The sequence below is a fragment of the Streptomyces sp. GQ60 genome, assembly GCF_059758875.1.
Map to the genome: position 1 here is coordinate 169,112 of NZ_JCAXEG010000008.1, position 54,863 is coordinate 223,974.

Annotated in this window: 52 protein-coding genes and 7 tRNA genes (2 of these 59 running past the window's edge); 25 read left to right on the plus strand and 34 right to left on the minus strand. The window is 72.9% G+C overall.

What is annotated here, in order from left to right:
• Positions 1-375, plus strand: the 3' portion of a protein-coding gene (locus AC6CKD_RS21555; RefSeq protein ID WP_498329075.1) for a potassium channel family protein. It extends 291 nt beyond the left edge of the window; 375 of the gene's 666 nt are visible here — the last part of the coding sequence; the start codon falls outside the window, past its left edge; it ends in the stop codon at positions 373-375.
• Between the two features lie 31 nt (positions 376-406).
• Here the strand turns inward: AC6CKD_RS21555 and thrS are convergent, their stop codons facing one another.
• Positions 407-2,383 carry a threonine--tRNA ligase gene (thrS, locus tag AC6CKD_RS21560; RefSeq protein WP_498329077.1) on the minus strand — a complete coding sequence of 659 codons (1,977 nt, stop codon included), beginning with the start codon at positions 2,381-2,383 and terminating at the stop codon, positions 407-409.
• A 170-nt stretch (positions 2,384-2,553) separates the two neighbouring features.
• On the opposite strand from thrS, the gene AC6CKD_RS21565 reads away from it, so the two are divergent.
• Positions 2,554-3,177 (plus strand): histidine phosphatase family protein, encoded by a 624-nt coding sequence (locus AC6CKD_RS21565; RefSeq protein WP_498329079.1) that lies wholly within the window; start codon positions 2,554-2,556, stop codon positions 3,175-3,177.
• A 15-nt stretch (positions 3,178-3,192) separates the two neighbouring features.
• Here the strand turns inward: AC6CKD_RS21565 and AC6CKD_RS21570 are convergent, their stop codons facing one another.
• Positions 3,193-4,413, minus strand: coding sequence for a hypothetical protein (locus AC6CKD_RS21570; RefSeq protein ID WP_498329080.1), 1,221 nt, complete (start codon positions 4,411-4,413; stop codon positions 3,193-3,195).
• Positions 4,413-4,991 (minus strand): DUF4365 domain-containing protein, encoded by a 579-nt coding sequence (locus tag AC6CKD_RS21575; RefSeq protein WP_498329082.1) that lies wholly within the window; start codon positions 4,989-4,991, stop codon positions 4,413-4,415. The genes AC6CKD_RS21570 and AC6CKD_RS21575 overlap by 1 nt, the downstream gene beginning before the upstream one ends.
• Before the next feature lie 255 nt (positions 4,992-5,246).
• On the opposite strand from AC6CKD_RS21575, the gene AC6CKD_RS21580 reads away from it, so the two are divergent.
• Positions 5,247-5,972, plus strand: coding sequence for a 3'-5' exonuclease (locus tag AC6CKD_RS21580; RefSeq protein WP_498329083.1), 726 nt, complete (start codon positions 5,247-5,249; stop codon positions 5,970-5,972).
• A gap of 95 nt (positions 5,973-6,067) precedes the next feature.
• Here the strand turns inward: AC6CKD_RS21580 and AC6CKD_RS21585 are convergent.
• Both AC6CKD_RS21585 and AC6CKD_RS21590 read right to left on the minus strand, forming a co-directional pair.
• Positions 6,068-6,139 (minus strand) — tRNA-Val (locus AC6CKD_RS21585).
• 38 nt (positions 6,140-6,177) lie between these two features.
• The gene (locus AC6CKD_RS21590; protein ID WP_498329085.1) at positions 6,178-6,702 is read right to left on the minus strand and encodes an SRPBCC family protein; all 525 of its coding nucleotides are present in this window, start codon (positions 6,700-6,702) and stop codon (positions 6,178-6,180) included.
• Between the two features lie 114 nt (positions 6,703-6,816).
• On the opposite strand from AC6CKD_RS21590, the gene AC6CKD_RS21595 reads away from it, so the two are divergent.
• Entirely contained in the window at positions 6,817-9,189 is a 2,373-nt protein-coding gene (locus AC6CKD_RS21595; protein WP_498329087.1) for an SCO7613 C-terminal domain-containing membrane protein, read from the plus strand.
• Positions 9,190-9,274: 85 nt separating this feature from the next.
• On the opposite strand, the gene AC6CKD_RS21600 is transcribed toward AC6CKD_RS21595, so the two are convergent.
• Both AC6CKD_RS21600 and AC6CKD_RS21605 read right to left on the minus strand, forming a co-directional pair.
• A tRNA-Val gene (locus tag AC6CKD_RS21600) sits at positions 9,275-9,346 on the minus strand.
• A gap of 69 nt (positions 9,347-9,415) precedes the next feature.
• Complete coding sequence (locus AC6CKD_RS21605) at positions 9,416-9,865, minus strand: TIGR02611 family protein (protein ID WP_498329088.1); 450 nt, start codon at positions 9,863-9,865, stop codon at positions 9,416-9,418.
• 177 nt (positions 9,866-10,042) lie between these two features.
• On the opposite strand from AC6CKD_RS21605, the gene AC6CKD_RS21610 reads away from it, so the two are divergent.
• Both AC6CKD_RS21610 and AC6CKD_RS21615 read left to right on the plus strand, forming a co-directional pair.
• Positions 10,043-10,456 (plus strand): SsgA family sporulation/cell division regulator, encoded by a 414-nt coding sequence (locus AC6CKD_RS21610; RefSeq protein ID WP_030011909.1) that lies wholly within the window; start codon positions 10,043-10,045, stop codon positions 10,454-10,456.
• Positions 10,457-10,685: 229 nt separating this feature from the next.
• Complete coding sequence (locus AC6CKD_RS21615) at positions 10,686-11,312, plus strand: CGNR zinc finger domain-containing protein (RefSeq protein WP_498329091.1); 627 nt, start codon at positions 10,686-10,688, stop codon at positions 11,310-11,312.
• Here AC6CKD_RS21615 and AC6CKD_RS21620 read toward each other — a convergent pair.
• The gene (locus AC6CKD_RS21620) at positions 11,253-11,438 is read right to left on the minus strand and encodes a hypothetical protein (RefSeq protein WP_498329093.1); all 186 of its coding nucleotides are present in this window, start codon (positions 11,436-11,438) and stop codon (positions 11,253-11,255) included. The two genes, AC6CKD_RS21615 and AC6CKD_RS21620, sit on opposite strands and share 60 nt — an antisense overlap.
• Positions 11,439-11,579: 141 nt before the next feature.
• Entirely contained in the window at positions 11,580-12,023 is a 444-nt protein-coding gene (locus tag AC6CKD_RS21625; RefSeq protein WP_498329095.1) for a hypothetical protein, read from the minus strand.
• 200 nt (positions 12,024-12,223) lie between these two features.
• Between AC6CKD_RS21625 and AC6CKD_RS21630 the strand changes: the two genes are divergently transcribed.
• The gene (locus tag AC6CKD_RS21630) at positions 12,224-12,724 is read left to right on the plus strand and encodes a DsbA family protein (protein WP_498329096.1); all 501 of its coding nucleotides are present in this window, start codon (positions 12,224-12,226) and stop codon (positions 12,722-12,724) included.
• Between the two features lie 15 nt (positions 12,725-12,739).
• Here the strand turns inward: AC6CKD_RS21630 and AC6CKD_RS21635 are convergent, their stop codons facing one another.
• Genes AC6CKD_RS21635 through AC6CKD_RS21645 form a run of 3 tightly spaced genes read right to left on the minus strand, consistent with a single transcriptional unit; the run spans position 12,740 to position 15,565 of the window.
• Complete coding sequence (locus tag AC6CKD_RS21635) at positions 12,740-13,564, minus strand: GNAT family N-acetyltransferase (RefSeq protein WP_498329097.1); 825 nt, start codon at positions 13,562-13,564, stop codon at positions 12,740-12,742.
• 55 nt (positions 13,565-13,619) lie between these two features.
• Complete coding sequence (locus AC6CKD_RS21640) at positions 13,620-14,447, minus strand: aminotransferase class IV (protein ID WP_498329099.1); 828 nt, start codon at positions 14,445-14,447, stop codon at positions 13,620-13,622.
• On the minus strand, positions 14,444-15,565 hold the full coding sequence (locus tag AC6CKD_RS21645; RefSeq protein ID WP_498329101.1) for a chorismate-binding protein: 1,122 nt from the start codon (positions 15,563-15,565) through the stop codon (positions 14,444-14,446). Before AC6CKD_RS21645 ends, AC6CKD_RS21640 begins: the two co-directional genes overlap by 4 nt.
• A gap of 180 nt (positions 15,566-15,745) precedes the next feature.
• On the opposite strand from AC6CKD_RS21645, the gene AC6CKD_RS21650 reads away from it, so the two are divergent.
• From AC6CKD_RS21650 to AC6CKD_RS21670, 5 genes are all read left to right on the plus strand, one after another.
• Positions 15,746-15,818, plus strand: a tRNA-Gly gene (locus tag AC6CKD_RS21650).
• Positions 15,819-15,863: 45 nt separating this feature from the next.
• A tRNA-Cys gene (locus tag AC6CKD_RS21655) sits at positions 15,864-15,937 on the plus strand.
• A gap of 1 nt (position 15,938) precedes the next feature.
• Positions 15,939-16,010, plus strand: a tRNA-Val gene (locus AC6CKD_RS21660).
• A gap of 19 nt (positions 16,011-16,029) precedes the next feature.
• Positions 16,030-16,101, plus strand: a tRNA-Val gene (locus AC6CKD_RS21665).
• A 54-nt stretch (positions 16,102-16,155) separates the two neighbouring features.
• A tRNA-Val gene (locus tag AC6CKD_RS21670) sits at positions 16,156-16,230 on the plus strand.
• 61 nt (positions 16,231-16,291) lie between these two features.
• On the opposite strand, the gene AC6CKD_RS21675 is transcribed toward AC6CKD_RS21670, so the two are convergent.
• The 3 genes from AC6CKD_RS21675 to AC6CKD_RS21685 all read right to left on the minus strand — a co-directional run bounded on the left by AC6CKD_RS21675 (position 16,292) and on the right by AC6CKD_RS21685 (position 18,448).
• A complete protein-coding gene (locus AC6CKD_RS21675; protein WP_498329103.1) occupies positions 16,292-16,594 on the minus strand; it encodes a TFIIB-type zinc ribbon-containing protein in 303 nt (100 codons plus the stop codon).
• 65 nt (positions 16,595-16,659) lie between these two features.
• The gene (locus AC6CKD_RS21680; RefSeq protein WP_498329104.1) at positions 16,660-17,790 is read right to left on the minus strand and encodes a phosphotransferase family protein; all 1,131 of its coding nucleotides are present in this window, start codon (positions 17,788-17,790) and stop codon (positions 16,660-16,662) included.
• Positions 17,791-18,262: 472 nt separating this feature from the next.
• On the minus strand, positions 18,263-18,448 hold the full coding sequence (locus tag AC6CKD_RS21685; protein ID WP_215034445.1) for a hypothetical protein: 186 nt from the start codon (positions 18,446-18,448) through the stop codon (positions 18,263-18,265).
• Positions 18,449-19,000: 552 nt separating this feature from the next.
• Here AC6CKD_RS21685 and AC6CKD_RS21690 point away from each other — a divergent pair.
• Positions 19,001-20,248 (plus strand): serine/threonine-protein kinase, encoded by a 1,248-nt coding sequence (locus AC6CKD_RS21690; RefSeq protein WP_498329106.1) that lies wholly within the window; start codon positions 19,001-19,003, stop codon positions 20,246-20,248.
• A gap of 90 nt (positions 20,249-20,338) precedes the next feature.
• Here AC6CKD_RS21690 and AC6CKD_RS21695 read toward each other — a convergent pair whose 3' ends face one another.
• From AC6CKD_RS21695 to AC6CKD_RS21735, 9 genes are all read right to left on the minus strand, one after another.
• The gene (locus AC6CKD_RS21695) at positions 20,339-21,151 is read right to left on the minus strand and encodes a TrmH family RNA methyltransferase (protein ID WP_266910292.1); all 813 of its coding nucleotides are present in this window, start codon (positions 21,149-21,151) and stop codon (positions 20,339-20,341) included.
• Between the two features lie 76 nt (positions 21,152-21,227).
• Positions 21,228-22,448, minus strand: a complete 1,221-nt coding sequence (gene cobA, locus AC6CKD_RS21700) for a uroporphyrinogen-III C-methyltransferase (protein WP_498329108.1) — start codon at positions 22,446-22,448, stop codon at positions 21,228-21,230.
• Between the two features lie 537 nt (positions 22,449-22,985).
• Positions 22,986-26,249 (minus strand): nicotinate-nucleotide--dimethylbenzimidazole phosphoribosyltransferase, encoded by a 3,264-nt coding sequence (cobT, locus tag AC6CKD_RS21705; RefSeq protein ID WP_498329110.1) that lies wholly within the window; start codon positions 26,247-26,249, stop codon positions 22,986-22,988.
• Between the two features lie 228 nt (positions 26,250-26,477).
• A complete protein-coding gene (gene cbiE, locus AC6CKD_RS21710) occupies positions 26,478-27,695 on the minus strand; it encodes a precorrin-6y C5,15-methyltransferase (decarboxylating) subunit CbiE (protein WP_498329112.1) in 1,218 nt (405 codons plus the stop codon).
• 105 nt (positions 27,696-27,800) lie between these two features.
• Positions 27,801-28,547, minus strand: coding sequence for a GNAT family N-acetyltransferase (locus AC6CKD_RS21715; protein WP_498329113.1), 747 nt, complete (start codon positions 28,545-28,547; stop codon positions 27,801-27,803).
• A 232-nt stretch (positions 28,548-28,779) separates the two neighbouring features.
• Positions 28,780-29,643: a MetQ/NlpA family ABC transporter substrate-binding protein gene (locus tag AC6CKD_RS21720; protein ID WP_498329115.1), complete on the minus strand. Its 864-nt coding sequence runs from the start codon at positions 29,641-29,643 to the stop codon at positions 28,780-28,782.
• 107 nt (positions 29,644-29,750) lie between these two features.
• A complete protein-coding gene (locus tag AC6CKD_RS21725; protein ID WP_498329117.1) occupies positions 29,751-30,419 on the minus strand; it encodes a methionine ABC transporter permease in 669 nt (222 codons plus the stop codon).
• Entirely contained in the window at positions 30,416-31,483 is a 1,068-nt protein-coding gene (locus AC6CKD_RS21730; RefSeq protein WP_498329118.1) for a methionine ABC transporter ATP-binding protein, read from the minus strand. Before AC6CKD_RS21730 ends, AC6CKD_RS21725 begins: the two co-directional genes overlap by 4 nt.
• A gap of 374 nt (positions 31,484-31,857) precedes the next feature.
• Positions 31,858-32,547 (minus strand): HAD-IA family hydrolase, encoded by a 690-nt coding sequence (locus AC6CKD_RS21735; protein ID WP_498329120.1) that lies wholly within the window; start codon positions 32,545-32,547, stop codon positions 31,858-31,860.
• Positions 32,548-32,615: 68 nt separating this feature from the next.
• Between AC6CKD_RS21735 and AC6CKD_RS21740 the strand changes: the two genes are divergently transcribed.
• Positions 32,616-32,984 carry a hypothetical protein gene (locus AC6CKD_RS21740; RefSeq protein WP_498329122.1) on the plus strand — a complete coding sequence of 123 codons (369 nt, stop codon included), beginning with the start codon at positions 32,616-32,618 and terminating at the stop codon, positions 32,982-32,984.
• Positions 32,977-33,411, plus strand: coding sequence for a hypothetical protein (locus AC6CKD_RS21745; RefSeq protein WP_498329123.1), 435 nt, complete (start codon positions 32,977-32,979; stop codon positions 33,409-33,411). Before AC6CKD_RS21740 ends, AC6CKD_RS21745 begins: the two co-directional genes overlap by 8 nt.
• Here AC6CKD_RS21745 and AC6CKD_RS21750 read toward each other — a convergent pair.
• From AC6CKD_RS21750 to AC6CKD_RS21760, 3 genes are all read right to left on the minus strand, one after another.
• Complete coding sequence (locus tag AC6CKD_RS21750; RefSeq protein ID WP_498329125.1) at positions 33,401-33,907, minus strand: GNAT family N-acetyltransferase; 507 nt, start codon at positions 33,905-33,907, stop codon at positions 33,401-33,403. The two genes, AC6CKD_RS21745 and AC6CKD_RS21750, sit on opposite strands and share 11 nt — an antisense overlap.
• A gap of 36 nt (positions 33,908-33,943) precedes the next feature.
• Complete coding sequence (locus AC6CKD_RS21755; protein ID WP_498329127.1) at positions 33,944-34,501, minus strand: sigma-70 family RNA polymerase sigma factor; 558 nt, start codon at positions 34,499-34,501, stop codon at positions 33,944-33,946.
• A 145-nt stretch (positions 34,502-34,646) separates the two neighbouring features.
• The gene (locus AC6CKD_RS21760) at positions 34,647-35,831 is read right to left on the minus strand and encodes a glycerophosphodiester phosphodiesterase (RefSeq protein ID WP_498329129.1); all 1,185 of its coding nucleotides are present in this window, start codon (positions 35,829-35,831) and stop codon (positions 34,647-34,649) included.
• A 308-nt stretch (positions 35,832-36,139) separates the two neighbouring features.
• On the opposite strand from AC6CKD_RS21760, the gene AC6CKD_RS21765 reads away from it, so the two are divergent.
• Positions 36,140-36,769 (plus strand): lysophospholipid acyltransferase family protein, encoded by a 630-nt coding sequence (locus tag AC6CKD_RS21765; protein ID WP_498329131.1) that lies wholly within the window; start codon positions 36,140-36,142, stop codon positions 36,767-36,769.
• Between the two features lie 6 nt (positions 36,770-36,775).
• Here the strand turns inward: AC6CKD_RS21765 and AC6CKD_RS21770 are convergent, their stop codons facing one another.
• The 3 genes from AC6CKD_RS21770 to AC6CKD_RS21780 form a co-directional block, all read right to left on the minus strand.
• Positions 36,776-38,254, minus strand: coding sequence for a membrane-associated oxidoreductase (locus tag AC6CKD_RS21770; RefSeq protein ID WP_498329133.1), 1,479 nt, complete (start codon positions 38,252-38,254; stop codon positions 36,776-36,778).
• A gap of 69 nt (positions 38,255-38,323) precedes the next feature.
• Positions 38,324-39,868, minus strand: coding sequence for an MFS transporter (locus AC6CKD_RS21775; RefSeq protein WP_498329134.1), 1,545 nt, complete (start codon positions 39,866-39,868; stop codon positions 38,324-38,326).
• Positions 39,865-40,416, minus strand: a complete 552-nt coding sequence (locus AC6CKD_RS21780) for a TetR/AcrR family transcriptional regulator (RefSeq protein WP_498329136.1) — start codon at positions 40,414-40,416, stop codon at positions 39,865-39,867. Before AC6CKD_RS21780 ends, AC6CKD_RS21775 begins: the two co-directional genes overlap by 4 nt.
• Positions 40,417-40,517: 101 nt before the next feature.
• Here AC6CKD_RS21780 and AC6CKD_RS21785 point away from each other — a divergent pair, with 101 nt between their 5' ends.
• The 6 genes from AC6CKD_RS21785 to AC6CKD_RS21810 all read left to right on the plus strand — a co-directional run bounded on the left by AC6CKD_RS21785 (position 40,518) and on the right by AC6CKD_RS21810 (position 47,365).
• Entirely contained in the window at positions 40,518-41,036 is a 519-nt protein-coding gene (locus AC6CKD_RS21785; RefSeq protein ID WP_498329137.1) for an HAD domain-containing protein, read from the plus strand.
• Between the two features lie 109 nt (positions 41,037-41,145).
• Complete coding sequence (locus AC6CKD_RS21790; protein WP_498329340.1) at positions 41,146-42,642, plus strand: ABC transporter substrate-binding protein; 1,497 nt, start codon at positions 41,146-41,148, stop codon at positions 42,640-42,642.
• Positions 42,639-44,369 (plus strand): ABC transporter permease subunit, encoded by a 1,731-nt coding sequence (locus AC6CKD_RS21795; RefSeq protein WP_498329139.1) that lies wholly within the window; start codon positions 42,639-42,641, stop codon positions 44,367-44,369. The genes AC6CKD_RS21790 and AC6CKD_RS21795 overlap by 4 nt, the downstream gene beginning before the upstream one ends.
• A gap of 58 nt (positions 44,370-44,427) precedes the next feature.
• Positions 44,428-45,378 (plus strand): ABC transporter ATP-binding protein, encoded by a 951-nt coding sequence (locus AC6CKD_RS21800; RefSeq protein ID WP_498329141.1) that lies wholly within the window; start codon positions 44,428-44,430, stop codon positions 45,376-45,378.
• Positions 45,375-46,049: an ATP-binding cassette domain-containing protein gene (locus tag AC6CKD_RS21805; RefSeq protein ID WP_498329143.1), complete on the plus strand. Its 675-nt coding sequence runs from the start codon at positions 45,375-45,377 to the stop codon at positions 46,047-46,049. Before AC6CKD_RS21800 ends, AC6CKD_RS21805 begins: the two co-directional genes overlap by 4 nt.
• A complete protein-coding gene (locus AC6CKD_RS21810) occupies positions 46,046-47,365 on the plus strand; it encodes an MFS transporter (protein WP_498329144.1) in 1,320 nt (439 codons plus the stop codon). The genes AC6CKD_RS21805 and AC6CKD_RS21810 overlap by 4 nt, the downstream gene beginning before the upstream one ends.
• Here the strand turns inward: AC6CKD_RS21810 and argH are convergent.
• Both argH and AC6CKD_RS21820 read right to left on the minus strand, forming a co-directional pair.
• The gene (gene argH / locus AC6CKD_RS21815) at positions 47,328-48,761 is read right to left on the minus strand and encodes an argininosuccinate lyase (RefSeq protein WP_498329146.1); all 1,434 of its coding nucleotides are present in this window, start codon (positions 48,759-48,761) and stop codon (positions 47,328-47,330) included. The genes AC6CKD_RS21810 and argH overlap by 38 nt on opposite strands.
• 95 nt (positions 48,762-48,856) lie before the next feature.
• Positions 48,857-50,050 (minus strand): argininosuccinate synthase, encoded by a 1,194-nt coding sequence (locus AC6CKD_RS21820; RefSeq protein ID WP_498329148.1) that lies wholly within the window; start codon positions 50,048-50,050, stop codon positions 48,857-48,859.
• Between the two features lie 173 nt (positions 50,051-50,223).
• Here AC6CKD_RS21820 and AC6CKD_RS21825 point away from each other — a divergent pair, with 173 nt between their 5' ends.
• From AC6CKD_RS21825 to AC6CKD_RS21835, 3 genes are read left to right on the plus strand one after another with little or no spacing between them, the layout of a single operon-like run.
• A complete protein-coding gene (locus tag AC6CKD_RS21825; RefSeq protein ID WP_498329149.1) occupies positions 50,224-51,846 on the plus strand; it encodes a hypothetical protein in 1,623 nt (540 codons plus the stop codon).
• A 42-nt stretch (positions 51,847-51,888) separates the two neighbouring features.
• Positions 51,889-52,470 (plus strand): pyridoxamine 5'-phosphate oxidase family protein, encoded by a 582-nt coding sequence (locus AC6CKD_RS21830; RefSeq protein WP_498329151.1) that lies wholly within the window; start codon positions 51,889-51,891, stop codon positions 52,468-52,470.
• A gap of 6 nt (positions 52,471-52,476) precedes the next feature.
• On the plus strand, positions 52,477-53,172 hold the full coding sequence (locus tag AC6CKD_RS21835; RefSeq protein WP_498329341.1) for a L,D-transpeptidase family protein: 696 nt from the start codon (positions 52,477-52,479) through the stop codon (positions 53,170-53,172).
• A gap of 23 nt (positions 53,173-53,195) precedes the next feature.
• Here the strand turns inward: AC6CKD_RS21835 and AC6CKD_RS21840 are convergent, their stop codons facing one another.
• Positions 53,196-53,732 carry an arginine repressor gene (locus tag AC6CKD_RS21840; protein WP_356880141.1) on the minus strand — a complete coding sequence of 179 codons (537 nt, stop codon included), beginning with the start codon at positions 53,730-53,732 and terminating at the stop codon, positions 53,196-53,198.
• A gap of 22 nt (positions 53,733-53,754) precedes the next feature.
• A protein-coding gene (locus AC6CKD_RS21845; RefSeq protein WP_498329153.1) for an acetylornithine transaminase crosses the window boundary here: on the minus strand, positions 53,755-54,863 show its 3' portion. 91 nt of this gene lie beyond the right edge of the window; the window shows 1,109 of its 1,200 coding nt (coding positions 92-1,200); the start codon falls outside the window, past its right edge — the gene reads right to left on this strand; its stop codon occupies positions 53,755-53,757.

The following is a 54,863-nucleotide window of genomic DNA, read 5'->3' on the forward strand; positions in this document are numbered from 1 at the left end:
ATGGTCAAGGTCCACGACGCGGTCCAGGCCCGGCGCCGCCGCCCGCGCCGGGGGCTGTACGCGCGGGTGATGTCGTACGCAGGCCTGTCGGCCGGGCTGCTCGGGTTCGCGGGCGCGCTCGGGGTCTACCACTTCGAGCGCCGGGCTCCCGGGGCCACGATCCACACCTTCGGCGACGCCGTCTGGTGGGTGTGCGAGACGCTGACCACGGTGGGCTACGGGGACATGGCCCCGGTCACCCCGGTGGGCCGGATCATCGCCGCGTTCTTGATGGCGGGCGGTCTGGCGCTGCTGGGCGCGGTGACGGGCTCGTTCTCCTCCTGGATGCTCCAGGTGTTCCGGCGCCAGGACGAGGAGGAGCCCCCGGGGACCTGAGGTCCCCGGGGGCTCCGGGCCGTCACGGCGGTCACACCTGGACGCGGCGCTCCACGACGTCGACGAGCTTGGCCAGCGCCTGGTCGCGCGGGACGCCGTTCTCCTGCGAACCATCGCGGTAGCGGAAGGAGACGGTGCCCGCGGCCATGTCCTCGTCACCGACGATGATCATGAAGGGGACCTTCAACTTCTGCTGGTTCCTGATCTTCTTCTGCATCCGGTCGGAGGAGGCGTCCACCTCGACGCGCAGGCCCTTCCTCTTCGCCTCGGCGGCGAACTCCTGCAGGTACTCGATGTGCGAGTCGCCGATCGGGATGCCGACCGCCTGGACCGGGGCGAGCCACGGCGGCATGACGCCCGCGTAGTGCTCCAGCAGTACGGCGAAGAACCGCTCGATGGAACCGAACAGCGCACGGTGGATCATGACCGGCCGCTGCTTGGTGCCGTCGGGGCCGGTGTACTCCAGGTTGAAGCGCTCCGGCAGGTTGAAGTCGAGCTGCACGGTCGACATCTGCCAGGTGCGGCCGATCGCGTCACGGCACTGGACCGAGATCTTCGGACCGTAGAACGCGGCGCCGCCCGGGTCCGGGACCAGGGGCAGGCCCTGCTTCTCGGCGACCTGCTGGAGGGTGGCGGTGGCCTCTTCCCAGATCTCGTCCGAGCCGACGAACTTCTCCGGGTCCTTGGTGGACAGCTCCAGGTAGAAGTCGGTCAGACCGTAGTCGCGGAGCAGGTTCAGCACGAAGGTCAGGGTGCGGTCGAGCTCCTCCGCCATCTGCTCCTTGGTGCAGTAGATGTGCGCGTCGTCCTGGGTGAAGCCGCGCGAGCGGGTCAGGCCGTGCACGACGCCGGACTTCTCGTACCGGTACACGGTGCCGAACTCGAAGAGGCGCAGGGGCAGTTCACGGTAGGAGCGGCCGCGCGCGTCGAAGATCAGGTTGTGCATCGGGCAGTTCATGGGCTTGAGGTAGTAGTCGGTACCACCGTCGAGCTGCATGGGGGGGTACATGCCCTCCGCGTACCAGTCCAGGTGGCCGCTCTTCTCGAAGAGGGTGCCCTTGGTGGCGTGCGGGGTGTAGACGAACTCGTAGCCCTCTTCCTCGTGCCGCTTGCGCGAGTAGTCCTCCATGGTGCGCCGGATGACGCCGCCGCGCGGGTGGAAGACGGCCAGGCCGGAGCCGATCTCGTCCTGTACGGAGAACAGGTCGAGCTCGGTGCCGAGCTTGCGGTGGTCGCGCTTCTCGGCCTCGACGAGGAAGTCGAGGTGGGCCTTCAGCTCCTCCTTCGACGGCCACGCGGTGCCGTAGATGCGCTGGAGCATCGGGTTCTTCTCGCTGCCGCGCCAGTAGGCGGCGGCGTTGCGCATCAGCTTGAACGCCGGGATGTTGCGGGTGGTGGGCAGGTGGGGGCCTCGGCAGAGGTCCTTCCAGCACAGGTCGCCGGTCTTGGCGTCGAAGTTGTCGTAGATGGTCAGCTCGCCGCCGCCCACCTCGACGTTCGCGCCGTCGTCGGTCGACGCCGAACCCTTGATGCCGATGAGCTCCAGCTTGTACGGCTCGTTCGCGAGTTCCTCGCGGGCCGCCTCGTCGGTGACGACGCGGCGGGCGAAGCGCTGGCCGCGCTTCTGGATCTCCTGCATCTTCTTCTCGATGGCCTTGAGGTCATCGGGGGTGAAGGGCTTCGCGACGTCGAAGTCGTAGTAGAAGCCGTCCCGGACCGGCGGGCCGATGCCCAGCTTGGCCTCGGGGAACAGTTCCTGCACGGCCTGGGCCATGACGTGCGCGGTGGAGTGGCGCAGGATGTCGAGGCCGTCCGGGGAGGAGATCTCCACGGGCTCGACGGTCTCGCCGTCCCGCACCTCGTACGCGAGGTCCTTCAGCTCGCCCGCGATGCGCGCGGCGACGATGGTGCGCTCGCCGGCGAAGAGCTCTGCCGCCGTAGTGCCCGTGGCCACCACGCGCTCGTCCCGCTCGGAATCGCGTTGGATGAACACACGGACGTCTGACACCGGTCTCTCCTGACTCAGGGGGTGCGCGAGCGAACACTGCGCGCCTGAATCGTACCGAGCGGATGGGCTGAGCCGCTAAACGGTTACCGCCCGGGCCTGTGGGAACCGCCGCCGGAGGCGGCGGCGTCCCCGGATGTACAAGATCGTTGATGGGCGCGGAGGAGTGTGTGATGACCGGCACGGCTACCCGATACCTCTATCTGGTGCGGCACGGCGAGGCGGCGTCGGACGAGAGCGGGCTGACGGAAGGCGGCCGCCGGCAGGCCGTGCTGCTCGGCCGGCGCCTGCGCGGCATCCCCCTCAACGCCGTTCACCACGGCCCGCTGCCCCGGGCCGAGCAGACCGCACGCCTGATCGGCGACCAGCTGGGCGACGTCCCCCTGCACGTCTCGGACGTCGCCGGCGACTACGTTCCTTACGCGCCGGCGCGCGAAGAGCTTCCGGCGGAGTCCGCGGACCTCTTCCTGCGCTTCCTCGCCGGGGCCGGCGAGGAGGAGCGGGAGCGGGGACCCGCGCTGGCCCGGCGGGCGCTGGACCTGTTCACCGGGCCGGTGGACGGCGCGGAGGACCGGCACGAGCTGGTCGTCACCCACAACTTCCTGGTCGCCTGGCTCGTCCGGGACGCCATGGACGCGCCGCGGTGGCGATGGCTCGGTCTCAGCCACGCCAACGCCGCTCTCACGGTCATCCGGTACCCGCCCGGCCGGCCGGCCTCCGTCCTCGTCTCCAACGACATGAGGCACCTGCCCGCCGAGCTGCGCTGGACCGGCTTTCCCCCCGAGGCACACGTCTAGGCCGCCGGGGCTTGCCTAGTCGTCCGACGGCAGCGCGTCCCCCGCGTCGAGGGACTCATCCAGCGACTTCATCAGCCGGTCCCGCTCGACCTCGTCCATCGGGACCGGCCTGACATCGGCGGCGTCCGTCAGGCGGCGGAATCCGCCCCGGCGCTGCAGGCGCCCGCTGACCCGGATCGGCAGTCCGACCAGGTGCGCGTGGCCGGCCACCCGGTACGACTCCTCGTCGAGCACCACCCGGACGTACGGGATCTCCGCCCCGGCGAGGATCCGCAGCCGGACCGTGCCCCCGCCGCCCGGGGCCGACCTCCGCATCCGGACCACCGCGCCCGCCACCCGGACCGGTACCGCCGGTTCGTCCCGCGTGTACCGGGCGGCCGCCTCCCGGAGCACCGGGAGGTCGCCGGGCGAGAACTCCACCGGCTCCGGCCGGGCCGCGCACCCCGCCGGGACCCCCGCCGCCGGAGCCCACGCGAGGGTCACCCGGGCCCCCTCCGAGCCGTGGACCAGCGAGATGAGCGCTTCCGCGAGCTCCCGGCTGACCCCGGCCTCGACCGCCGCGTCGAAGGCCTCCATGCCCCCGGTGGCCCGCTGGTAGTCCACGGCCTCGCGGGCGGCGTGCAGCGCGTGGTGCAGCCGGGTCACGGTGCCGCGGCCCCCGTCGACGGGGACGTACGCGGTCAGCCGCCGGCCGCCCGGAGCCGGCCCGACCAGGACCCCGTCCAGCGCACGCTCCGCCTGGCCCCGGTGCCGGGCCCCGTAGTACCCGGCCCGTGCCCGGTCGGCCAGCGCCCCGGCGAGGAGCAGCTGGCGCGCGGCCGAGCGGAGCTGCTCCTGGACGGTCCAGTCGGCCTCGCCCTGGAGCCCGTACGCGCCCCTCGGGATCTCCCGCTCCCAGCGGATCTCGTCGCTCGGCACGCTGAGCCCGTACAGCACCTCGCGCGCCGACGGCAGCGCGCTGCGCGAGAGCGCGGTGAGCGCCTCTTCGAGCAGGTCGGCGCAGTCGGGGAAGGCCCGGCTCTCCGGGACGAGGAGGCTGGTGCCGCCGCTGCCCGTGGCGTACGGGGCGGGCGGCGTCCAGCGCCCGTACCGTCCGGCGGCGCCGCCGCGGCGCAGCCAGCCGTGCCGGTGCAGCAGTGCGCCGAGCACGAGCGGATCGACCTGCGCGGGATCGGGGGCGCCCGCCGCGAACTCCGGTGGGGAGAGCGGCTCCAGGTGCGGTGACTGCCAGTTCATCAAGGTGTCCCTCCCGACCCGACCCGGGTCATGATCTCGCAGAGCGCCCGGTCGTCGAAGATCCGCGTGGTCGGGATCCGTACGGTGGTCCGGCGCCGGCCGGTCACGGGGTGTCCGGCGAGATTGGTCCAGTAGCAGCAGTGCCGCAGGTCGAGCCGGTCGTGTCCGGCGCTCAGCCATTGGTCGCGTTCCCGCGGGACGAGCATCACGACGAGGATCTTGTGCACGGCGACCGGCGTGCGGGCCAGCTTCACCAGGTGCTCGTTGTCGAGGGTGAAGCCGAAGGTGGGCCCGGCCGGTCTGGGCGGTATCTGGTAGGTCGCCTTGAGCTGGACCTTGATGGTGACCTCGTCGTCGACGACGTGCTCGGGAGCGCCGTGGCTGACGTGCCAGTCGATGCCGTTGTCGGGAAAGGGCTGGGACAGCGAGCAGCCGGCCGCGGCGACGACGGCGTGCAGGTATCCCACCTGGAGGGTCTCCATGCAGGCGGTGGTGGCGAGCGTGCCGCGCAGCGGGTCGGTCCGCGGATCGATCCGCCCAGCGAGCACCCCGCCCGGTTCGGGCTGCGCGAGCGCCATGGCCGGCTCCCCATGCCTTCCGGGCTGTCCCGTTTCAAGCAGCCGTGTCAGGCCGCGTCAGGTCCGTTTCAGGGTGTCGGGGTTGACGACCGGTCATGTGTGCGGCCCCCCAGTTGAGTTGTCTCCGCAGTCGGCGTCCCGCAAACGGCGTACGGGGCAAAGAGCCCGGGTATCACCGTTTCGGGCAAGGGTGGCGGGGCCTGGGGCGCGGTGCCCGGGTGGGGCCATCTGCCGACGGGTGACGAGGAGTTCGCCATGACACGCTGGTACGAGGGCCCGCTGGCCGCATTCGACACGGAGACGACCGGGGTGGACGTGGAGCGGGACCGGATCGTGTCCGCCGCGCTCATCGTGCAGGAGTGCGCGGGCGGCCGGATCCGCTCGACGCGCTGGCTGGTCAATCCCGGCATCCCGGTACCTCCGGGGGCCACGGAAGTGCACGGTCTGACCGATGACCACCTCCAGCGCAACGGCCGGTGGCCCGCGCCGGTGGTGGAGGAGATAGCCCGCGCGCTCGGGGAGCAGCAGGTGGCGGGCCGGCCGGTGGTGGTGATGAACGCGCCGTTCGATCTCACCCTGCTGGACCGGGAGTTGCGCAGGCACCGGGCGTCCTCGCTGGCCCGGTACCTGGACAACCGGCCGCTGACGGTGCTGGACCCGCGGGTGCTGGACAAGCATCTGGACCGCTACCGCAAGGGGCGCCGGACGCTGACGGATCTGTGCGCGCACTACGGGATAGACCTGGAGGGTGCCCATGACGCGGGCGCGGACGCGCTGGCTTCCCTGGAGCTGGTACGGGCCGTGGGGCGCCGGTTCGCCGGCCGGCTGGAGCGGCTGACGCCGGCGGAGCTGCACACGCTCCAGCAGGTGTGGCACGCGGCGCAGGCGCGGGGACTCCAGGCGTGGTTCGCGCGGCAGGGCACGCCGGAGCCGGTGGATCCGCACTGGCCGCTGCGGCCGGAGCTGCCCGCCGCGGCGTGACGGGGAGGGCGAGGAGCGCGGGTCCCGGCGGGCTCGCGCGCGGCCCCGTACATGCGGAAGGCCGGTCCGTCAGCAGACGGACCGGCCTGTCCCGGTGGGCGATACTGGGATCGAACCAGTGACCCCTTCGGTGTGAACGAAGTGCTCTCCCGCTGAGCTAATCGCCCGGGAACGGACTGAACAATACAGAAGGCTCGGGGCTGGTTCAAACCGCTTCCCACCGGGACGCCAGATGTGCGGCGAGCCCGCGCCGTCCGGCCCGCATCATCAGGGTGTGGTTGAGCCGGAACACCGGCCGCCCGGGGAACGCGAGCAGCCGCATGAGGGGACGGCGCACCTCGACCTCCTGCTCGTACAGGGCCCGCGTACCGCCGGACCGCGGACGCACGGTCCAGCGCGCCCAGCCCTCCAGGTCGCCGCGCAGGGCGACCTCCAGGATGCCGCGCCCGGGGTCCCGCAGGAGTTCGGCCGCGCTCACGCGCAGGGTGTACGGGAGGGCGGAGCGGATGAGGGCGGTGCCGCTGCTCCCGTCGCCGCCCGGAACGACGGCGCGTATCTGGGGCCACCACAGGGGGTAGGACTCGGGGCGCTCCAGCGCCGCGAAGACCCGGGCGGGCGCGGCGTCGAGGTCCCACACGCTGCGGAAGCGGTAACGGGTCCACCGGCCGCCGGTGTTGGCGGCGGCGGCACGGCTCCTGCAGGGCGTGCCGCTGCGGCTGCTTCGGTCCATGCCCCCAGTCTTGCGCGCGGCTGCGGCGCACGCCGGGTACTCAGCCGGAACTCACCCGGAGATGAGTACGCGCACCCATGTCCTGACGGGGTGACGGGCACCACACTCCGAACCATGGACAACCCCCTGCCGCCGGCCGAGGAGCTCGTGCTCATCGACCGCGAACTGATCCAACTCGACGCCCGGCGCCACTTCCTGCTGAGCCGGCGTGCCTGGCTGCTGGGTGCCCAGGCCCCCCTCGCGTGGGGCGCTCCGGCCCGGCCGGCCGTGCCCGCGCGGGGGAAGGAGGCCTCGGCTCCGGGTGCGCAGAACGTGCTGCTGGTCCTGGGCGCGGTCCTGCTGGCCGTCGCGGCGCTGGCGTTCACGCTGGTCAGCTGGGGCTCCCTGGGGATCGCCGGGCGCAGCGCGGTGCTCGCCGTGGTGACGGCGGCGGCGCTGGGCGCCCCGGTGGCGCTGCTGCGCCGGGGGCTGCGCTCGACCGCCGAGGCGGTGGCCGCCGTCGGCCTGCTGCTGACGGTGCTGGACGCGTACGCGCTGTACGCCGTCGGCATGCCGGGGGTGGACGGCACGGCGTACGCGGCCACCGCGGCCGCAGTGCTCGCGGCGGTGTGGGCGGCCTACGGCCGGCTGCCGGCCGCGCGGGCGCTGCGGGCCCCCGTGCCCGCGGCCCTGCTGACGGCGCAGCTCCCGTTGCCGCTGGCGGCGCTGGCGGGCGGCGCGACCGGGCCGGAGCTGGGCTGGGCGCTGCTGGCGACGGCGGGCCTGGACGCGGGGCTCGCGCTGCTCCGGCCGGGACGCTGGTCCTCCTGGGCGGCGGCGGCGGGCTCGGTCGTGGGCGGGGCGGCGCTGCTGACGGGTCTGGCGGAGTCGGTGACGGCGGAGTCGGCGGGCGCGGCGGTGGGCTCGTCGGCGCTGCTGGCGGCGTTCTCGGTCCTGGCGGTGGCGGTGGCGTGGCGCCCCTCCCGGATGTCGGCGGCGTTCGCCGCGGTCGGCGCCCTCGCGGCGGTGGCGGCGCTCGGCGGCCTGGCCGCGCCGGAGCTGCGCCCGCCCTGGGACGCGGTGGGGTACCTGGTGGTGGCCCTGCCCCTGCTGGGAGCGCTACGGGTCTCCGGGCTCCCGGAGCCGGTCCGGCGCGGCCTCGCCCTGGCCGGTGCCGGGGTGGCCGCCCTGGAGGCGGTGACCGCCGTGGCCTGGGTGGCCACGGTGCTGGCGGGCCGGCTGCGGGTGCTGGAGGAGGTGTGGTCGGCGACCACGCCCGCAGCGGCGCCCGCGAACGGTCCGGGGCTCGCTCCGCTGGTGGCGCTGCTGCTGACGGCCGGTGCCGCGTGGTGGCTGGCCCGGGTGCTCCCGGGGCGCCCCGAGTCGGGGGTGGCGGCGGTGGTGCTGGGCTGGGCGGCGCTGTTCACCGCTCCCGTGGTGCTCGACGCGGCCCCCGGCGCGGTCTTCGCGGCCCAGCTCGCGGTGACGCTGGCCGCGGGCGCGCTCGCGCTGCGGTCCGGGGCGGCGGCCGGCCTCGGCGTCGCCGTGAGCGCGGGGTTCGCGGCGGGCGCCTGCGCGCTGGCGGGGGCCGTGAGCGTGTCCGTGGCGGCCCTGGACGGCCGGCTGGCCACCTTCGGGGTGCTCGGCCTGCTGGGGGCCGCCTGCGCGGCGGGAGCGGCGTACCGGCCCGCTCCGGTGTGGGCCCGCGCGGGGGCGGCGGCCCTCGCCGTCGGGTACGCGGCGCTGCTCGCGGTGGCGCTGGGCGCGCTGCTGGAGCGGCCGGTGGCCTGGTGGGCGCCGCCGGTGCTGGCGGTTCCGGCGGCGGTGGCGGCGCTCGGGCCGCGGCTGGGCGCCGTACGGGTCCCGACGGAGGCCGCCGCGGCCGCCTCGGGCCTCCTCGCGGTGGCCCTGGCCGCCGGGGACGCTCCGGTGCTCGCGCTGGTCCTGGCCCTGGCCGGAGTGGTGTGCGCGGCGGCGGCGGTGCGGCCCGAGCGCCGGTCCGCGGCGGGCTGGCCGGCCGGGGCGCTGTTCCTCGCGGCGACCTGGGTGCGGCTCGCGGCTTCGGAGGTGACGGTGCCCGAGGCGTACACCCTGCCGGTGACGGCGGCGGCGCTGGCCGTGGGATTCCTGCGGCGGCGCCGTGATCCGCTGGCCGGGTCCTGGACGGCGTACGGGCCGGGTCTGGCGGCGACCCTGCTGCCGAGCACCCTCGCGGTGTGGGGCGACCCGCACTGGCTGCGGCCGCTGCTGCTGGGAACCGCCGCGCTCGCGGTGACCCTGGCCGGTGCCCGCGGCCGGCTCCGGGCGCCCCTGCTGCTGGGCGGGGCGACGCTGACGGCGGTGGCGCTGCACGAGCTGACCCCGTACGTGGTCCAGGTCGTGGACGCGCTGCCGCGCTGGCTGCCGCCGGCCCTGGCGGGGGTGCTGCTGCTGGTGGTGGGGGCCACCTACGAGAAGCGGCTGCGCGACGCCCGCCGACTGCGGGATGCCATCGGCCGGCTGCGGTAGGCCGGACGGGTCCGGGACCGGGGCCGGACGGGTGAAAACGCCAGAGGCCCGGAGACTGTGAAAGTCTCCGGGCCTCTGGTCCGGGTGGGCGATACTGGGTTCGAACCAGTGACCCCTTCGGTGTGAACGAAGTGCTCTCCCACTGAGCTAATCGCCCGGACGCACCGCAAACATTACCGCATGTCAGCGGCGCTCTCCGCCATGGCCGGACGAGGGCCGGACGGGCTCACCCCACCTCGCGCTTCCAGGGCAGCACGAGCCCGTACTTCCACAGGTAGAAGCCGATCAGGACGCCCGCGATCACGAGACCGGCGCTGGTCAGGATGATGTTGCGGCGGCGGACCTTCGGGTCCAGGGCCTTCTGGGCGGCCTCGGTGACCTTGCGCCTGGTCCAGCGCAGGACGAGGTGGGCCCAGGCGAATTCGGTGGCCCAGATCGCCAGGCCCGCGAAGATCGCCACCCAGCCCGGTCCGGGCAGGACCAGCATGGCGATGCCCGCGCCGATGACGGCGAGGCCGACGACGAAGACGCCGACCTGCCAGCTCAGGTGCAAGCCCCGGCGGGCCTTGATGAAGGCCGGCGCCTTGGAGACGTGCGGCGTCTTCTCGGCGGCCTCGGACCCCGCTGCGGATCCGTCTGCGGACTCATTGGTCTCGCGGTCACTCCCCGTGTTCATGGGGTCGAATCTACCCGAGGTCCCAGCACACGCGAATGTCGGTTTGGATCCGCCGTACGGGGGACCCAGAGGTCCGCAAAACGGTCAGAGGGGTTTACAACGGCACCGTAGGTGGCATGTCGATTTCGCCGACGTGCGAATCCCCGAGCGCACACTGAGCGAAAGGCCCTGGCGCTTATGAACACCACGGTCAGCTGCGAGCTGCACCTGCGCCTCGTTGTGTCGAGCGAGTCCTCACTGCCTGTTCCCGCGGGCCTGCGGTATGACACGGCCGATCCCTACGCCGTGCACGCCACCTTCCACACCGGCGCCGAGGAGACGGTCGAATGGGTATTCGCCCGCGACCTCCTCGCCGAGGGCCTTCACCGGCCCACCGGTACCGGCGACGTCCGTGTCTGGCCGTCCCGCAGTCACGGTCAGGGAGTCGTCTGCATCGCCCTGAGCTCACCGGAGGGAGAAGCGCTGCTCGAAGCACCCGCCCGAGCACTGGAGTCGTTCCTCAAGCGGACGGACGCCGCGGTTCCACCAGGAACCGAACACCGGCACTTCGACCTCGACAAGGAGCTCTCCCACATCCTGGCCGAATCCTGAGCCAGGCCTACAGAGGGAACCCTCCCCCGGCCGAGGCCGGGGGCCGTACGACACCGTCCGACTCGGGGCGACGGTGCACGGCGGACAACCACATACGGAAGTGCCGGCGCTGTTCACGCGGAAGCCACCCGCGTGGACGGCGCCGGTGCGCTTTGGGGTGACCCGCTAGAGTCGGCCACCAGCGGCGGCGCAGACCGTCACCGCAGGCCCGGCCCTTCAGGGAGACCCCGTGCAGATCCCCCACGACACCCGTCGCGCGCTCGACGTCGTCGTCGCGCTGGTGAACACCTCGGCCGAGACGGAGCAGCCCGACGGGCTGACGGACGTCGACGCCCTGCGCGGCTTCGTCCAGGACTACTCGATCAGCGACGTCGGCGAGCTGAGCGCCCGCGACCTCGCCGGCGTGCGGGCGGTGCGCGGAAAGTTCGCCCAGGTCTTCGCCGCGCCCAACGCGCGCGCGGCCTCCGTGCTGATCAACGAGCTGGTCGCGACGGCCGGCACCACCCCCCAGCTGACCAACCACGACGGCTACGACTGGCACGTGCACTACTTCGCCCCGGGCGCCTCGGTGGGCGACCACCTGGCGGCCGACGGCGGCATGGCGCTGGCCTTCATCGTGGTCTCGGGCGAGCAGGAGCGGCTGCGCCGGTGCGAGGCCCCGGACTGCCGGCGGGCCTTCGTCGACCTGTCCCGCAACCGCTCCCGGCGCTACTGCGACAGCCGCACCTGCGGGAACCGGCTGCACGTGGCGGCGTACCGGGCCCGGCGCAAATCGGAGCTGGGGACGGAGCCGGGTTCAGAGCAGGAAGAGATCGTGCAGGGCGGCGACCAGCAACAGCCCACCGATCACGCCTAGGAAGATCATCAGGGGCGGCTGCGAGAGCGCGAAGAGGCAGCCTTTCGGCTCCTCGGCGACGGGGACGGGAACGGGGGCGGTGGCCGGCGCGGGAACCGCCGGCTCACCCGATGATGTGTCGAGCATGTCGGGGCGATGATGGCCCAGCGGACCCGCGCGCGCCGCTCAACACGCCAGAGGGAACCCACGAGTTCACCGGATCCCGTCAGATCAGGTGGTTTCCGGGCGGGATCCCCGCGACGACCGGGCGCCGCACGGCGCCCGGGATCATATGCCGTGCTTCTTCAGGATCGCCTCGATGTCGGAGAAGTCCTCGGCGGGGGCGGCCGCCGGGGTCGGACGCGGGCGGGCACCGTCGCCCAGCGAAGGGACCGAGGCGGCCGGGGCGACCGCCTCCTGGGCCGGACGCCCCTTGGCGGCCTTCTGCCGCTTCCGCTTCCCCTCCCCCGTGCCCTGGCCGCGCCTCTCTATCGCGCGGGTGGTCATGAAGAGCAGCCAGGCCAGTCCCAGCACGGCGAACCCGGCCCAGACGGTCGGCTTGAAGACGATCCCGGTCAACCACTGCACGACGCCCGTCATCACCAGGCCCACGGGCACCAGCGCGTAGGCGGCGATCCGTGTGGCCGCGAGGAATCGCTTGCGGTAGGCGGTCAGCGCGGCGATGCCCAGGCCCGCCGCGGACACCGCGGAGCAGATGGTCTCGGCGAGCATGCGGGGCCTCCAGGGGCGGTTCGGTCGGTCGGACCCTGCCTGCGGGCCGGGCCTTCTGTCCCCATCCATCCTGCACCGGCGACCCTCACCCTGGCCACGGCCGGAGCCTCCCGCGGGCGGATCTCCGGGACATCTCCGGGTCCCGTCTCCTCCCGAGGTCCCGGTCCGTGCTCCTCCCCGCGGACTGGGAGACTGTGCGTATGACCGATTCCGTGATCCTCGACATCTGGTGCGAACTTCAGTGCCCGGACTGCCACAGCGCCCTGGACGACGTGCGCGCCCTGCGGGCCCGCTACGGCGACCGGCTGGACATCCGGCTGCGCCACTTCCCGCTGGAGAAGCACAAGCACGCCTTCGCCGCCGCGCAGGCCGCGGAGGAGGCCGCCGAGCAGGGGCAGGGCTGGCCCTACGTGGAGGCCGTCCTGGCCCGCACCGCGGAACTCGGCAAGGCCGGTGAGTCGGTGCTCGTCGAGGTGGCGCGTGAACTGGGAATGGACGCCGAGGAGTTCGACACCGCCCTCATCGACGGCCGGCACATCCTGATCGTGGACGCCGACCAGGCCGAGGGCAAGGCCATCGGCGTGACCGGCACGCCGACGTACGTGATCGACGGCGAGCGCCTCGACGGCGGCAAGAGCCAGGAGGGCCTGCGCGAGCGCATCGAGGGGATCGTCGACCGCCTGCTCGCCGCGGAGGCCTAGGGCGAAAGAGACGACCTAGATCAGGTCCTTGGCGTAGTTGACGTCGGTCGTCCGGTAGCCGAGGGACTCGTAGAGCCGCAGGGCCGGGACGTTGTCGCTGAAGACGTGCAGCGCGAGCACCCGGTGTCCGGCGGCGAGGGCGGTGCGTTCCGCGAGGAGCATCAGGTCCCGGCCGTGGCCGCGGCCGCGGTGCTCCTCGGCGACCGCGACGTCGAAGACGTACGCGTCCCCGCGGTTCGGCGCGACCCATACGGTGCCGACGGGGACGCCGGCCGCCTCCAGCACGGAGATGCTGACGCCCGGCGTGGCCAGGCCCAGGGGCAGCATGGACGCGTGGTCGTTCGCCGACTTCGTGTGCGCGGCGGCGGCGGACATGCCGCGGCTGATCCAGTTCTGCGCGTATTCCTCCCGTCCCGCCGCGAGCCAGGTCTCGAACTCGGCCTCCGTCATCGGGCGGCCCGCGACCCCCTCGGAGAGGCCGGGCGGCTCGGCCGGGAGTTCCTTGGCCATGTTGCGGCTGTACTCGGCGTACCCGAGGGCGGCGGCGAGGCGCAGTCCGCCCGCCGAGCCGGCCGGCACCGAGACGCGGACCCGCCGGCAGCCCCAGCCGCGCAGTACTTCCTCCGCGGCGAGCGCGGCGACCGTGGCGCGCCCGCGCCGGCGGTCGGGCTCGTCGACGGCGAGTTCGCGGATCTCGGCGACCGTCGGCCCGAAGGGGGTGTCGGCCGCGAGCAGCACGGCGCCGACGCGCCTGCTGTTGACGCGGATCTCGTACGGGCGCGAGCGCGCCCCCCCGGTGCTCTGCTGAAGCGGCCCGCTCGGCCGCAGGGTGGTGGTCATCAATCGAGTTCTACCCGCCCTGCGGCCCGATGGACAGCGGTTGTGCCCGTCCCGGTCAGGAGCGGGGGTCGGCGTCCTCGGCGGAGCGCTCGTCGAAGATCCGCACGGCCTCGGCGGTGACGGGCCCGGGGGCGGAGCCCAGCTCGCGCCCGTCGATCCGTACGACGGCCTGGACGTCGCGCAGGGAGGAGGTCAGGAAGACCTCTTCCGCCTGGTCCAGCGCTTCGAAGGGCAGGTCGGTCTCCTTGGCCCCGCACCAGTCGGCGACCAGGGCCCGGGTGATGCCGGCGAGGCAGCCCGACGACACGGGCGGGGTGTGCAGCTGCCCGTCGAGGACGACGAACACATTGGAGCCGGTGCCCTCGCAGAGCCGGCCGACGGTGTTGGCGAAGAGCGCCTCGGAGGCGCCGGCCCGGTGGGCGGCGGCGAGCGCGACGACGTTCTCGGCGTACGAGGTGGTCTTCAGGCCCGCCACGGCGGAGCGTTCGTTCCGCACCCAAGGAACCGTGACCACCGCGGTGGTGTCGGGGCGGCGGGTGGCCCCGGCGAGGGCGACGATCAGCGTCGGGCCGGCGTCGCCGCGGTCGGATCCGAGCGGGGAGACGCCTCCGGTGTAGGTGACCCGCAGCCGGCCGAGCGGCAGCGGGTTGGCCTCCAGTACGGCGGCGCAGGCACGGCGCACCTCGTCCAGGTCGGGGTCCGGCAGGCCGAGGCCGCGGGCCGAGCGGGTCAGCCGCTCCAGGTGCCGGGTGAGCGCGAAGGTCGTCCCGCGCTCCGCCTTGAGCGTCTCGAAGACCCCGTCGCCGACGGTGAGGCCGTGGTCGAACACGGACACCTTCGCTTCGTCGGCATCCCGCAGTGCTCCGTCGAGCCAGATCCTCACCGTACGGTCCTCCCGCATTCGTCCGTCTGTGCCCCGACCGCGCCGACCGCGCCGGATTCGCCGGTCGCGCCGATCACGTTCTCTTCGATCGCTCCCGACGCTACCCGCAGCAGCCGGGCGGCCTTCAGTTCGGTCTCCGCCCACTCGCGGTCGGGGTCGGATCCCCAGGTGATCCCGGCGCCGGTGCCGAAGAGCAGCCGGGGGCCGCCGGGGGCCGTCCGGTCGATCCAGAAGGTCCGGATGCCGACCGCGAGCTCGGCCGTGCCCCGGTCGGCGTCGACCCAGCCGACGCCTCCGCAGTAGGGGCCGCGCGGGGCGGTCTCCAGGGCCTCGATGATCCGCAGGGCCGAGGATTTGGGAGCTCCGGTGACGGAGCCGGGCGGGAAGGTGGCGGCGAACAGCTCGGGCCAGCCGGCGCCGTCGGCGAGTTCCCCGGCGACGGTGGAGACGAGGTGGACGAGGCCCGGGTGCTCTTCGAGCGCGCACAGTTCGGGGACGGTCACGGAGCCGGTGGCGCAGACCCGTCCGAGGTCGTTGCGTACGAGGTCCACGATCATCACGTTCTCGGCGTGGTCCTTGGGCAGCAGATCGGCGGCGGTGCGGCCGGTGCCCTTGATCGGACCGGACTCGACGCGGCGGCCGGTGCGGCGCAGGTAGAGCTCGGGGGACGCGGTGGCGATCTCGACGCCGTGGGCCGGCAGCCGAATCGTTCCTGCATACGGAGCCGGGTTGCCGCGCGCGAGCAGCGCCGTCAGTGCGTCCACGTCGGCGCCCGCCGGATCGGGGAGCGGCGCGGACATCACGCGGCAGAGATTGGCCTGGTAGACCTCCCCCGCCTCGATGTGCTCGCGGATGCGGCGTACGCCCGCGATGTACGCGGCGCGGCCGAGGGAGGAGCTCCACGCGTCGGCGTCGGGGCCGCGCCAGGCCCCGGGGACGGGGGCGGGCACCGGGTCGGGGCGTATGTCCCCGAAGCGCGCGCAGACGAGACGGCCTTCGAAATCGGCCGTCACCGCCCAGAAGCCGGTGGAGTCCAGGGCGGCGGGATCACTGGTGACATCTCGGAGATCGGTCGCGAGAAGGCCGCCGAAGCGGGCGAGGGGAGGCAGGTCGTGCACGGCTGCGAGTCTATGACCGGTGACGCCCGGGCGCCGGTGCGGCGTCCGCGGGGTGACCGGCGGTGATCGGGCGGCAGCACGCTGCGGAAACGCGTTTTTGAGCTGGCCCGGGAATCCGCTAGAGTTCAACACGTCGCCAGGGAGCGAAGGGGCAAAACCCCGGAGCGAACACGGTGACCTGCGGACGTAGCTCAGTTGGTAGAGCACCACCTTGCCAAGGTGGATGTCGCGAGTTCGAGTCTCGTCGTCCGCTCTAAGGTGGGGGATCATCTTCCCGAGGACCCCCTTCTTGCTCCATGGTGGAGTGGCCGAGAGGCGAGGCAACGGCCTGCAAAGCCGTCTACACGGGTTCAAATCCCGTCTCCACCTCCAAGGACGATTAGCTCAGCGGGAGAGCGCTTCCCTGACACGGAAGAGGTCACTGGTTCAATCCCAGTATCGTCCACTGGTCCGCAAGGATCCCCGCGCGATTAGCTCAGCGGGAGAGCGCTTCCCTGACACGGAAGAGGTCACTGGTTCAATCCCAGTATCGCGCACGCAGTATGCTTCGAATCTGCCACCTGCGGTGTTCGCACCGTGAACGTGGTCCCGCGCGATTAGCTCAGCGGGAGAGCGCTTCCCTGACACGGAAGAGGTCACTGGTTCAATCCCAGTATCGCGCACCAGCATCCGGAAGCCCCGGCCGTTCCCACGGCCGGGGCTTTCGCGTGTGCGGTGCACCGTGCCTCAGGAGGAGAAGAGCATCCGTCCGAGGCCGCCCTTGCGGTGGCCGTGGCCATGGCCGTGGCCGTAGCCGCCGTGCTGCGGGGCGCCCCAGGCGGGCGCGGGGGCGGCGTGCTGCTGCGGGTACGCGGCCGGTGCCGGCGGGGCGGCCGGGGGCGGGACCTGACCGTACTGGGACTCCAGGCGCGTCAGCGCCTCCAGCTCGCCGTAGTCGAGGAAGATGCCGCGGCAGCCGCTGCACTGCTCTATCTGGACACCGTTGCGGTTGTAGGTGTGCATCATCGCGTGACACTTCGGACACTGCATGACCGGATCAACTCCTCGCGGTTCGCGTCGACACCGGATGCGTACCCGGTGGCGTGAGGCTCACCCTACGACGGAGCGTTCGGCTCCAAGTCGGGCGGGAGGAAGGCAATTCGGGCACAGGCGTCCACCATCAGCCGCTCCACGTCGTCGAGTCGGCGCCGCTCGCGGGCGGCCTTGGCGAGGGCCAGCGCGGCCGTCTGCACGGTGAGCGCGCGGGCGGCCAGGTCGAGTTCCGGCCAGGGGTCACTGCCGGGTGCACCGGCCGCGGGGCCGCCGGCGGCGCGGTAGGCGTCGAGGAAGCGCAGCCATGTCCCGGTGTCCAGCAGCCCGGCGGCGTACCAGGCCGCGGGCCGGGCGAGGTCCCAGGCCGGCGCGCCGACTCCCAGGTCGTCGACGTCGATCAGCCGCCAGCCCCCGGCCGGGCTCCGCACCAACTGCCCGAGGTGCAGGTCGCCGTGGCAGAGCGCCCCGCCGGACGGCGGCGGCCCCTCCCCGCGGGCCCACCCGGGGAGCGTGGCGGCGGCGGCCCGTACGAGCCGCGCCATCCGTGCGGCGTCGGGATCGACGTCCCCGGCGGGGCACCCCGGGATCCTGATTCCGGCCGTCCGTCCCGGGATCCCGCCCTCCGCAGGCCGCTCCCCGGGCCTCGCCGCGGCGAGGAACTCCCCCGGCGCACCCGCCCCCGCGCCTTCCGCGAACGGCGGAGCAGACCGCGTCGGGCGGCCCTGCCCGACGGATGCGCGGGCGGATGCGCGGGCGGGCGCGGCGGCCTGCGGCGGGTGGGCCGCGTCGAGGCGGTGGAGGGCCCGGGCGAGCTTCGCCGGGCCGCGCATCGGGGGTACCGCGGACGGGAGGTGGTGGAGCGGGGTCCGGTGGAGGGCTGCCAGGAGTTCGGCGGCCGGCTCCCAGGGGGCCTCCTCGGGGCGGTCCGGAGCGACCGGAGCGCCGTAGGGCCACAGGGAGACGGGCCGGGATCCGACCCGGCCGAGCCCGGTGCGCAGCGGGGGCAGCAGCACCCCGGCCAGCGCCGGGTCCCCGGCCAGGCGGATCCGTACCGCCAGGGCGTCGGGATCGCTGTCGCCCGCGTGCGCCTTGGCCACGACGTCCCCGCAGCGGACCACGGTGCCGTCGTCGCGGTCCGCGAGGAGTACGTACTCCGCCGCGCCCGCGTACGCGGCGAGCGCGGCCGCGCTCACTCGCTCCAGCGGAACCACGCCTCGGCTCTCCCCGTGCCCCGCACCCCGGGCGGGTGCTCCTCGGGACGAGGGTACGCAGCACGGGGACGACTTGGGGCGCACCGCTCAGGTCGGGCCGGGCCCGCGCGCCCGCCTGCGACGGAAGGGTTTCCCCGCAGGCCGGACGGCAATGGCGCCGCCACCGCCCACACCACCGCCCGGCCACCGCCGGACGGAGTCCGGCGAGCGGCCCGAAGCCGGGAAGCGCGCCGGCGTCGAGCGGCGCGAAGGAGCGTTACGAAGGGTCCGCGTTACGAAGGGTCCGCGTTGCGACGAGGTCCGCGCGGGCATGAAAAAGGGTGCTGCGCGTCCGGCTCCCCAGCCGTACGCGCAGCACCCTTCACCTGCCGTCCGTCGACCGCTCCCCCGTCCCCACGGGGTTCGGCCGGTGACAGTCCCGGCCCAGGCCGCTCTCCTGGGCCCGGGGCGCCGCTCAGCGCCCCAGCATCACGCTTACGGACGACGCCTGTGCCGCCACCTGGTCGAAGCCTCCGAAGAGGAAGAGCAGGAGGGCGGCCAGGGGGAGCACCATGGCCGCGGCCACCAGTGGGTGGCGACGACCGGACTCATGGCTGTTGAACGCGAATGCCTTGCGTCCTTGCCGTGCGATGTCCGCCATGGTCCTCTCCCTGTCGTTTGGCAGCGGCGGGTTTGTGACCTCGGGGGACGAGTGCTCCACCCGCCGCTTGTCTTCAACACTAGGCGCGGGAAAGGCTCCTGGCCTCATGCCTTCGTACCCATTGCCTGGCCTCCAGGAGGATGAGGAGTCCACCTCCCGTGTACTCCCCTGGGTGGAGACCGACCCCCCGGTCTGAGGGTCTTCCCGGAGGGGATGACCGGAGCGTGGTGACTTCGCTCACTTCCGTCACTCACCGCACACACCTGCCCGCCGACCAGGCACTCCCAAGATCAACCGTCCGTGCCCGGCCGCACCGGTGGCCACCGCTCCCCCGCCACCCCGCCCGGGACCCCAATTCCCCTGCTCCCGGCCCGGCTTGACCGAACCACCCCGTCCCGCACATGCGTCCTACCGGTGGTCCGGTGATTCCCCAAGTGGACTGCCCCGCACTGACAATCGAATCCCCCGGCGAGGGCGCGGCCTCTGAGCGCGCATGCCGGATGGTCCGTAAGCTGTGCCACGTCAACAGGACGACCGGTCAGCGGGGTGGACATGGCGATGATGCGGCTCCGGCGCGAGGACCCGCGTGTCGTCGGCTCGTTCAGGCTGCACCGGCGCCTCGGCGCCGGCGGCATGGGCGTCGTCTACCTGGGCTCCGACCGGCGCGGACAGCGCGTCGCGCTCAAGGTGATCCGGCCGGACCTGGCCGAGGACCAGGAGTTCCGCTCGCGTTTCGCGCGCGAGGTCTCCGCCGCCCGGCGGATCCGCGGCGGTTGCACCGCGCGCCTGGTCGCCGCGGACCTGGAGGCGGAGCGCCCCTGGTTCGCCACCCAGTACGTGCCGGGCCCCTCCCTGCACGACAAGGTGGCCGAGGAAGGCCCCCTGACGGCCGCGGCGATCGCCGCCATCGGTGCCGCGCTCTCCGAGGGGCTGGTCGCCGTGCACGAGGCCGGCGTGGTCCACCGCGACCTCAAGCCCTCGAACATCCTGCTGTCGCCCAAGGGCCCCCGCATCATCGACTTCGGGATCGCCTGGGCCACCGGCGCCAGCACCCTCACCCACGTGGGAACGGCCGTCGGCTCCCCCGGCTTCCTGGCACCCGAGCAAGTGCGCGGAGCCGCCGTCACGCCCGCCACCGACGTCTTCTCGCTGGGCGCCACCCTCGCCTACGCGGCCACCGCCGACTCGCCCTTCGGGCACGGCAGTTCCGAGGTCATGCTGTACCGCGTGGTGCACGAGGAGCCGCACCTCCAAGGTGTTCCGGACGCGCTCGCGCCCCTCGTGCGGGCCTGCCTGGCGAAGGATCCCGACGAGCGGCCGAGCACGCTCCAGCTCTCGATGCGGCTCAAGGAGATCGCGGCCCGCGAGGCGCACGGGATGGGCGACAGCCGCCCGCCGGCGCAGCGGGCCCGGACCGAGCGGCCGACGGGGCGGCTGCCCGAGGGCTACGCCGAGGACGCAGCGGGGTACGCCGAGCAGCGCACGGAGCGCCGTACCGCCGGCACCCCCGTTCCCGGACGTCCGAGTACGGGAACCGGCGCGGGCCAGCGGAAGGCGCAGACCAGGGGTCAGGGGCCGCGCGGCGGGACGGACTCGCGGCCCTCCTCGGCCCGGGGCACCGGCTCGCGGGGTCCCGGCTCGACCGCCGGGCGTACGGGCGGCCGCCCGGCTCCCCGTACGACGGGCACGGGGCGGCGGCCGTCACGGCCGGACCCCAAGCTGATGCGCCAGCGCCTGATCGTCTTCGTCGTGGTGACGCTGCTCGTGGCGCTGGGCATCGCGCTGGCCCAGAAGCTCTAGCCCAGAAGCTCTGGCCCGGAAGGTCTGGCCCGGAAGGTCCAGCCCACGAGTCCCACTCGCCGCCCAGAGCCTCCCGGCCCGCCACAGGTCCTAAGGGCGGCCGCTGGCCACCGCGTAGAAGGCGACGGCCGCGGCCGCGCCCACGTTCAGCGAGTCCACCCCGTGCGCCATGGGGATCCGCACCCATTCATCGGCCGCGACCAGTGCCTGCGTCGACAGCCCGTCCCCCTCCGCGCCCAGCATGAGCGCGACCCGCTCCAGGTCCTGCGGAGCCGCCACGTCGATCGGCGAGGCCTTCTGGTGCGGGGTGAGGGCGAGCAGCTTGAAGCCCGCCTCGCGGACCGAGTCCAGGCCCTTGGGCCAGGCCTCCAGCCGGGCGTACGGGACGGAGAACACCGCGCCCATGGAGACCTTGACGGAGCGCCGGTACAGCGGGTCCGCGCAGTCGGGCGAGAGCAGTACCGCGTCCATGCCGAGGGCGGCCGCGCTGCGGAAGATGGCACCGATGTTGGTGTGGTCGTTCACCGCTTCCATGATGACCACGCGCCGTGTGGTGGCGAGCAGTTCCTCGGCCGTGGGCAGCGGCTTGCGCTGCATGGAGGCGAGGGCGCCGCGGTGCACGTGGTAGCCGGTGACGCGCTCGGCGAGCTCCGGGCTGACGGCGTAGACCGGCGCCGGGAGCTCGTCGATGACGTCGCGCATGACGTCGACCCACTTGGCGGAGAGCAGCATCGACCGCATCTCGTACCCGGCGTCCTTGGCACGTCTGATCACCTTCTCGCCCTCGGCGATGAAGAGACCTTCCGCGGGCTCGCGCCGGCGCCGGAGTTCTACGTCGGTCAGGCCCGTGTAGTCGCGCAGGCGCGGGTCGTCGGGGTCCTCGACGGTGATGAGATCAGCCACAGGGTGATACTGCCTTGTCCTGGGTGCGGTGCCAACGGCTCTGCCGGGTTGCGGGATTGCGGGCGTACGAGGGGTGTCACCCGGCCGCGGGCCGGTGGACCTTCACCACGTCGCCGATCACGATGACGGCGGGCGGCCGGACCTCCTGGGCCTTCACGGTCTCCCCGACCGTGGCCAAGGTGGCGTCCACCCGGCGCTGGGAGGCGGTGGTGCCCTCCTGGATGACGGCGACCGCGGTGTCGGCGGGACGGCCGTGGCGCACGAGCGCCTCGGCGATCAGGCCGATCTTGTCGACGCCCATGAGGATCACCAGGGTGCCGGTGAGCTTGGCGAGGGAGGCCCAGTCCACCAGGGAGCGCGGGTCGTCGGGGCCGACGTGGCCGCTGACCACGGTGAACTCGTGGGCCACGCCCCGGTGGGTGACCGGAATGCCGGCCGCGCCGGGCACGGAGATGGAGCTGGAGATCCCGGGCACGACCGTGCACGGGATGCCCGCCTCGGCGAGGGCCTGGAGCTCCTCCATGCCGCGGCCGAAGACGTACGGGTCCCCGCCCTTGAGCCGGACCACGGCCTTGCCGGCCTTGGCGTGCGTGATGAGGGCGTCGTTGATGGCCTCCTGGGCCATGAAACGGCCGTACGGGATCTTCGCGGCGTCGATGACCTCGACGTGCGGCGGGAGCTCGTCCAGGAGGTCGCGGGGGCCGAGCCGGTCGGCGATGACCACGTCGGCCTCGGCGAGGAGGCGGCGGCCGCGGACCGTGATCAGGTCCGGGTCGCCGGGCCCTCCGCCCACGAGGGACACGCCGGGGGTGTGCGGGCGGGCGGCCGTCAGGGAGCCGTCCCGCAGCCCCTCGACGACCGCGTCGCGGACGGCGGCGGAGCGGCGGGGGTCGTTGCCGCTCAGTACGGCGACGGTGACGCCCTCCACCCGGCCGGTGGCCGGGGTCCAGGCACTCGCGGCCTCGGCGTCGTCGGCGCGGACGCACCAGATCCGCTCGCGCTCGGCTTCGGCGGAGGCGGCGTCGTTGGCGGCCCGGTCCCGGGTGGCGACGAGGGCGTACCAGGCACCGGCCAGGTCGCCGTCCTCGTAGCGGCGGCGCTCCCAGCGGATCTCGCCGGTCTCCGCCATGGCGTCCACGGAGGGCGTCGCGGAGGGCGAGATCAGGACGATGTCGGCGCCGGCCGCGATGAGCGCGGGCAGGCGGCGCTGAGCGACCTGCCCACCGCCGATCACGATGACGCGGCGGCCCGTGAGACGGAGTCCGACGGGGTAGGCGGGGTGTGCCGGGTGTCCCATGGCGGTTGCGGCTCCTGATGCGGCGGTGACGGCGGGCCGCTGCGTCGCTGGAGCGGCTGATCGGACGGTGACGTGCGGTGGCCCGTCCGGGGTCCACGATACGACCCACCTGCGCGGTGGTCGCCCCGGGGGCCGTTGCCCTGGCCGGGCGGTGACCCGATCCCCCCTGGCTCCGCCCCAGGCCACGGGGCTTCCGCCCCATGATCCCCGGCGCGACGCGGGCTGCCGCCCCGGGAGGCTGCGGGGCCGACGCGGGCCCTGCGGGGCTCTCCCCACCCCGCCCCTTCCCGAAACCGGGGCTTCGCCCCGGACCCCTTCGGGGGCTCCGCCCCCGGACCCCCGCTCCTCAAACGCCGGAGGGGCTGGATTACCGGACGCGGCCGGGGACGGGGACGGGGTGGGGTGTCGTCCGGGACGTAAAACGTGATGTGTTGGCGCGAAACAAGGCCGTACGGGACGCAGCGCGCACAGGGCGCCATAAATCATGAGTCCCGGACGACACCCCACCCCGTCCCCGGCCCCGGCCCCGCAGCCCCCCTACTTCTCCGTGACACCCGCCGAGTCGAACGTAGCCACCTCGTGCATGGCCCGCGCAGCGCTCTGCACCAGCGGCAGCGCCAGCAGCGCACCCGTGCCCTCGCCGAGGCGGAGGTCCAGGTCGACCAGCGGGCGCAGGCCGAGCTTGTTCAGGGCGGCCACATGGCCCGGCTCCGCGCTGCGGTGTCCCGCGATGCAGGCGGACAGCGACTCCGGAGCGATGGCCCGGGCCACCAGCGCGGCCGCGCCGGCGCTGACGCCGTCCAGGATCACCGGGGTCCGCAGCGAGGCTCCACCGAGGAGGAGGCCCACGATCGCCGCGTGCTCCAGGCCGCCGATCGCCGCCAGGACCCCGATCGGATCCGCCGGGTCCGGCTGGTGGAGTTCCAGGGCGCGGCGTACGACCTCGACCTTGCGGGCGTGCGTCTCGTCGTTGATGCCCGTACCCCGGCCGGTGACCTCGCCCGGGTCCACGCCGGTGAAGACGGAGATCAGCGCCGCCGACACGGTGGTGTTGGCGATCCCCATCTCTCCCGTGAGGAGCGCCTTGTTCCCCGCCGCGACCAGGTCGCGGGCCGTCTCGATGCCCACCTCGATGGCCGCGACGGCCTCCTCGCGGGTCATCGCCGGCCCGACCGACAGGTCGGCCGTGCCCGGGCGGACCTTGCGCGGCAGCAGGCCCGGCGTGGCCGGGAGGTCGCCGGCGACACCCACGTCGATCACGCAGACCTCGGCGCCCACCTGGTTGGCGAACGCGTTGCACACCGCGCCGCCGCCCAGGAAGTTGGCCACCATCTGCATGGTGACCTCCTGGGGCCAGGGGGTGACGCCCTGGGCGTGCACGCCGTGGTCCCCCGCGAAGATCGCCACCGCGGCGGGCTCCGGGATCGGCGGCGGGCAGACCCGCGACAGGCCGGAGAGCTGGGCGGAGATGATTTCGAGCATGCCCAGGGCCCCGGCGGGCTTGGTCATGCGCTTCTGCCGCTCCCACGCCTCGCCGAGCGCCTTCGCGTCGAGCGGGCGGATGCTGGCGACCGTCTCGGAGAGCAGGTCGTGCGGCTCCTCGCCGGGCAGCGCGCGGCGCCCGTACGTCTCCTCGTGCACGACCCACGCCAGCGGCCGGCGCTGGGACCAGCCCGCCTGCGCGAGCTCGGGCTGGTCGGGGAACTCGTCCACGTACCCGACGCACAGGTACGCGACGACCTCCAGGTGCTCCGGGAGGCCGAGCGCGCGGACCATCTCGCGCTCGTCGAAGAAGCTGACCCAGCCGACCCCGAGGCCCTCGGCGCGCGCGGCGAGCCAGAGGTTCTCCACGGCGAGGGCCGAGGAGTAGGGGGCCATCTGCGGCTGGGTGTGCCGGCCCAGGGTGTGGCGGCCGCCGCGGGTCGGGTCGGCGGTGACCACGATGTTCACCGGGGTGTCGAGGATGGCCTCGATCTTGAGTTCCTTGAACTGCTTGGCGCGGCCCTTGGGCAGCGACTTCGCGTAGGCCTCGCGCTGGCGCTCGGCGAGCTCGTGCATGGTCCGGCGGGTCTCGGCGGACTTGATGACGACGAAGTCCCAGGGCTGGGAGTGGCCGACGCTGGGCGCGGTGTGGGCCGCTTCCAGGACGCGCAGCAGCACCTCGTGCGGGATGGGGTCCCGGCGGAAGCCCTTGCGGATGTCACGGCGCTCGCGCATGACGCGCAGGACGGCCTCGCGCTCGGCGTCGGCGTACCCGGGGGCCGCCTCGGTGACGGGGGCCTCGGGCTCGGCTTCCGGCTCGGGCAGCGGCTCGGTGCCGGCCTCGGGGGCCTGTCCGGCCTCCAGCGGCACCTCGGCCTGCGCGACGGCGACCGGCTCGGGCTCGGGGACGACCGCGGCGGCGGGCTCGGGCGGCGGCTGCGGCGCCTCGGCCTGCACCACCGTTTCGCCGGGCTGCGGCTCGGGCTGCTGCGCCGCGACCGGCTCGCGCTCCGGCTCGACGGCGGCCGCGGCCTCGACCGCTGCTTCGACGTCGGCTTCGGGAACCGCGACGGGCTCGGGTGCCGGTACGACGGCGGCCTGGGGCTCCGCGAAGACGACGGGCTCGGCGACGGGCTCCGGCGCGGGCTCCACGAGGACCGGCTCGGCCACGGCGACGGGCACCGGCTCCGCCACGGGCACGGACTCGGACTCGGGCTCCGGCACGAGGACCGGCTCGGGCTGGGCGAAGGCGACGGGCGGCGCGACGGGCGGCGCGACGGGCTCCGCGATCGGCTCGGCGGCGGGCTCCGCCGCGGTCTCCGCGACGGGTTCCGCCGGGGCTTCCGGAGCCGGCTCCACGGTCCACGGCGTCCCGGCCTGCACCGGGATCTCGACCGGCTGCTGCGCCGGGCCCGGCACGTGCTCGGCCTCGGCCTGCGTGAAGTCCAGGTACTCGGGCCCCGCGGTCGGCGGCCCGGACTGGCGCACCGGGACGGGCGTCGCCGGGGTGCTCAGATCCGGGGTGTTCGGGGCCGGGGCGACGGCCTCGGAGACGAAGGCGGCGGAGGGAACGGAGGCGACCGGGACGGGACCGGGCTCGGCCGGCGACGACGGGGCCGCTTCCTGAGCCGGGGCCTGCGCGGGAGCCGGCGTAGCGGCCGGGCCCCGGTCGGCGAGGGACCGTACGACTCCGCCGGTGGCCTCGGGCACGGGCGGGCCCATGTGCAGCGGCCGGCGCACCGGGGCCGCCGCGACGGGGGCCGCCGCCGACTGGGGCTGGGACATGGGCTGCGGGGCCACGAGGCCGCCGAGGTCCAGCGCACCGGAATCCCGGCCGCCGGCCTCGTGCACACCGGCGCCGTACGAGGCGTCGGCGAAGGAGGCGTCGGCGAAGGACGGCTGCCCGGCGAAGGACTGCCCGTCGAAGGGCTGCTGCGGGTACCCGGCGGGCTCGTAGCCGAGCGGTGCGCCGGGGACAGGGAGCTGGCCCGGGTGGGGCTGCTGGTACTCCGGGGTCGCCGCGAAATCGGCGTAGGGCGCGTCCGCGTACGGGGCGTCCGCGTAGGCGGAGGGCTCGGGGAAGTCGGGGAAGGCGGGCACCGGCGGGACGACCTGTGGGTCGCTCCACGCGCCCTGGCTGCTCGGCATCAGCAGCAGTTCCTCGTCCTCCGGCTCGGCCGGGTTGTCCACGAGGTCCTGGAAGGCGTAGTTCCCGGTCGCCGGGGAGGACAGGGGAACCGGGGCGGGGACGCCCTGCTGATCCACCATGCCCGTGCTGTCCGGGAGACCCTCGCCCGGAACCTGGCCGGTGTCAGTCATGCGTACCCCTCGCCCATCGGTGTTGCCTCTTCGACTGCCCGGTCGCCCACGAGGCCTCACGTCCGCCCGCACGACAACCAGTAAGTATTGTCCTGCCCGTTCGCCACCGTGTCGGCCATAACCGCCACGGTCCTCTGTGGACTGCGCCACGTCGCGCGTCCAGCCGGAGCCGCGTGCCCGCGTCGTCCGGGCGGTGCGACGATCGGCCAGCCTACCCCGGGCTCGCGGCTAGGGACGGTCCGGGCGGTTAACGGGGCGTTCGGCGGCCAGCAGGAACACCACGGAGCGCTGTTGTTCGGTCCAGGTACGGGTGTCCAGGCCGACGGACTGGAGCAGCGCGCACTCGACGGAGTACCCGCCCTCGGTCAGGACCCGGCCGATGGCCTCCGCCTCGTCGCGCGTGGAGGCGTGGCTGACGATCCGTTCGGGACGGCGGTCGGCCACCGCTGCGACGACCGCGGCTCCCCCGCCGCCGACGCGGACGACGTCGGGTTCGGGCAGGGACTCCAGTACGTGCGGGGCGCGGCCGTTGACGACCTGGAGCTGCACACCCCGGGCGCGGGCGGCGGCGGTTGTGCGTTCGCAAGCGTGCCGGTCGGCGTCGACGGCGATGACGGCGGCGCCGAGGGCGGCGGCGTCCGCGGCGAGGGCTCCGGAGCCGGAGCCGATGTCCCAGACGAGGTCCCCGGTGCGCGGGCCGAGCCGGGCGAGCTGGGCCGCGCGAAGCTGCGTGGACTCCCCTTCTCCCACGTCGATCTGCGGGCGGGCCCAGCCCCGTCCGGCGGCGGGGGTCGCGCTCCGCCCCAGCAGCCAGGGCTGTTCGGCGGCGACCGTGGCCGGACCCGTGCCGCCGATGACGATGACCACGTTGGGGTCGCGCCAGCTGTGGTCGGCGGCCTTGTCGGAGGTGAGGACCGTGACCTGTTCCTTGTCGGTGCCGAGTTCCTCGCAGATGACGAAGGTGCGGTGGACGCCTTCGAGCAGCAGGGCGAGTTCGGCGGGGCCGGCGCCGGGCGAGGTGATGACGGCGACCTTGGAGTGGGCGCGGCAGACGTTCACGGCACGGCGCAGGGTGCGGCTGTGGGCGACGACGACCTGGGCGTCGTCCCAGGGCATCCCGGCGCGGGCGAAGGCGGCGGCGACGGCGGAGACGGCCGGTACGACCTCTACCTCCAGGCCGTGTTCCGGGGCGCGCAGGGCGCGTACGACGCCGAAGAAGCCGGGGTCCCCGTCGGCGAGGACGACGGCGGTGCCGCGGTGGCCGGCGATCCGGCGGGCGGCGATGGACAGGCTGCCCAGGCGCACGCGTTCGGCGGTGGGCGGGACTTCGGGGAGGGCGAGGTGGTGTGCCGCGCCGGCCACCAGGGTGGCGGCGGAGAGCGCGGACCGGGCTGCCGCGGTCAGGGGGGAGCCGTCCCAGCCGATCACCGTGACCCGGTCGGCCATCGTCGTCAGTCTCCTGATGTGGGAGGGGGCCCTTCCCGGCGGTGGCCGGAGCAGGGCGAAGCTTCGTCGAGGGGGCGGGCTTGGTGAGACTACCCGGTCATCGGGTCAGTTCCGGTCCGAGAAGACGGCGTAGCCGTGCGCGTCGTTCGCGCGGGCGGGCTGGATCCGGTAGCCGTCGCGTGCGTCGGCGCGGGGCTCCGCGTAGCGCACGGAGTAGCCGTCCTCGTAGCCGTCCGAGTAGTCGGAGTATTCGGAGTATCCGTCGGCGTCCTCGTCGAGGTCCTCCGGGACCAGGCCCCAGACGATGAGGTCGCTGCGGGTGTCTGCCCAGGAGCCGTCGGGGTTCTGGGTGCGCACTATGCAGGCGTTGCGCAGGACGCCTTCACTGATGCAACCGGTCTTCTGAGCCACCTGCTGGGAGGCCGTGTTGTCGGCGGCGGTGCGCAGTTCGAGGCGTTCGAAGGCCTGGTCGGTGAAGAGCCAGCGGGCCACGGCGCGGACGGACTCGCTGGCGTAGCCCTCGCCCCGGGCCCAGGGGGCGGTGACGTAGCCGATCTCGGTGGTGCGGGCCCGCCAGTCGGTGTCCTGCAGGTGGACGACGCCGACCAGCCGCTGGGTGAGGAACTCGGTGACGGCGAAGACGATGCCGCGGCCCTCGGTGCGCTCGGTGTGGGCGGTCCTCGTGGCCCAGGTGACCGCGTCCGCGTAGGTGTAGGGGTGCGGGACGGAGGTCCAGGCGGTGACGTGTTCGTCGTTCATCATCTCGGCGAGCGCGGTGACGTCTTCTTCCTCGAAGGGGCGCAGCACCAGCCGGTCCGTGCTGATGGTGACGTCCGGGAAGGTGGTAGTCATGCGCAGCTCCAAGCCTGGGACCGTGGTGCGACCGTGGTGCGAGGCGACCGCGGCGCCGGTTCCGTGTCTGCGGACCGCGGCCGCGGGTCGTAGGCCACAGCATGCAGCATCGGCCTGGTGATGTGCAGGGCCGGGCTGCCCGGAAGCGGGCAGTGCCGGGCCCCGTACACCGGTGGGGCGTACGGGGCCGGTCGGGGCGGCCGGATCGGGCCGGCCCGTGTCACTGACCGGATCAGGCGACGGGCTTGCCGAAGGCCGGGATGACCGAGCCGTTGTACTTCTCGTCGATGAACTTCTTGACCTCGTCGGAGTTCAGCAGCTTCGCGAGCTTCTGGATCCGCGGGTCGTCCTGGTTGCCGTTCTTGACCGCCAGGATGTTGGCGTACGGGTTGCCCTCGGCCTTCTCCAGGACGAGCGCGTCCTTGGCCGGGACGAGGTCGGCCTCGATGGCGTAGTTGCCGTTGATGACGGCGGCGTCGACGTCGTTCAGGGCGCGCGGGACCGTGGCGGCCTCCAGCTCCTTGAACTCCAGGCCCTTCTTGTCGGTGATGTCGGACAGCTTGGCGCCGGTGCCGACACCCTCCTTGAGGGTGATGAGGTTGTTCGCGGCGAGGAGCTGGAGCGCGCGGCCCTCGTTGGTGGGGTCGTTGGGGACGGCGATGGTCTGGCCGGCCTTGATGTCCGTGAGGGCCTTGTTCTTCTTGGAGTACAGGCCCAGGGGCTCCAGGTGCACGTTCACGACGGGCACGATGTCGGTGCCGTTCTTCTTGTTGAAGTCGTCGAGGTACGGGACGTGCTGGAAGTAGTTGGCGTCGACACCGCCCTGCTGGGTGGCGGTGTTCGGCAGGACGTAGTCCGTGAACTCCGTGACCTTGAGGGTGAGGCCTTCCTTGGCCGCCAGGTTGTCCTGCACGAACTTCAGGATGTCCGCGTGCGGGCTCGGGGACGCCGCGATGTTGAGGGGCTTGCTCTCGTCGACCTTGCCGCCGTCCGCCTTGGTGGAGGACGGGTCCGAGGAGCTGCCGCAGGCGCTCAGGGAGAGGGTGAGCGCGGCGGCGGTGGCGGCGAGGGCGGTGAGCTTGATGTTCTTGCGCACGAAGAGTGCCTTTCTTGCGTCCTGCTGTATGGATGACGGCCCAAGCACGACAAGTGCGGGCTTTCGTGGGAAAAAGTTGGTGATGATACGGCTCGGGCCGGCCCGGTTCAGGCTGTCCGACCGCGCCGCGCGAGGAGGCGTACCACGCCGTCGCCGATGAGCTGGATCACCGTGACGAGCACGATCAGCACCACGACGGTCGCGAGCATGAAGCCGGTCTCGAAACGCTGGAAGCCGTACGTGACGGCCTTGGAGCCGAGGCCTTCGCCGCCGACCGCGCCGGCCATGGCGGAGTAGCCGATCAGGGTGATCACGGTGGTGGTGACGGCCGCGATCAGCGAGGGCAGGGCCTGCGGCAGGAGCACCTTGCCGACCAGGGTCGGGATGCCGCCGCCCATGGATTCGACGGCTTCGATCAGGCCGTGGTCCACCTCGCGCACGGCGGTCTCGACGAGCCGCGCGAAGAAGGGGATGGCGCCGATGGCGAGCGGAACGATCATGGCGGTGGGACCGATGAAGGTGCCGACGATCGCCGTGGTGACCGGGATCAGGAAGATCAACAAGATGATGAAGGGCAGCGAGCGGCCCATGTTCACCACCACACCGAGGATTTTGTTGACCGCCCGGTTCTGGAGCAGGCCGCCCTTGTCGGTGAGGACGAGGAGGATGCCGACGGGCAGTCCGCCGAGGACGGTCACCAGGGCGGACCACAACACCATGTAGAGGGTGTCGAAGGTGCCCTGCGTGAGCAGCGGCTGCATTTCGGACCAGGTCACTTCGCACCGTCCTTGACCAGCTCGGCCAGTTCGCCGTCGACGTCGGCCTCGACGTCCGTGTCCACTTCCACGACGTCCACCTGCAGGCCCTGCTCGCGCAGGAAGCCGACGGGGACGACGTTGTCCTCGTAGCGGCCGGGCAGCTCGATGCGCATGCGGCCGATCTGCCGGCCGGCGACGGTGTCCATCGCGGCGCCGAGGATCGATATGTCGATGTTGTAGGTGCGCGCCAGTTGGGAGATGACCGGCTGGGTCGCGGTCTCGCCGTGGAAGGTGACGTCGATGACCGTCTGCTCCGCGGTGGTCGCGGAGCCGGTCAGCGGGAACAGTTCGCGGGCGAGCTCGGAGCCGGGGGTGGCCAGCAGCTCGGTGACGGTGCCGGCCTCGACGATCCGGCCCTGCCGCATGAGGGCGGCCGAGTCGCAGACGGACTTGACCACGTCCATCTCGTGCGTGATGAGCAGGACGGTCAGGCCCAGTTGGCGGTTGAGGTCGCGCAGCAGCTGGAGGATCTGCCGGGTGGTCTCGGGGTCCAGGGCGCTGGTGGCCTCGTCGGAGAGCAGCACCTTGGGGTCGCCGGCCAGGGCGCGGGCGATGCCGACGCGCTGCTTCTGGCCGCCGGAGAGCTGACCGGGGTAGGCCGCGGCCTTGTCGGCGAGGCCGACGAGGTCGAGCAGTTCGGCGGACTTGCGGGAGCGCTCGCGTCCGGAGACCCCGAGGATCTCCAGGGGCAGCTCGATGTTGCCCTGCACGGTGCGCGAGGACAGCAGGTTGAAGTGCTGGAAGACCATGCCGATGCGGCTGCGGGCCTCGCGGAGCTCCTTGCCGGCGCGGCGGCCGCGGCCGGCGAGGGCGGTGAGGTCGACCCCGTCGACGGACACGGTGCCGGTGGTGGGACGCTCCAGCAGGTTCACGCAGCGGATCAGGGAGGACTTTCCGGCGCCGCTCTGGCCGATGACTCCGTAGACCTCGCCCTGGCGGACGTGCAGGTCGACGCCGTCCAGGGCGGTGACCTCGCGGCCACGGGACTGGTAGACCTTCGTGAGGCCCGATGTGGTGATCACAGGATTTCCGTCGCTGTCGAGTGCGCGGCGCAGCGGGTGCCGGGCACGGGGCAAACATCTGGGACGCGATACGGGTCGAACCATCGGAAATCGACGGCTTCGGCGCATGCGCGGGGCAGGAGCGGTCCGGGTTCACACGGGGGTGCCTGGAGCGGCTCGGCCGGTCTCGCTTCGGGGCGTGAGACCTGGGGCAGGGGCCCTCAGAAGGCGCGCATTCGACACATACAACGAGCACCGGGCGTCATCGTCGCCTCGGTCGCAAGGGTGCGGCTGCTCGTCGTGGTCATGGGTCACAGTAAACCAGACGTTCCCCGTGACCGATCAAAGATGTCCGAATAGCGGACGGATTTCGGCCGCATACCGGACAGCACCGGTCAGGTCCGATCGTCCGTCTCGATCGTCACCCCATCGGCTCCGACCAGCACGGACACGGCCGAGAGGTCTCGTACGACCACGTCCGCGTCGAGTTCGGCGGCCGGGTGCGTTGTGGTCAAGGCCACGGTGGTCATCCCGGCGGCGCGGCCCGCGGCCAGGCCGGCGGGGGCGTCCTCGAAGACCGCGCAGCGGGCCGGGTCCACGCCGAGCCGGGCGGCTGCGAGCAGGAAGGGCTCCGGGTCGGGCTTGCCGCGGGTGATGTCGTCGGCGGCCACCATCTCCGGGCCCCCCTCGTCCCAGGCGGCGATGCCGACCTCACGCAGCCGTGCCTCGGCCAGAGAGCGGGTCGCGGACGTGACCACGGCCCAGCGGCCGGCGGGGAGGGCCGAGAGCAGCTCCTTGGTGCCGGGGAGCAGGACCACGCCGCCCGCCACGTCCTCGGTCTCCAGCGCCTCGATCCGGGCGAGGGCGCCGGCCCGTACGGCCGCGGGCAGCAGGTCGGCGACGATCTCCGCGGCCGGGCGGCCGTGGAGTTCCACCGCGGCGAAGGCCTCCTCGGTGATCCCGTACTCCCGGGCCCAACTGGTCCAGCAGCGGTGCACCGACTCCATCGAGGAGATGAGCGTGCCGTCGTTGTCGAACAGCAGCGCGTCGAATTGCGGGCCGAGCTTCCCGTGCAGCAGCTTCATGCCTTCAAGGAAAGCTCCGGGGCAGGGGTGAGCGCATCGGGTCTTTCGGCCCGTAATACCCTCGCTGCATGCTCGACGCCCTGACGGTCGCCATCGGCGTGGCCGCACTCGCTCTCGCCGCCTGGTGCGGTTTCGCCGCCTGGCGGGACCAGCCGACCAAGGACTGGCACTTCATCGGCATGGCCGTGGTGACCGTTCTGGTCCTGGCGCAGCTGGTGGTCGGCCTGGTCCAGCTCGCCCGGGGCGAGGAGCCCGGGCAGGGCACGGTGCTCTTCCTCGCCTATCTGGTGGGCGCCTTCGCGACCATCCCGGCCGCGGGGCTGCTTTCGCTGAGCGAGCGGACCAAATGGGGTTCGGTGACCGTGGCCGCGGGAGCGGTCGTCCTCGCCGTGCTCGAAGTACGGCTCTACGACATCTGGGGAAACAGCGGTGCCTGATACCGAAACGGACGCCACGGCCACCGCCACCCCGCCCGGCGGGCGCAGGCGCCTGGTCACCGGGCCGGGGGTGCTGCTGGTCTGGTTCTACGGGGTGATCACCGTCGGCGCGGTCTCGCGCTCGATCTACCAGATCTCCACCGAGTTCGACCGGGCCCCGCTCGCGTACTCGCTGTCGGCCGCGGCCGCGCTGGTCTACGCCTTCATCACGTACTCGCTGGTGCGCGGCGGGGAAACGGCCCGCAAGGCGGCGCGGATCTGCTGCGCCGCCGAGCTGACCGGCGTACTCGTCGTGGGCACCTGGACCCTGGCGCGGCCCGACGCCTTCCCCGACGCGACCGTGTGGTCGGACTTCGGGATGGGCTACCTGTTCATCCCGGTGATCCTGCCGATCACCGGGATGCTCTGGCTCCGCGCTAAGCGCTGACCGCGAAGTCGGTGGCCTCCTTGGCCTCTTTCTCCAGGATCACCAGGCGGACGCCGTCGGACGCGGTGCGTCCGCCGACCTGGGTGTAGCCGGCCTTGCGGTAGAGGCGCAGGTTCGACTCGCTCTTGTGGCCGGTGAACAGCCGGAATCGGGTGGTCCCGTCGTGGCCGGACAGGGCCGCCTCGACCGCGCCCAGCAGCCGGGCGCCGAGGCCGTGGCCCTGGAGCCGGGGGTGCACGCAGAGCTTGGCGATCTTGCCGGTGCCCTCTTCGTCGACGGTGCCGCGCACGGCTCCGACGATCTCCTCGCCGAGCCGGGCCACCAGCACGGTGTCCGACGCCAGCTCGGCCTTGAGGGAGTCCAGGGACTGGGTGAGCGGCTGGATGCGGTAGTTGCCGTACAGCTCGGCCTCGCTCTGGAACGCCAGATACTGCAGCTTGATGATCTGCTCGGCATCCTCGGCGGTTGCCGCCGAAATCGTCACGCTCATGCCCATGTGCGCATGCCTCCCGCTCACCTGGTGGCCTTTGGTCTACCGCTCCATTCCCCGCAGGACGGGAGCCGCAACCTCTACGGCCAGCATTCTGCGCAGACATCCCAGGCAACGGGAACGGACGGGCCCCAAACTTCCTTGTGAGATACCCAACTCTCCTGCGATTTCACGGTAGGTGAGGTCCCTGGGCGAAAGAAGTGCCTTCATGAGCTCCGGACACCTTCCGGGCAATCGGGCGACCGCCGATCGGAGGGCGCGGTTCTCCTCCCCGTGCAGGAGGGCGTCTTCCGGTTCCACGCCCGTACTGGTACGGGTCCCCGCGCCCGACGCGCCCTCCGCCGAGTGCTGGCGGTGGCCGTACGGGACTTCGTGCCGGGCCCGGCGGCGCGCCCGGCGGGCCTCCCCGCGCACCGCCCGGCGCAGCCAGTCGGCGGGTTCGGCGGGGATGCGGCGGTGCTCCAGCAGCCTGACCCAGACGGCTTGTTCCAGGTCGGCGGCGTCCACCCCGGTGCCCGCGGTCTCGGCGGCCGCTTCGGCCGAGAGCAGCGGGCGGAGCGTTTCGAACAGGTCGGGGAGATCAGCCTTCAGCAGGTCCATGCCGGGCGGGACGCCAAGGCCGTGCCGGGCGGTTTCCCCGCCGGGCACGGCCCACTCGTACGAGAAGCTCCGGCCGGGCGTTGACGGTCCGCCGGTGACGGTCCGCCGGTGACGCCCGGCCCTTGGCGGCCGGCGCCTTTGACGCCTAGCCCTCGGCTCCGCGGCCCGGGCGGAAGGCCTCCGCCGCGAGCAGCCCGGTGTCGGGGTGGTCGGTGAAGATGCCGTCGATGCCCTGTGCGAAGTAGGTCTGGAAGGCGCCGAAGGCATCGCCGTAGGCCGTCGGGTCGGTTCCCTTGCGGTAGTCGGCCGGCAGGAAGTTGTTCTCGTTCCGCGCGGTATAGGGGTGCAGGATCAGCCCCCGCGCGTGGGCGTCCGCGACCAGGGTGGTCGGGGCGCCGAGCTTGCCGGCGGCATCGCGCGGCAGGATCAGGTCCATGGTCGGCCCGATGCCCTGGGCGAAGCCCGCGATCCACCGCAGCCCCTCGGGCTTGACCAGATCGGCGACCGTGCGGGGATCCTTGGCCAGCTCGAAGTCCCACGGGCGGGTGCTCGCCGCCGAAAGGAGCACCACGCGCGGGGCCGAGACCAGCCGGGAGAGCCGCTGGATGCTGGAGGGCTCGAAGGACTGCAGGAAGAGCGGGGCGTCCCGGCCGTCGCGCCCGTGGCGGCGAAGCAGCTTGGCGAGGGGCTCTTCGAGACCGAGGCCCAGGCCGCGGAAGTAGCTGGGGTGCTTGGTCTCCACGTGCAGCCACACGCGCTTCCCGCGCCGGCGGCCCTCGCGGTCGGCCCAGCGGAGCACCTCTTCGAAGGTGGGGACGTCCCAGCGGCCGTCGTAGAGCGTGTTGCGCTGCCGGAGGGCGGGGATGCGTTCCTTCGCGCGCAGGGTCTTCAGCTCGGCGAGGGTGAAGTCCTCGGTGAACCAGCCCGTGACCGCGACCCCGTCGATCGTCTTGGTCGTCTTCCGGGACGCGAACCCGGGGTGGTCGGCGACGTCGGTCGTGCCGCCGATCTCGTTCTCGTGGCGGCACACCAGGTGGCCGTCCTTGGTGGGCACGAGGTCCTGTTCGACGACGTCGGCGCCGAGGTCGAGCGCGAGCTGGTAGGCCCCGAGCGTGTGCTCGGGCCGGTAGCCGCTGGCTCCACGGTGCCCGATGACCGTCGGCACCGGCAGGTCCCGGTAGCCGCCGCGGCCGCCTCCCGCGCCTCCCCCGTGGCCGCTCTCCGCCGCCGCGGCCGGGCCGCCGCCCGCCACGAGTCCGCCGAAGGCTCCGCCCGCCGCGACGACGGCCGCGCCCAGTACCGCGCGCCGCGCTGCCCCACCCTGTGTCATGAATGCCACTCCCCATTGGACAAGGGCCGGGCGTCCCGGGATCTCCGGGGCCCGCGGCCCGAATCCGCGTGCCGATGGTAGGCAAGCCTCCATGGCGGGCGGGGGTGCGCGGGCGGAACATGGCGGAAACGTGCGTCAACACTGCGTATCCACCTCGTGAACCCGATGTGCGATCAGAGCGGACCCGCGAGTATCGTCCTCACCTGCACTACCGCCGCGTGCGGTGGGTGCGAGAACCTTGCTTTTCGATGCCGGAGGGCCCCACGTTGTTCCGTACGCGCCTGATCAAAGCCACTGTCGGACCCGTCATGCGCCTGATGTTCCGCACCCGCGTCGAGGGCCTCGAGAACATTCCGGGCACCGGGCCGGTGATCCTCGCGGGCAACCACCTCACCTTCATCGACTCGATGATCCTTCCGCTGGTGTGCGACCGTACGGTCCACTTCATCGGCAAGGACGAGTACGTGACCGGCAAGGGCCTCAAGGGCCGGGCCATGGCCTGGTTCTTCACCGGCGGCGGCATGATCCCCGTCGACCGCGACGGGGCCAACGGGGGCGTCGCCGCCCTGATGACCGGCCGCCGGATCCTCGAAGAGGGCAAGATCTTCGGCATCTACCCCGAGGGCACCCGCTCCCCCGACGGCCGCCTCTACCGCGGCCGCACCGGCATCGCCCGCCTGACCCTGATGACCGGCGCGCCCGTCGTCCCCTTCGCGATGATCGGCACCGACAAGATCCAGCCCGGCGGCGCGGGCATGCCGCGCCCCGGCCGGGTCACCGTCCGGTTCGGCGAGGCGATGGAGTTCTCCCGGTACGAGGGCATGGACCGCGACCGCTACGTGCTGCGCGCCGTCACCGACTCGGTGATGGCCGAGGTCATGCGGCTCTCCGGCCAGGAGTACGTGGACATGTACGCGACCAAGGCGAAGGCCGCGTAGCCCTCCTCACTGCCGTTGCAGTGACCGGCTGACGCCCGCCGCGGTCGTCGTGGCGAGGACCCAGCCGGTCACGATCAGCAGGTACGACAGCCACTGGTACCAGCCGTCCGGTGCGTAGGCCGCCTCCTGGCCGAAGCTGATGATCGGCACCATCAGGTCGAGCGTGTAGAAGACCGGGTTGAATTCCGGCGCCTCCCCCGCCTTCAGCTCCCGGGGCGGGTGGAGGACGTACGCGACGGTTCCCGTGATCAGCAGCGCCAGCAGCCAGCCCGCGGCGCGCAGCGGCCGGAATCCGTAGCCCACGGTGGCGTCCTGGAGCAGCCCCCAGAACCTGGCGACCCGGGGCAGGGTGCGGCGGTGGCGGCGCAGCTTGGCGAGCAGGACGGTCCGCGCCGCCGCCTCGTCGCCCGCCGTCCGGTAGGACGTGGCGAGCTGCTCGTAGGCGTGCGGGAGGTAGCCCGACTCCTCGCGCTCCAGGACGGGCAGTCTCTGCTCGGCGGGAACGTGCGGGCTGAGGGCGCGGTAGGTGAGTCCGGCGACGCGGACCTGCGGCGGCCAGGTCTCGGGCGTGATGTGGAGCAGGTCGAACTGGGAGCGGCGCAGGTTCACGCCGCCCTGGACGGTCGGGCAGTTGCGCAGCCACACCTCGCCGGCGACGCAGCTGGAGGCGCGCAGCGCGACACCGCCGGGGTTGATGAGGCGGGCGTAGGCGAGGTTGAGCTGGCCCGGTATCCGGGAGCCGGTGAGGTTGACCCGGCCGCGGGCCTCCAGCCGCATGGCGCGCAGGTCCGTTCCGACGTTGAGGATCTCGGCGTGCAGGGCGGTCCCACCGGGGGCGAGGAGCCGGGCGTCGTCGAAGTTGATCTGGCCGCCGACGGTGGCGCCGTTGATGCGGGTCTGGCCGTGGACGGTGAGCTCCATGGCGATGACGTCGGTTCCGATGTCGGCGTGGTTGAACTGGAGCGCCGCCTCCTGGCCCTCCTCGGCCGGGCCGGCCGTGCCGATGACCGCCTTCCGCAGGAAGAGCCCGCCTGCTATCCGGGCGCCGGCGAGGCGTACGGGCCCGGTGATGCGGCAGCAGGACAGCTTGAGCGCGATGTCGACGCTGACGGTGGAGGCGGTCAGGCCGGGCAGGGCCGAGTCGCTCAGCGACACGATTCGCAACCGGGCCCCGTACAGGAGGGGTTTGCGTTCGAACCAGCAGGCCCGCAGCCGGATCGCGTGCTCGATGTCCGCGTACTTGAGGTTGAGCTTGCCGGTGATCCGGGCGCCCCGGACGTTCAGCCCGGGCACCTGCCCGTCGAGCGGGGCCGCGCCGCGCAGCAGCAGGAACGCGAGGAACTCGGCGCGTACGGTCCGCTCCGGTCCCCACGAGGCGCCGTCAGTGGCCTCCTCGCCCCGGTCCTCCCGGAAATCGACGCCTTCCCCACCGGGGAAGGCGTCCCATACGCGGCGCTCCGCCGGGGTCAGGTCGTTGATCTCCATCGCCGGGATGGTGTCCCGCGGGTCGACGGACTGTCAACTCCGCACGGAGCACCACCCTCTGGCGCGGCGTCAGTGCTCGATGCCGTCCTGGAGCTCCTGGCCCCGGAGCAGGAACCAGGCGGCCACCGCCGTGGCGAGCAGGACGGCAGCGCCCACGCCCGAGGCCAGCCGCAACCCGTCCACGAACGCCTCCTGGGCGGCGCCGACCATCTGCTGGGCGGTCTGCGGGTCCAGCGACCTGGCCGCTTCGACGGCGCCGCCGAGCGATTCGTGGGCGGCGTCGGCGACGGGGCCGGTGACGGAGGCCGGGGCGGTGAAGTCCTGGTAGACGCCGGTGACGACCGAGCCGAGCAGGGCGATGCCGAGGGCGGCACCCAGTTCGTAGGCGGTCTCGGAGACGGCCGAGGCGGAACCGGCCTGTTCCTTGGGGACGCTGGAGAGGATCACGTCGGCGGTGACGGTGAAGGAGAATCCTGCGCCGAGGCCGACGACGAGCAGGGCCGCGCCGAGCAGCGGGTAGCCGGTCTCCTTGTGGATCACGGTCAGTGCGGCCAGCGCGATGCCGATGGCGGCGAGGCCTCCCGTCACGATGACCCGTACCCCGTACTTGCGGGCGTACGTGCCGGCGACCAGGCCGGTGACCACCGCGCCGATGGCGGCGGGCAGTTCGGCGAGGCCCGCTTCGAGCGGCTCGCGGCCCTGGACGAGCTGGAGGAACTGGGAGAGGAAGAAGACCAGTCCGGACAGGCCGAAGACGGTGAGCAGGTCGGCGAGGACCGCGCCGGAGAACCCGCGGTGCTTGAAGAGCCGCATGTCGAGGAGCGGGGCCGGCAGCGTGAACTGGCGGCGTACGAAGGTGTAGAGCGCGCCCGCTCCGATGCCGGCGGCCGCCCACACCTCCCAGCTCGTGCCGTGGGTGGCGACCTGCTTGACGGCGTAGACCACGCCGATGATGCCGACGAGGGAGAGGCCGACGCTGAACAGGTCCCAGGGGCCGGCGACCGGGTTCTTGGACTCGGGCAGCAGCTTGATGCCGACGACGACCAGGACGATCATCACGGGGACGTTGATGAGGAAGACCGAGCCCCACCAGAAGTGCTGGAGCAGGGCCCCGCCGACCACCGGGCCGACGGCCGCGCCGGCCGAGGCGGTGGCGCCCCAGATGCCGATGGCGAGGCTGCGCTCCTTGGGGTCGTGGAAGATGTTGCGGATCAGGGCGAGGGTGGAGGGCATCAGGGTCGCGCCGGCCACGCCGAGCAGGGCCCGGGAGATGATCATCATCTCGGGGCTGGTGGCGTAGGCGTTGAGGACCGAGACGGCTCCGAAGGCGGTCGCGCCGACGAGGAGGAGCTTCTTGCGGCCGATCCGGTCGCCGAGGGAGCCCATGGAGACGAGCAGGCCGGCGATGACGAAGGAGTAGATGTCGCCGATCCACAGGAGCTGGGTGCCCGAGGGCTTCAGGTCCTCGCTGAGGGCGGGCGTGGCGAGACCGAGCACGGTGGCGTCGACGGCGACCAGCAGGACGGCCAGGACGAGCACGGAGAGCGCGAGCCAGCGCCCGGGGCTCCGGCCCTGGGCCCCCTTGGTCCGGGTCAGCTGTTCGGTACCGCTCATTTCTCCACGCTCCGTCGTGCGCCACCGAGCAGCAGCTCGATGATCATGTACTGAAAGTCCTTGGCCGCGACCCGGCCGTCCATGACGGCCCAGGCGCAGGTGCCGATGAGCCCGTAGAGGGCCTCGGTGAGCCAGGCGGGGCTCAGGTCGATCCGGATGTCGCCCTCGTGCTGGCCGCGCCGGAAGAGTTCGCCGACGCGCGCGTCGAGGCGGGCCCATCCCTCGTTGACCTGGTCTCCCTCGAAGAGCTGGTTCTCGGTGACGAGGAAGGCCAGCAGCTCGGCGTTGGGCTCCGCCTCGGCAACGAGCCTGCGGAGCGCGTCGATCGCCGTGCCCTCGCCGAGGCGGGCGTTGTCGAAGGCCACCTCGAACTCCCGGATCCCGAGCTCTTCGAGCGCCCGTACGAGGGCGTCGCGCCCGGCGAAGTGCCGGTGGAGGGTCGCACGGCCGATGCCGGCGGCCCTCGCGACCTCGTCCATCGTGGCGGTCGATTTGCGGGAGAGCAGAGCGGCGGCGGCGCGGAGCACCTGATCACGATCCATGGCCATGAGACAAGCATAACCCGAATGAGACGTTGACGTCTCATTCTTCGTCTCATTCGACGATAAATGCGCTGCCGCATGGGCGGCCCGAAGGGGATCCTGCCGAAATGAAGCCTACGAAGCCCCTGCTCCTGATCGATGTCGACGGTCCGCTGAACCCGTACGCGGCCAAGCCGCAGAGGCGCCCACCGGGGTACGCCACCCACCGGATGCGCCCGACGGGCTGGACGGCGGCGGAGAGCTCGAAGCCCCTGCGGGTCTGGCTGAATCCGGACCACGGGACCGAGCTGCTCGCGCTCACCGACTCCTACGAACCCGTCTGGGCCACGACGTGGAAGGACGAGGCCAACGACTGGATAGGCCCCCAACTGGGCCTGCCGCGACTCCCGTTCATCGACTGGCCCGCAATGCACGGCCGGGCGCCGCTCGGCACCTTCTGGAAGACGCAGTACGTCCTGGAGTACGCGGGAAGCAGGCCCTTCGCGTGGATCGACGACGACATCACGGCCATGGACCACGCGTACGTCGACCAGCGACACCCGGCACGGGCGCTCCTGATGCGGATCGACGAGCACACCGGCCTCCTCCCCGCGGACTTCGAGGCGCTGGCCCGGTGGGCCGCGTAGGGCGGACCCGCATTTTTGAACATGATTGTCATTATGTTAGCGTCCGGGTCACCACCGCACCTCATCTCCCGCTTGGGGACCCCCGTTGCACCTGCCCGAAAGTTCCCTCATATTCCGCCGCGGAGCCCTGTCCGCGATCGCCTTCGGCACCTCCTCCCTCGTGCTCACCGGCTGCTTCGTGGACGGCGGCTCGAGCGCCGGCGGCTCCGACGGCTCCGGTGACGGCCGGATCCGCGTCGCGATGATGACGCCGCCGCGCTCCGGGCTGTCGCCCCTCTCGGACGACGCCTTCAAGCTGTCGCGCTGGTCCACCGCCGAAACGCTGGTCAAGCTCGATGCGGACGGCAATGCCCGGCCCGCGCTCGCCACCGCGTGGAAGCAGGCCGGGACGACGTGGACCTTCACGGTCCGCGAGGGCGTGACCTTCCACGACGGGACCGGCCTCACCGCCGAGTCGGTCGTGAAGTCGCTGAGCGCCGCCGCGAGCGCCAAGCCGAAGCCCCGCATCCTCGACGGCGTGGACCTCTCCGTGGAGGCCGTCGACGCGCACACCGTCGCCGTCACCACCGCCGCCGAGGACCCCTTGGTCCCGCAGCGCCTCAGCTCGCCGCAGCTGTCGATCCTGGCCGCCAAGGCGTACCAGGGCAAGACGGTGAACCCGGTCGGCACCGGCACCGGTCCGTTCGAGCTCGTCAAGGCGGGCGGCACCGCCACCGCCACGCTCAACCGCTACGACGGCCACTGGGGCGGCAAGGCCAAGGCCGCCGGCATCGACGTGAAGTACGTGCCCGACGGGACCGCCCGGGCGGCCGCGCTGCGCAGCGGCGAGGCCGACATCGTCGAGGCGGTACCCGTCTCGCAGGCCAAGCTGCTCGACCAGAAGCTGATCACGCAGGTGCCGATGCCGCGTACGAACACCCTGTACCTCAACACCGCGAGCGGCCCCTTCAAGGACGCGGGACTTCGCGCGGCGGCCCGCGGGGCCGTCGACGCCGGTCAGATCGTGGGGAGCGTCTACGAGGGACGGGCCGACGTCGCCCAGGGCCTCCTCGGGCCGGCCCTGCCGTGGGCGTCGAAGCTGCGCCGGCCCGTTCAGCGCGTACCGGCCGGCGACCCGGGCGGTACCGAGATCACGATCGGCACGTTCACCGACCGGGCCGAACTGCCCGAGGTCGCCCAGATCCTCCAGCAGCAGCTCCAGGCCGTCGGGTTCAAGGTCAAGCTCGACGTGCGCGAGTACGCCAACATCGAAGCGGACGCCCTGGCCGGGAAGTTCGACGCGTTCGTCCTGTCCCGGGCGACGGTCCTCGATTCCGGTGACGCTGCGGCCTACCTCTACAGCGACTTCGCGAGCGAGGGCTCCTTCAACATCGCCCAGCTCGCCGATCCCGCCGTCGACGCGAAACTGACCGCCGCCTCGCTGGGCGCGGTGGGCGACGCGCGACGCGCGGCGATCATCGCCGCCGAGGCTGCCGTACTGGCCGCGGACGCGGCCGTGCCGATGCTGCACGAGCGGGTCATCCAGGGGGATGCCGCGAACATCAGCGGCGCCGCGCACGACCCGCGCGAGCGCGAACTCGTCACGATCGATACGTACGTCAAGTGAGAGCGGGACTCGCGAGGGCGGCCGCACTGGCCGCCGTGCTGAGCGCCGTCGGGCTGCTGCCCTGGCTGTCCGGCACGGACCCCGCGCTCAGCCTGCTCCGCGCGAGGTCCGCCGAGCAGGAGCCGACGGGGGAGGCGCTCGACGCCATCCGCGCGGACCTCGGGCTCGACGCGGGACCGCTCGGCCTGCTCGGCCGGTGGGCGGCCGGGCTGGTACAGGGGGATCTGGGGACGTCCTGGGTGTCCGGCACGGACGTCCTGCCTTCGGTGACGGCCGGACTGTGGGTGTCGCTGGGGCTGATGGCCACCGCTCTGCTGATCGCGCTGCTGGTGGGGGCGGCGCTGGCCGCTCCCACCCTGATCCGCAAGCGGGGCACTTCGGGGGCGGCGGCCGCGATCGTCGCCGCCCTCCCCGAATTCCTGCTCTCCACGCTCCTGTTGATCGTGGTCGGCGTGTGGCTGGCCTGGCTGCCCACCTCGGGCTGGACCGGTCCCGCGCATCTCGTGCTCCCCGCGCTCGCCCTCGGCATACCGGCGGGCGGCCTCCTCGGCCGGCTCGTCGCCGACGCGCTGCCCGCCGTCATGGAGGAGCGCTGGGTGGAGCTCTGGCGCGGCGCGGGGATCGGACGGGGGCGGATCGCGGCCGCCGCGCTGAGGCGCGTCCTGCCGCCACTGGTCCCGCAGTTCGGGATCGTCGCGGTCGGCCTGACCGGGGGCGCGGTCGCCGTCGAGACGATCTTCGCGATCCCCGGACTCGGGCGGACCGCGCTCGGCGCGGCCAAGGCCCAGGACCTGCCGCTGCTCCAGGGCTCGGTGCTGGCTCTGCTCGCGCTGGGGCTCCTGATGGGGACCCTGTCGTCCGTGCTACGGCGACGCCTGCTCGGTCCCGCCCTGCGCGACGCGGCTCTCACGCTGCCCGCCGCCCATCCCGTGCGCGTCCCCACGGCCGTGCCGGTCGCCCTGGCCGCGATCCTCGTCGCGGTCATCGGCTGGGGCCTGCTGCGGGACCCGTACGCCATCGATACCGCCGCCCGGCTCGCCTCGCCGTCTCCGGGGCACCCGCTCGGCACCGACGCGCTGGGCCGCGACGTGCTGGGCCGACTGGGTCACGGTGCCGCCTCCACGGTCGGCACGGCCGCCGCCGTCTGCCTGCTCAGCTACCTGGTCGGCCTCGCCCTGGGGTTCCTGCCGAACCTCGCCGCCGGGCTGTCCGACATCGCCAATGCCCTGCCCCCGGTGATCGCCGGCATTCTGGTGGCCGCCGCGACCGGGCCGGGCACCGGTGGCGCGGCACTCGCCGTGGCGCTGATCTTCTGGCCTCCACTGGCCGCCCACGCTGCCGCGCTCGCCCAGGAGGTACGGGCCTCCGGCTTCCTGCCGGCGCAGCGCGCGATCGGCGCCGGCCCGGTCTGGATCCTGACCCGGCACGTACTGCCTTCCGTGGCGGGGCCGGTGGCCCGCCACGCGGTCCTGCGCCTGCCCGCCATCGCACTCGCCCTGGCCTCGCTCGGCTTCCTCGGGCTCGGCGCTCAGCCCCCGTCTCCCGAATGGGGCCTGCTGCTCGACGAGTCCGCCGACTACGTCGAGAGGGCACCGGTCGCAGCGCTGGCCCCCGCTGTCGCCCTCGGCCTGCTCGCCGCCCTCGCCGTGTCCCTGTCGGCGCGCGGGGACGGCCGCGCCGCCGGCCCCGTACAGAAGCGAAAGAAGGTTTCCCCCGTTGGGATCTGACCTGTTGGGATCTGAGCCGCTGGGACCCGAACCGCTGGGATCTGAGCCGCTTCTCTCCGTGCGCGGTCTGCGCATCGGCTTCGGCGGGGTCGAAGCGGTCCGCGGCCTCTCCTTCGACGTACGGCCCGGCGAGGTACTGGCCCTGGTCGGCGAGTCCGGGGCGGGGAAGTCACTGACCGCCCGGGCCCTGCTCGGCATGGCCCCGCGCGGCGGGGCCGTGTCCGGCGACGTGCTGCTCCACGGGGAGCCGGTGACCCCGGCGCACTGGGGCCGGCACATCGCGTACGTCCCCCAGGACGCCCTGTCCGCCCTCTCCCCCGTCCACCCGGTCGGCGACCAGATCGCCCTGGCCGTACGTTCCGTACGGGGCCTGTCGAGGCGCGAGGCGCGCGGCCGGGCCAAGGCGGCCCTGGAACAGGTGGGCGTGCCGGCCGCCAGGTCCACCGCCCATCCGCACGAGCTCTCCGGCGGCATGCGCCAGCGCGCCGTGATCGCCATGGCCACGGTCAACGCACCGGATCTCGTCGTCGCCGACGAGCCGACCACCGCCCTCGACCCCGAGACCCAGGACCAGGTCCTGGGCGTCCTCGCGGAGCGGTGCGCGGCGACCGGCGCGGCCCTGGTCCTCGTCACCCACGACATCGGCGTGGTGCGGGCGCACGCCGACCGGATGGCCGTCATGTACGCGGGACTGCTGGCCGAGCAAGGGCCGGTGGAGCAGGTACTGGAGCGCCCCCTGGCCCCGTACACCGCGGCCCTGCTCGCCTGTCTGCCCTCGGGTGAGCAGCGGCGCAAGACCCGGTTGCCCGTCATCCCCGGCCGGCCTCCCGCACCCGGCTCCCTGCCGGCGGGCTGTGCCTTCGCGCCGCGCTGCGCGCACGCGGTCGACCGCTGCCATGGCGAACGGCCCGAGCCGCGGAGGCCGGACGGATCACACGGCTCGCCGGAGCCGCACCGCCCGGACGGGCGCGAGGTCGCCTGTCATCTCGACCTGCTGGAGACCGTATGAGCCCGCTGCTCGATGTCCGCGACCTGGTCGTGCGGTACGGATCGGCCACCGCCGTCGACGGGGTGTCCTTCGACGTGCGCGCCGGCGAGACGGTGGGCCTGACCGGCCCTTCGGGATGCGGCAAATCGTCGACCGCGACCGCCGTCCTGCAGCTGCGCCGCCCGCACGGCGGTCACGTCTGGTTCGGGGGGCGCGACTTGACGGCGCTGAGCGAAAGGGAGCTGCGCCCCGTCCGGCCCCGGCTGCAGCCCGTGTTCCAGGACCCGTACGGCTCTCTCAGTCCGCGTCGGCGCATCCGCGATCAGATCGCCGAGCCGCTGCGCGTCCAGGGCGGCTGGTCCGCCTCCACCGGTCCGGACCGGGTCGCCGAACTCCTCGACCTGGTCGGCCTCGACGCCTCCCACGGCGCGCGGCGTCCCCACGAGCTCTCGGGCGGCCAGTGCCAGCGCGCCGGAATCGCCCGAGCCCTGGCGAGCACCCCCGAACTCCTCGTCCTCGACGAGCCCGTGTCCGCCCTCGACCCTTCCCTGCGCGCCGGAATCCTGAACCTTCTCCTCGACCTCCAGGAACGGCTCGGCCTCGGCTACCTCTTCATCTGCCATGACACGGCCGTGGTGCGGCACTTCTGCGACCGCGTCCTGTCCATGCGTCAGGGAAAGCTCATCACGTGAGCGCGACCAGTCCGCTCGCCCGGCTCCTGATCGTCAGCCAGTTCGCCTTCAACGTCGGCTTCTTCGCCGTACTCCCCTACCTCGCGGAGCACTTGAGCGGCGCACTCGGCCTCGGAGGGGCTCTCGTCGGCCTGATCCTGGGACTGCGCACCTTCAGCCAGCAGGGACTGTTCGTGATCGGCGGTGCGCTGACCGATCGGTACGGGCCGCGCCGCGTCGTCCTGGCCGGATGCGCACTGCGCGCGGCGGGCTTCGCCTGGCTCGGTTTCGCCGGGTCCACGGAGACGGTGATCGGGGCCGTCGTCGTGGTCGGATTCGCGGCAGCCCTCTTCTCGCCGGCCGTCGAGACGGAGCTCGCACGGGAGGCCGTACGGATCGAGGAAGCAGGCGCCGCGCGGGCCGAGAAGGGCGGGGGACCCGGGCGCACGCGGGTCCTCGCGCTGTTCTCGGCCGGGGGCCAGGCGGGCGCGCTGATCGGACCGGCCGTGGGGGCCCTGCTGCTGTACGCGACGCCGGGCGGGAACACCGGCGGGCACTTCCGCACCGCCTGCCTGGCCGGCACGGCGGTCTTCGTCGCCGTCCTGGCCGGACACTGGCGTCTCATGCCGCGCACGTCGCCGTCCGCGGCCTCCGCGGTGCCCCGGGAGCGTTTCACCCTGCGCCCTTTGACGCGCAACCGGCGCTTCCTGGGGCTCGCGGTGGCCTACTCCGCCTACCTCCTCGCGTACAACCAGCTCTATCTCGCCCTCCCCGCCGAACTCGACCGGGCGACCGGGTCGCAGGCCGCACTCGGCTGGCTCTTCGCCCTCTCCTCCGCGATGGTCGTGGCGGGCCAGGTCCCGCTGGACCGGTGGACGTCCGGCCGCCTGACCTGGCCCGCGTCGATCCGCGCCGGCCTGGGGCTGATCGCGGCGGCCTTCGCGACGACCGGCATCCTGCTGCCGGTGGGCGGCCTGTGGCCGGCCCTCGCCTTCGTGGTGCTGCTCACGCTGGGTCAGATGCTGGTCGTCCCGGCGGCGCGCGCCTGCGTGCCCGAGCTGGTCGAGGCGCGGCGCCTCGGCCTCTTCACCGGTGCGCTCTCCTCGATCGCCGGTTTGACCGTTCTCGTGGGCGGCGCCCCCGCGGGTGCGCTCCTGGAGCTGGAGGGACCGGGCCCGTGGTGGGCCCTGAGCGCCGTTCCGGCCCTGGCCCTGCTGGCGGTACCGCGCGTCGGTGCGGAACGCGCCCCGGGCACCCGTTCCTCACCGGCCGACGGCCAGGGCCCTGGCGGACACGGCCCTACTGGTGCTTGTGCTCCGCCCAGGCGTGCTGGATGACCAGGTCGGCCTTCAGCTCCGTCAGCTGGATCGCGACCGCGGACGGGGCCGTGCCGCCGCGGCCGTCGCGGGAGGCGAGCGCGCCCTTGACGTTGAGGACCGTGCGGACCTCCGGCGTCAGGTGCTCCGAGATCTTCGCGAACTGCTCGTCGGTCAGCTCGTCGAGCTCGATGCCGAGCCCCTCGCACTCCTTGACGCACTCGCCGGCCACCTCGTGCGCCACCCGGAACGGGACGCCCTGCTTGACCAGCCACTCCGCGATGTCGGTGGCGAGCGAGAAGCCGGCCGGGGCCAGCGCCTCCATCCGCTCCCGGTTGATCGTGAGCGTGGCCATCATCCCGGTGAAGGCGGGCAGCAGGACTTCGAGGGTGTCGCAGGAGTCGAAGACCGGCTCCTTGTCCTCCTGGAGGTCCCGGTTGTAGGCCAGGGGAAGGGCCTTCAGCGTGGCGAGCAGGCCCGTCAGGTTGCCGATGAGGCGGCCCGACTTGCCGCGGGCCAGCTCGGCGATGTCCGGGTTCTTCTTCTGCGGCATGATCGACGACCCGGTGGAGAAGGCGTCGTGCAGGGTCACGAAGGAGAACTCCTTCGTGTTCCAGATGATGATCTCCTCCGCGATCCGCGACAGGTTGATCCCGATCATCGCGGTGACGAAGGCGAACTCGGCGACGAAGTCCCGCGAGGCCGTTCCGTCGATGGAGTTGCCGACCGAACCCCGCTCGAAGCCCAGGTCGGCGGCGACCGCCTCCGGGTCCAGGCCGAGCGAGGAGCCCGCCAGGGCGCCCGAGCCGTACGGGGACACAGCGGTCCGGGTGTCCCACTGGCGCAGCCGCTCCGCGTCCCGCGACAGGGCCTGCACGTGGGCCAGTACGTGATGGGCGAAGAGCACCGGCTGCGCGTGCTGCAGGTGGGTCCGGCCGGGCATGGCCACGTCCGCGTGGTGCTCGGCGAGTGCGACCAGGGCGTCCTGGAGGTCCGCAATCAGGCCGCCGATGATCCGGGCGTGGTCGCGCAGGTACATGCGGAAGAGGGTGGCGATCTGGTCGTTGCGCGACCGGCCGGCGCGCAGTTTGCCGCCGAGGTCGGCGCCGAGCCGCTCCAGCAGGCCCCGCTCCAGTGCGGTGTGGACGTCCTCGTCGGCGATGGTGCCGGTGAAGGAGCCGTTCGCCACGTCGATCGCGAGCTGGTCCAGGCCCGCGATCATGCGGTCGAGCTCGTCGGCCGTGAGCAGGCCCGCTTTGGCGAGCACACGGGCGTGTGCCTTGGAGCCCGCGATGTCGTACGGGGCCAGGCGCCAGTCGAAGTGGACCGACGCGGACAGCTTGGCGAGGGCCTCGGCGGGACCGTCGGCGAACCGGGCGCCCCAGAGCCGGACGTCACCACCGTTGTTGCTGCTCACAGCTACTGCTCCTCAAGAACGTGCATGGCTTCGGATGTGCAACCGCCTCCCCGCCGCGGAGGTAACGGGGAGGCGGTCCGTACTACGGTGTCAAATCAGGCGAGGTCGCGACGGGCCGCGATCTTCGAGGAGAGGCCGAAGATCTCGATGAAGCCCTGGGCCTTCGACTGGTCGAAGGTGTCGCCCGCGTCGTAGGTCGCGAGGTTGAAGTCGTACAGCGACTCGTCCGACTTCCGGCCCGTGACGACGGCGCGGCCGCCGTGCAGGGTCATCCGGATGTCGCCGCTGACGTGCTGGTTGGCCTCGTTGATGAAACCGTCCAGCGCGCGCTTGAGCGGGGAGAACCACAGGCCGTCGTAGACCATCTCGCCCCAGCGCTGCTCGACCTGCCGCTTGTAGCGGGCCAGCTCGCGCTCGACGGTGACGTTCTCCAGCTCCTGGTGGGCGGTGATGAGCGCGATCGCGCCCGGCGCCTCGTACACCTCGCGGGACTTGATGCCCACGAGGCGGTCCTCGACGATGTCGATCCGGCCGATGCCCTGTGCCCCGGCGCGCTCGTTGAGCTGCTGGATGGCCTGCAGCACGGTGACGGGCGTGCCGTCGATGGCGACCGGGACGCCCTCCTTGAAGGAGATGACGACCTCGTCGGCCTCGCGCGGCAGGGCCGGGTCCGCGGTGTACTCGTAGATGTCCTCGATCGGCGCGTTCCAGATGTCCTCCAGGAAGCCCGTCTCGACGGCGCGTCCGAAGACGTTCTGGTCGATGGAGTACGGGGACTTCTTGGTGGTCGCGATCGGGAGGTTCACCTTCTCGGCGAAGGCGATGGCCTTGTCGCGGGTCATCGCGTAGTCGCGGACCGGGGCGATGCACGTGAGGTCGGGGCCGAGGGCGGCGATGCCGGCCTCGAAGCGGACCTGGTCGTTGCCCTTGCCGGTGCAGCCGTGGGCGACGGTGGTCGCGCCGTGCTTGCGGGCGGCGGCCACGAGGTGCTTGACGATGGCCGGCCGCGAGAGGGCGGAGACCAGCGGGTAGCGGTCCATGTAGAGGGCGTTCGCCTTGATCGCCGGGAGGCAGTACTCGTCGGCGAACTCGTCCCTGGCGTCGGCGACCTCGGCCTCGACCGCACCGCAGGCGAGCGCCCGCTTGCGGATGACGTCCAGGTCCTCGCCGCCCTGGCCGACGTCCACGGCGACGGCGATGACCTCGGCGCCGGTCTCCTCGGCGATCCAGCCGATGGCGACGGAGGTGTCCAGGCCGCCTGAATAGGCGAGTACGACGCGCTCGGCCACGGGTTTCTCCTTACAGGTGCATCCGCCGTCACTTCCAACAGCTAGGCATAACTATGCACTGGTCCGTATGTTTCGTCAATCGAGCGTGAGGGCCACCCCTCTGACCTGCGCCTATATGGGAGGCCCTGTCCCAGAACCCCGCTTACCATCGGTGGACGATACGGGGAGGGCACATGGGAGCCAGGGCGCGGCAGGACGCGGAGAAGGGGCGGGCCGCCGCGGCGGCGCTCCTGGACGGAGGCCAGGCCGGCGTCGGGGGCGGGGACGAGGTCACGGCCCGGCTCGCGCGGACCGGACCGGAGGCCTGGACCGCCTTCGACGAAGAGGTGCGCAACCTGATCGCCTCCTACCCGCCGCCCCGCAGCGGCCGGATCGAAGCCCGGCTCTGCGACCGCGACGGGCGGGTCCGCGAGGCCGCGCTGTCCGCCGGGCAGAACCCCCCGCCACAGCTCGTCCTGATCCGGTGCGCCGACTGGGTCCCGCAGGTACGCCGGCGCGCCCGGCGGGAGCTCGCCGGGATCGTGGTCCGGGACCCGGTCGCCGCCCTGGTCGAGCTCAGCCCGCTCATCGTGCGGCTGGGCCGGCGCGAGCACGGCGCCTGGGCGGTGGAACAGCTGGAGGCCGCCCTGAGCGGCCGCCACTCCCCGGTCACCGCGGGATGGCGGGCCGGGCAGTCCTCGGCCACGTGGAGCTGGAACGCGCTGACCCGGGAACAGTGCGCCGACGCCCTCGCCCGCCTGGGTGACCGGGCCGACCTGCCGACCCGGCGGTTCGCGGCCCGGCTGACCGTCGCCGCCGTGGAGAACGGCGTACGGGACCTCGCGCAGCGGGCCGCGCGCGAACTGGATCCGGCGACGGCCCGGCTGTGGACCGACGCGGCGCTGCGGGCGATGGCCGAAGGCGAGTCGCCGGACGGGGCGGCGGTCGACGCGCTGCTGACCGGACACCTCCCCGTGGTCCGGGCCTCCGGGGTCACCGCCCTGCGCGGGGCGGGCCGAGCGGACGAGGCCGCGCGGTACCTAGCCGACCGCTCCGGGCTCGTACGGGCCTGCGCGCGCTGGCTCCTCTCGCAGGGCGGCGGGGACCCCTACGCGCACTACCTCGCGCTGGTCACGGACTCCGGTCCGGTCTCCCCGAACGCGGTGACCGGCTTCTCCGAGTGCGCGAAGCGGGCGGACGCACCGCTGCTGCGGAACCTGACCCACCACCCCGACGGGGCGGTGCGGGCCGCCGCCGTGGCCGGGCTGCGCCGGCTGGACGCCTCCACCGACGACGCGTCCCTGATCCCACTGCTGGACGACCCGTGGCCCGCCGCTGCCCGGGAGGCCGCACTCAGCCTGCTCCAGGCGGCCCGCAGGCTGGACCACCGCCACCTCGCCGAACGCATCGGGCCCGAACGGCCCGCGCACGTCCGCCGGGCAGCCTTCCGGCTGCTGCGCGAGCGAGGCGGGATCCACGGGCTGCGGGCCGCGGTGGCCCTGACGGCGGACCCCGACCCGGGGCTGCGCGCGCAGGCGCGGGCGACCGTACGCGGCTGGAACTGGCAGGCCACCCTGCGCTACGCGGAGGCGGAGCTGCCCGAGCCGGCCGTGCTGCCCGAGCCGGCCGTGCTGCCCGAGCCGGCCGTGCTGCCCGAGCCGGCCGTGCTGCCCGAGCCGGCCGTGCTGCCCGAGCCGGCCGTGCTGCCCGAGCCGGCCGTGCTGCCCGAGCTGGCCGTGCTGCTCGAACGGTCCGAGCACCTCTTCGACGACCACGAACTGCGGCTGCTCCGCTCACGGCTCGGTCTCACCGGTTGAAATCCCGTGATCGACCCCAGGAGGCGGGGCGATAATCCGGTCATGGGAAAGCTCTACGATCACATCGACGCCAGACTCCGCACCTTCATCGAAGAGCAGCCGGTCTTCTTCACCGCCACCGCCCCGCTGTCCGGTGACGGCCATGTCAACCTCTCCCCCAAGGGTCGCGCCGGGACGCTCGTCGTCATCGACGAAACGACCCTCGCCTACCTGGACTTCGGCGGCAGCGGCGCCGAGACGATCGCGCACGTCCGCGAGAACGGCCGCATCACGCTGATGTGGTGCGCGTTCAGCGGGCCGCCGAACATCGTGCGCATCCACGGCGACGGCGAGGCGGTCTTCCGCGACGACCCGCGCTGGGACGGGCTGATCGAGCTGTTCGGGGAGGCCGACGGGCCTTCGGCGCGCGCCGTCATCCTCGTGAAGACCCGGCGGATCGCCACCGTGTGCGGGTTCGCCGTCCCCTTGATGGACTACCAGGGCGAGCGCACGCTCCACGCGGAGTACTTCGGCCGCAAGACGGACGAGGAGTTCAACGAGTACTGCGAGAAGAAGGAGTTCATCGGGGTGAGCGTCGACGGCCTGCCTGCGCTGCCGCTGCCCCTTCCGCCCCGTACCGTCTGACATGTGCTGCGTACCGCGCTCGTCGCCGCCTCACTGATCGTCACCAGCCTGCTGGTACAGGGCCCCCACGGTGACCCGCCGCTGCCCGTCCTGCTCGCCGACACCGGCGGCGGCAGCCAGCTGATCACCGCCGTGGCCCCGGCCCCCGGCTCCACGACCGGGCGCCTGACCTGGTGGGACCGGCGGGCGGGGCGCTGGTACGCGGCGGGGAGCGCACCGGCCCGCTTCGGCGCGAACGGGCTGACCGACGGCGCGACCCGGACCCAGGGGACGGACACCACCCCGGCCGGGCTGTACGCCCTCCCCTACGCCTTCGGCATCGCGCACGCCCCGGCCGGTACGGCGTACCGCTACCGGCGGGTGACCCCCGACTCCTGGTGGTGCCAGGACAACGCCTCGGAGAGCTACAACCGCTGGGTGGAGCCGTTGCCGGCGGACTGCGCGCCGGGCGAGGCGGAGCACCTGACCGCCTACGCGCGGCAGTACGCGCACGCGCTGGTCATCGCCTTCAACTACGAGCACCCGGTGCGCGGCCGGGGCGCGGGCATCTTCCTGCACGTGAACGGCAAGGGCGCGACGGCCGGCTGCGTCTCGGTCCCCGAGGGCGCGATGCGCGCGGTGCTGCGCTGGGCGAACCCGCGCAGGAGCCCGCACATCGCCATCGGCACGGAGTCGGGGCCCCTCGCGGTGACGCGGTACTGAGGGCCCCCTCCGCCGAAAGCGGACTAGCCCTCCTTCTGGGCCAGCCTCAGCAGGTGGTCGGCGAGGGCTTGGCCGCCCGCCGGGTCGCGGCTGATCAGCATCAGGGTGTCGTCGCCCGCGATGGTGCCGAGGATGGCCTGGAGTTCGGCCTGGTCGATCGCGGAGGCGAGGAACTGCGCCGCACCCGGCGGGGTGCGCAGGACCACGAGGTTCGCGGAGGCCTCCGCGGAGATCAGCAGTTCGCCGGAGAGGCGCCGCATGCGCTCCTCCTTCGCCGACTCCCCGAGCGGCGCCTGCGGGGTGCGGAAGCCGCCCTCGCTGGGGACCGCGTAGATCAGCTCGCCGCCCGTGTTGCGGATCTTCACCGCGCCGAGCTCGTCGAGGTCGCGGCTGAGCGTCGCCTGGGTGACGCTCAGCCCGTCGTCGGCGAGGAGCTTGGCCAGCTGGCTCTGGGAGCGGACCGGCTGCCGGTTGAGGATGTCCACGATCCGGCGGTGGCGGGCGGTGCGGGTCTGCGGGACGGACTGGCCGTTCTGCTCGTGTTCCTGCGCCTGGCTCATCGTCGTCCCATTCCCCGATTGATCATCCGTCCACGTCCGCGGCGGACTTCGCTGCGTCGAGCACACCGGGCAGGGCCTGGAGGAACGCGTCCACCTCGGCCTCGGAGAGCACGTACGGAGGCATGAGCCGTACGACGTCGGGGGCGGGCGCGTTGACCAGGAAGCCGGCGTCCTGAGCCGCGCGCTGGACCTGCGGTGCGAGCGGCTCGGTCAGCACGATACCCAGCAGAAGGCCTGCGCCGCGGACGTGCGAGACGAGCGGGTGTGCGAATCCTTCGATTCCGCCCCGCAGCCGCTCGCCGCGCTCCTTGACCTGGTCGAGGAGCCCGTCGGCGGCGATGGTGTCGATCACGGCGAGGCCGGCTGCGCACGCGACCGGGTTGCCGCCGAAGGTGGTGCCGTGCTGACCGGGCTGGAGCAGGTCGGCCACGGGGCCGAAGGCGACGACGGCGCCGATCGGCAGACCACCGCCGAGACCCTTCGCGAGTGTGACGAGATCCGGCTCCACACCCTCGTGGGCCTGGTGCTCGAACCACTGGCCGCAGCGACCGATACCGGTCTGCACCTCGTCGAGGACGAGCAGGGTGCCGGTGGCCCGGGTGATCTCACGGGCGGCCGTGAGGTATCCGGCGGGGGGAACGATCACGCCGTTCTCGCCCTGGATCGGCTCGATGATCACGAACGCGGTCTCTTCGGTGACGGCGGCCCGCAGGGCCTCCACATCGCCGTACGGAACGTGCGTGACCCCTCCGGGCAGCGGCAGGAACGGGTCCTGCTTCTTGGGCTGACCGGTGAGCGCCAGGGCGCCCATGGTGCGGCCGTGGAAGCCGCCGTCGGTGGCGACCATGCGGGTCCGCCCCGTCAGCCGGCCGACCTTGAAGGCGCCTTCGACGGCCTCGGCGCCGGAGTTGCAGAAGAAAACCTTGCCGGGGCGGCCGAAGAGCTGGAGCAGCCGCTCACCGAGGGCGAGGACCGGCTCGGAGGCGTAGAGGTTGGAGACGTGGCCCAGGGTGGAGATCTGCTCGGTCACGGCGGTGACGATGGCCGGGTGCGCGTGGCCGAGGGCGTTGACCGCGATGCCGCCGACGAAGTCGGTGTACTGCTTGCCGTCCGCGTCCCAGACCTGGGCAC

What these genes read in the sequence shown, in the direction of transcription:
- AC6CKD_RS21565 (WP_498329079.1), top strand. Translation starts at nt 2,554, where the DNA reads ATGACCGGCACGGCTACCCGATACCTCTATCTGGTGCGGCACGGCGAG.
- AC6CKD_RS21570 (WP_498329080.1), bottom strand. Translation starts at nt 4,413, where the DNA reads ATGAACTGGCAGTCACCGCACCTGGAGCCGCTCTCCCCACCGGAGTTC.
- AC6CKD_RS21575 (WP_498329082.1), bottom strand. Translation starts at nt 4,991, where the DNA reads ATGGCGCTCGCGCAGCCCGAACCGGGCGGGGTGCTCGCTGGGCGGATC.
- AC6CKD_RS21580 (WP_498329083.1), top strand. Translation starts at nt 5,247, where the DNA reads ATGACACGCTGGTACGAGGGCCCGCTGGCCGCATTCGACACGGAGACG.
- AC6CKD_RS21590 (WP_498329085.1), bottom strand. Translation starts at nt 6,702, where the DNA reads ATGGACCGAAGCAGCCGCAGCGGCACGCCCTGCAGGAGCCGTGCCGCC.
- AC6CKD_RS21595 (WP_498329087.1), top strand. Translation starts at nt 6,817, where the DNA reads ATGGACAACCCCCTGCCGCCGGCCGAGGAGCTCGTGCTCATCGACCGC.
- AC6CKD_RS21605 (WP_498329088.1), bottom strand. Translation starts at nt 9,865, where the DNA reads ATGAACACGGGGAGTGACCGCGAGACCAATGAGTCCGCAGACGGATCC.
- AC6CKD_RS21610 (WP_030011909.1), top strand. Translation starts at nt 10,043, where the DNA reads ATGAACACCACGGTCAGCTGCGAGCTGCACCTGCGCCTCGTTGTGTCG.
- AC6CKD_RS21620 (WP_498329093.1), bottom strand. Translation starts at nt 11,438, where the DNA reads ATGCTCGACACATCATCGGGTGAGCCGGCGGTTCCCGCGCCGGCCACC.
- AC6CKD_RS21625 (WP_498329095.1), bottom strand. Translation starts at nt 12,023, where the DNA reads ATGCTCGCCGAGACCATCTGCTCCGCGGTGTCCGCGGCGGGCCTGGGC.
- AC6CKD_RS21630 (WP_498329096.1), top strand. Translation starts at nt 12,224, where the DNA reads ATGACCGATTCCGTGATCCTCGACATCTGGTGCGAACTTCAGTGCCCG.
- AC6CKD_RS21635 (WP_498329097.1), bottom strand. Translation starts at nt 13,564, where the DNA reads ATGACCACCACCCTGCGGCCGAGCGGGCCGCTTCAGCAGAGCACCGGG.
- AC6CKD_RS21675 (WP_498329103.1), bottom strand. Translation starts at nt 16,594, where the DNA reads ATGCAGTGTCCGAAGTGTCACGCGATGATGCACACCTACAACCGCAAC.
- AC6CKD_RS21685 (WP_215034445.1), bottom strand. Translation starts at nt 18,448, where the DNA reads ATGGCGGACATCGCACGGCAAGGACGCAAGGCATTCGCGTTCAACAGC.
- AC6CKD_RS21690 (WP_498329106.1), top strand. Translation starts at nt 19,001, where the DNA reads ATGGCGATGATGCGGCTCCGGCGCGAGGACCCGCGTGTCGTCGGCTCG.
- cobA (WP_498329108.1), bottom strand. Translation starts at nt 22,448, where the DNA reads ATGGGACACCCGGCACACCCCGCCTACCCCGTCGGACTCCGTCTCACG.
- cobT (WP_498329110.1), bottom strand. Translation starts at nt 26,249, where the DNA reads ATGACTGACACCGGCCAGGTTCCGGGCGAGGGTCTCCCGGACAGCACG.
- cbiE (WP_498329112.1), bottom strand. Translation starts at nt 27,695, where the DNA reads ATGGCCGACCGGGTCACGGTGATCGGCTGGGACGGCTCCCCCCTGACC.
- AC6CKD_RS21715 (WP_498329113.1), bottom strand. Translation starts at nt 28,547, where the DNA reads ATGACTACCACCTTCCCGGACGTCACCATCAGCACGGACCGGCTGGTG.
- AC6CKD_RS21735 (WP_498329120.1), bottom strand. Translation starts at nt 32,547, where the DNA reads ATGAAGCTGCTGCACGGGAAGCTCGGCCCGCAATTCGACGCGCTGCTG.
- AC6CKD_RS21740 (WP_498329122.1), top strand. Translation starts at nt 32,616, where the DNA reads ATGCTCGACGCCCTGACGGTCGCCATCGGCGTGGCCGCACTCGCTCTC.
- AC6CKD_RS21750 (WP_498329125.1), bottom strand. Translation starts at nt 33,907, where the DNA reads ATGGGCATGAGCGTGACGATTTCGGCGGCAACCGCCGAGGATGCCGAG.
- AC6CKD_RS21755 (WP_498329127.1), bottom strand. Translation starts at nt 34,501, where the DNA reads ATGGACCTGCTGAAGGCTGATCTCCCCGACCTGTTCGAAACGCTCCGC.
- AC6CKD_RS21760 (WP_498329129.1), bottom strand. Translation starts at nt 35,831, where the DNA reads ATGACACAGGGTGGGGCAGCGCGGCGCGCGGTACTGGGCGCGGCCGTC.
- AC6CKD_RS21765 (WP_498329131.1), top strand. Translation starts at nt 36,140, where the DNA reads ATGCGCCTGATGTTCCGCACCCGCGTCGAGGGCCTCGAGAACATTCCG.
- AC6CKD_RS21770 (WP_498329133.1), bottom strand. Translation starts at nt 38,254, where the DNA reads ATGGAGATCAACGACCTGACCCCGGCGGAGCGCCGCGTATGGGACGCC.
- AC6CKD_RS21775 (WP_498329134.1), bottom strand. Translation starts at nt 39,868, where the DNA reads ATGAGCGGTACCGAACAGCTGACCCGGACCAAGGGGGCCCAGGGCCGG.
- AC6CKD_RS21780 (WP_498329136.1), bottom strand. Translation starts at nt 40,416, where the DNA reads ATGGCCATGGATCGTGATCAGGTGCTCCGCGCCGCCGCCGCTCTGCTC.
- AC6CKD_RS21785 (WP_498329137.1), top strand. Translation starts at nt 40,518, where the DNA reads ATGAAGCCTACGAAGCCCCTGCTCCTGATCGATGTCGACGGTCCGCTG.
- AC6CKD_RS21805 (WP_498329143.1), top strand. Translation starts at nt 45,375, where the DNA reads ATGAGCCCGCTGCTCGATGTCCGCGACCTGGTCGTGCGGTACGGATCG.
- AC6CKD_RS21825 (WP_498329149.1), top strand. Translation starts at nt 50,224, where the DNA reads ATGGGAGCCAGGGCGCGGCAGGACGCGGAGAAGGGGCGGGCCGCCGCG.
- AC6CKD_RS21830 (WP_498329151.1), top strand. Translation starts at nt 51,889, where the DNA reads ATGGGAAAGCTCTACGATCACATCGACGCCAGACTCCGCACCTTCATC.
- AC6CKD_RS21840 (WP_356880141.1), bottom strand. Translation starts at nt 53,732, where the DNA reads ATGAGCCAGGCGCAGGAACACGAGCAGAACGGCCAGTCCGTCCCGCAG.